The organism is Sphingomonas sp. MJ1 (PH-R8) (genome assembly GCF_048058635.1).
Lineage (GTDB): Bacteria > Pseudomonadota > Alphaproteobacteria > Sphingomonadales > Sphingomonadaceae > Sphingomonas.
In genome coordinates this window covers 1-56,513 of sequence record NZ_JBBEFX010000016.1, presented here as the reverse complement: position 1 = coordinate 56,513, position 56,513 = coordinate 1, and the positions used below count along the sequence as shown (strand labels likewise).

The following is a 56,513-nucleotide window of genomic DNA, read 5'->3' as shown; positions in this document are numbered from 1 at the left end:
TCGGCCGGCGGCGATGCCAAAGCCGCCGTTCCCGATATCGCCCAACTTCCGACATTCGCGGTGGAGGAGAGAAGCTCCGCTTCGCGCTGCCGGTCGCCGCAGAAAGCATGGGGCCAAGAGCCGAAAGCGCCGAGCAGTACCTAGGAGCGTGCTGGGTAGTTGGCACGTACCGCCGAACAGCCACCGGGGGGTGCGGACGCGGGGCGGCGCTGGCCGGGCCCGAACAACGCACGGGCTGCGGCCCTCGGTGCTCCAGCGCCGGGCGTTCCTTTGGCTTTCCGGGTCGGGGCGTATTCGGAAGACGGGAGCGCCGAGACCGGCGCCCCTCGCGCCGCGGAGCGCTCAGGCGCGTGCGGATGCGTCCGACGGCGCCATGCGGGTGCAGTTTCGACCGCTCGTCTTTGCCTCGTACAGGTGCTTGTCCGCGCGGGAGAGCCAGGCCTTGGGCTCTTCCATCTCGCCACATTCCGCAACGCCAACGCTGGCGGTCACCGAGATGCGGTGCCCTCCCGGCATCTCGAAACGGTGGTTCTGGATGGCTTCGCGCAGCCGTTCCGCCGCCACGAACGCCTCTGCCGCGCCGGTCTCGGGCAGGAGCACGCCAAACTCCTCTCCGCCCAGACGCCCGTAGACGTCGGCCGGGCGAAGCACCTTCGAGATCAGCTGGCCCATCTGCCGCAGAACGTCATCGCCCGCTGGGTGTCCGAAGCTGTCGTTGATCGTCTTGAAGTGATCGATGTCCAGGATCGCGAGCGAGCTCGGCCGGTGATAGCGCCTGTGCCGGGCGATCTCGCGGCCGAGTTGTTCTTCGAACCCCCGGCGGCTCAACGCGCCGGTCAGGAAGTCCGTGCTCGCGATCAGGCGCAATTCCATCTCGTCGCTGACGATGTTGGCGAAGTTGCTCAGGATCGCGATGTCGGCAGGGCTGAATTGGCGCGGCTTCGTGTCCATCGCGCAGAGCGAGCCCACATTATAGCCCTCCGGCGTCCGGAGCGGGACACCCGCGTAGCTGCGGATGCGCGGACCGCCTTGCACCAGCGGGTTTCCGGCGAAGCGCGCGTCGAGATGCGTGTCCTCGATGATGAGAGGCTCGGCCTGCTGGATCGTGTACGTGCAGATCGAAATCGACCGGGCGGTTTCCTGAACCTCCAGGCCGCGCTGCGCCTTGAACCACTGGCGATCCCGGTCGACGAGGGAGACGGTGGCGATCGGGACGGCAAGAACCGTCCGCACCAGGGTGACGATCTTCTCGAACGGCTGCTCGGGCGGCGTCTCGAGGATCTGCAACCGTCCGAGTGCGGCGAGCCGGCCTTCGTCGTCTGCCAGCTTCGGCTCAGTCACCGGACCGCTCCCGGACCAGGGCGCGAATCGCCGCCGTGAGCTCGCTACGGTAGCTGTCGAGAAGCTGCGCGACGCTCGCCTCGATGATCTCTTCCCCGACGCCGGCGGCGCGCAGGCTCTCCACCAGCGCCAGAAGGTGGGCCTGGTGCCGTGCCACGCTCTCTTGGAGCTCCGGCGGAACGGGGCCGGTGATCAACGGCTCCGACGCGCCGGCGGACGAAGATGGGGAGCTTGGATCGGGTACGCTGGCCATTCCGCCATTATAGGGGAGGAAAGCGCGACGCCTAGTACCGTGCGGCGCTTGCTCCACCGAGGCCGTGCATGCCCGACGGCAGTCCGAACCTAGCGGCGGAGACGCTCTCCGCCAGGATGCTGAAGACGCGGCAGAAACCGGATAGCGGTAGACTGGCGGACCCGCGGTGCCGTCCTCTAGGCTCACTTCTGCCTCTTCGACGCGGCGACGATGGCCTTGTAGAGGGCCGGCGCGGGCTTCGAGGTGATGATTGCCGCAAGGCACTTTGGCACTGCGGCGCCACCGGTCGTGGAGGCTAAGGCGAACAGACGAAACTCGTTCGGGCCATACGGGAGCCAGCGAAAAAACCCGTCCTCTTTACTCGCCCGGTTGATCGATTCAGGCTCCAAAGGGACGATCCCGGCCCGCCCTTTCAGCGGTAGCACGATGTCCACCTCCTGCCGTCGAATGTCTGGCCCGCTTTCGCTTTCGCGTACGAAACCGAATCCAACCTGCACGCTGCCGTCGAGGATCGTCTCGGCCGCCTCCTCATTCGACATCGCGGCGATGGCTGTCCTGTCGCAGGAAGTCGCGGCTGCAGGGCAGGACTGCGCGATCATGAGGGCGCTGAGTAAGGTCGCCGCGGTACGAGGATGTGTGACGACGGAGCGGAGGGCATTCTTCATTCGGGCAGGATAGCACCGATTCCATCTCTCTCCAGCGCGGTGGGGTTAGGGAGAGGCGCTCTGCCCTGCGGCTCCGCGCTCGATCTAGATTCATGACCTAGGGTTTCTAACCAGTCCCGCTCCGCCGTCGCCGGCGGCAAGGCTCCTGGGCGCTGCCATCTTTATGCTGGGCTCTGGATCCCCGCCTGCGCGGGGATACTGCGAAACAGGGGCGCTGTCCCTTGTCCACACCCGTATTCCTGCGGAGGCAGGAATCCAGGGCCAAGCAGACCAACGACTGGCGGTGCTTGGGCCCTGTGCTCCTGCCTTCGCAGGAGCACGGTCAGGGGTTTCGTAGAGGCCTCGCCTGCGCGGGGATGCGGTTGGCTACGGAGGCCGTCAGGCGCCGGCGTTGGTGAGGCGCTCGAGCTGGTCCTTGCTGAGGTCCAGGTCCCAGGAGCCGGTCAGTTCCTCGACCTGCTCGACGCTGGTCGCGCTGGCGATGGGGGCGGTGACGCCGGGCTGGGCGGCGAGCCAGGCGAGCGCGATCTGGGCGAGGGTGGCGCCGGTCTCCGCGGCGACCGCGTCCATCGCCGCCAGCACCGCGGTGCCCTTGCCCTCCAGCAGTTCGGCCATGCCGCCGCCGCGCACGCTCTTCGACAGGTCGTCGCGGCTGCGATACTTGCCGGTAAGGAAGCCCGAGGCGAGGCCGTAGTAGGGCGTCACCGCGATGTTGTGCTCGATGCAGAGGTTCTGAAGCTCGCCCTCGAAGCGGTGGCGGCTGACGAGGTTGTATTCGGGCTGGAACACGTGGATCAGCGGCAGCGCCTCGCGCACGGCGATGTCGATCGCCGACTTCAGCCGCATCGCGTGGAAGTTGGACGCGCCGAGGACGCGCACCTTGCCGGCCTCGACCAGCCGGGCAAAGGCGGCGAGATAGTCCTCCTGGGGAACCGCCTCGTCGTCCTGGTGGGCGAAATAGACGTCGATGCGATCGGTGCCGAGCCGCTGGAGCGAGGCTTCGACCGCGGCCGCGATCCGCGCCGGGGCGAGCTTTTCCCCGCCTTCGCCCGGCAACATCCCGACCTTGGTCGCGAGCAGCACCTGGTCGCGCTTGCCGGTGGCGCGCAGCCACTCGCCGATCACCGTCTCGGACTCGCCGCCCTGGTGGCCGTCCACCCAGGCGGAATAGACGTCGGCGGTGTCGATCATCCGGCCGCCGCGCTCCACAAAGGCGTCGAGGACGCGGAAGCTCGTGTCCTTGTCGGCGGTCCAGCCGAAGACGTTGCCGCCCAGCACCAGCGGCGGGGTTTCGAGGTCGGTGGCGCCGAGGGGGCGAGGGGTCATGGCCTGTCCATCTGATTGTCGGCGGCGAGCGCCGCGGCGCTCACGCTGTTGGGGCCGAGCATCTCGGCCGCGTCGTTGAGGGCGCGCGCCTCGTCCGGGCGGATCGCGCCGGGTGCCGCGTCCTCCGGCCCGCCGCAGCCGGCGAGCGCCAGCGGGGCGAGCAGGAGGACGAGGAACCGCATCCCGTCAGTGCTGGAGGTCGTTGCCGGCGTGCTCCAGATGCTCGCCGGTCTCGCGCGTGCCGCGGTCGATCGCACGACCCGCATCGTCGGCAGCGTTGCCGATCGCGGCGCCGGCGCGGTCGATGCCGTTCTCCGCCGCGTCGAAGGCGCGGTCGCTGGCGGCCGCCACGTCGTCGACGGCTTCGCCCATCGTGGCGTTGGCGTCTGCCGCGATGGAATCGGCTGCCTGGCTGGTCTCGTTCTGCGCCTTGTCGCTGCAGGCGGAGAGTGCGAACGCGGCGGCGGCGATCGGAAGCAGAATGGCCTTCTTCATCGGGGGTTCCTCTTTCCTTGACCCTGAAATCATCCGCGGCGCGAACGCACCGGGGGCAGGGTTGTTTCCCTGCCGCAACGGGCACGCGCAAGCCGTGGCGCGGCGTTGACCCCATATAAAGAAATCTTTATATCACCGGGCATGGCTCCCGCCCTCGACATCTTTCGCGCGCTTGCGGACGCGACCCGGCTGCGCATCGTGGCGCTGCTGCGCTCGATGGAGCTGTCGGTGGGCGAGCTGGCGCAGGTGCTGGGGCAGAGCCAGCCGCGCGTGTCGCGGCACGTGAAGATCCTGGTCGATGCAGGTCTCGCCGAGCGGCGCAAGGAAGGCAGCTGGGTGTTCGTGGCGCTGGGCGAGGAGGCGCGGATCGCGCCGGTGCTCGCCGCGATCGACGCCTGGACGGGCGAGGGTGATCCCTGGACGCTGGCCGACACGGCGCGGCTCGCGGCGGTGCGTGCGGATCGGGCGCAGGCGGCGGCCGCCTGGTTCGAGGCGCATGCCGGCGAATGGGACGCGATCCGATCGCTGCACGTGGCCGAGAGCGAGGTCGAGGCAGCGTGCGCGCGGGCGCTGGGCGCGCAGCCGATCGGCACGCTGGTGGATATCGGTACGGGTACCGGCCGGATGCTGGAGCTGTTCGCGCCCCAGGCGGCGCATGCGCTGGGTGTCGACCGCAGTTCGGAAATGCTGCGGCTGGCGCGTGCCAAGCTTTCCGAGCGCGGGCTCGACAAGGCGGAGCTGCGCCAGGCCGATTTCTACCGGCTGCCGCTGTCGGACCAGGATGCGGACGCCGCGATCCTGCACCATGTGCTGCATTTCGCGCAGCACCCCGGCGCGGTGATCGCCGAAGCCGCGCGCGTGCTGGCGAGCGGGGGGCGGCTGCTGATCGTCGATTTCGCGCCGCACGAGCGCGAGGACCTGCGCACGCGCGATGCGCATGCGCGACTTGGATTTTCGGACGAGCAGATGCTCGGCTGGTTCGCCGCGGCCGGGCTCGCGCCCGTGCAGACGGAGACGCTGGAAGGCGGCGAATTGACGGTGAAGCTGTGGCTGGCGCGCAAGGTTGGCGCCACCCGGGTGGAGAAGCAGGCGGCATGACGATTTCGGTGAACCAGCTCGAGGAGGCGCGCCGCGCGCTCGATGCGCCGCTGTTCGCGGACATGGCGGGCGATGCTGCGGTGTCGTTCGAATTCTTCCCGCCCAAGTCGGCGAAGATGGAAGAGACGCTGTGGGACGCGGTGCGCACGCTGGAGCCGCTCAGCCCGCGCTTCGTCTCCGTCACCTATGGCGCGGGCGGATCGACGCGCGAGCGCACCCATGCGACCGTCGCGCGAATCCAGCGCGAGACCAGCCTGGCGGCTGCTGCGCACCTGACCTGCGTCGAGGCGAGCCGCGACGAGATCGACCAGGTGGCCGAGGAATATTGGGCCGCGGGCGTGCGCCACATCGTGGCACTTCGCGGCGATCCGCCGGTGGCGGGCCAGAAGTTCCAGGCGCATGCGCAAGGCTATGCCAATGCGGCCGAGCTGGTCGCGGGCCTCAAGAAGCTGCACCCGTTCGAGATCTCGGTCGCCGCCTATCCCGAGTGCCATCCGGATTCGGGCACGAAGGTGGAGGACCTGGACAATCTGAAGCGCAAGCTGGATGCGGGCGCGACGCGGGCGATCACCCAGTTCTTCTTCACGCCCGAGGCGTTCTTCCGCTTCCGCGACGCGGCGACGGCGGCGGGCATCTCGGCCGAGATCGTGCCGGGAATCCTGCCGGTTTCCAACGTTGCCCAGACGCGCAAGTTCGCGGGTATGTGCGGGGCGGCGATCCCGGACTGGATGGACCGGCTGTTCGAGGGGCTGGACGACCATCCCGCCTCGCGCCAGCTGGTGGCGGCGACGATCGCGGCGGAGATGTGCCGCCGGCTCTATGCCGGCGACGTGCGCCACTTCCACTTCTACACGCTCAACCGCGCCGAGCTGAGCTATGCGATCTGCCACCTGCTCGGGCTGCGGCCGAACAAGGCGGCGGGCGCGGTGGCGGCGTAAGGCGCTTCGCCGCTTCGCACGGCATGCCGAACGTGTTTCGGCATCATCGTGCAGCGGGCGGCGGCGACACGTGCGGATTGATGGGCCCCGAACCAAGTTCCGGGCGACGAGAGAAGGTTGAAGGCATGACTCCCCGCGAAACCCTGCTGGCCGAGGCCGCCAAGCGCGTGCTGATCACCGACGGCGCGTTCGGGACCGAGATCCAGAACTGGAAGCTGTCGGAAGCCGATTATGCCGGCACCCTCGGCCTCAGCCATGACCAGAAGGGCAACAACGACATCCTGGCGCTGACCAAGCCCGAGGTGCCGGAGTCGATCCACCGCGCCTATTTCGAGGCCGGGGCGGACATCGCCGAGACCAATACCTTCTCCGCCAACCGCATCAGCCAGGCCGATTACGGTGCCGAGCATCTGGTGCGCGAGATCAATGTCGAGAGCGCGAAGCTCGCCCGGCGCATCGCCGACGAGTTCCAGGCCAGGGATGGCCGCCCCCGCTTCGTCGCCGGCGCGATCGGGCCGACCAACAAGACGCTGTCGCTGAGCCCCGACGTCAACGACCCCGGCTTCCGCGAGATCGACTTCGATTACCTGAAGGACGTGTACCGCGAGCAGATCGACGCGCTGGTCGAGGGCGGCGCGGACTTCGTGCTGATCGAGACGGTGTTCGATACGCTGAACGCCAAGGCCGGGATCATGGCCGCGATCGAGGCGGGCAACGCGCTTGGCCGCGACCTGCCGATCATGCTGTCGATGACACTCACGGACCTTTCGGGACGCAACCTGTCGGGGCATACGGTCGAGGCGTTCTGGCATGCGGTGCGCCATGCACGGCCGCTGACCATCGGGCTCAACTGCTCGTTTGGGGCGGAGCAGCTGCGGCCGCATGTGAAGACGCTTTCGGGCATCTGCGACACGCTGATCATGGTCTATCCCAACGCCGGGCTGCCGAACGAGCTCGGCGCCTATGACGAGGCGCCGGAGACGACCGCGGGGCTGGTGCGCGACTGGGCGGAGAACCGCCAGGTCAACGTGCTGGGCGGTTGCTGCGGATCGACCCCGGCGCATATCCAGGCGATTGCCGAGGCGGTGCGCGAACTGCCGCCGCGCAAGATCCCGACGCCGGAAGTGCGGACGCGGCTTGCCGGGCTCGAGCCGTTCACCATGGCGGCTTAACGCAATCCTCCCCGGAACGGGGAGGGGGACCGCGCCCGAGGGGCGTGGTGGAGGGGGCTCTCCGCAAGCGAGTTCCCTGCGGTAACCCCCCTCCACCATGCTTCGCATGGTCCCCCTCCCCGTGCCGGGGAGGATCAAGAAGAAGACAGATGAACGCCACCGTCTCCTCCACCAGCTTCGTCAACATCGGCGAGCGTACCAACGTCACCGGCTCGGCGCGCTTCAAGAAGCTGATCATGAACGGCGACTATGCCGCCGCGATCGAGGTCGCGCTCCAGCAGGTGGAGGCGGGCGCGCAGGTGCTGGACGTCAACATGGACGAGGGGCTGCTCGACGCGCACCACGCCATGACGACCTTCCTGAAGCTGATCCAGGCCGAGCCAGACATTGCCCGCATCCCGGTGATGGTCGACAGCTCGAAGTGGGACGTGATCGAGGCGGGGCTGAAGTGCGTGTCCGGCAAGCCGATCGTCAACTCGATCAGCATGAAGGAAGGCGAGGAGATCTTCCTCGAACACGCCCGCAAGTGCATGGCCTACGGCGCCGCCGTGGTGGTGATGGCGTTCGACGAGGTCGGCCAGGCCGACACCAAGGACCGCAAGGTCGAGATCTGCGAGCGCGCCTACAAGCTGCTCGTCGGCATCGGCTTTCCCCCTGAGGACATCATCTTCGACCCCAATGTGTTCGCGGTGGCGACGGGGATCGAGGAGCACAACAACTACGGCGTCGACTTCATCGAGGCGTGCCGCGAGATCAAGGCGCGCTGCCCACACGTCCATATCTCGGGCGGCCTGTCGAACCTGAGCTTCTCGTTCCGCGGCAACGAGCCGGTGCGCAAGGCAATGCACTCGGTGTTCCTCTACCACGCGATCCCCGCGGGCATGGACATGGCGATCGTCAACGCCGGCCAGCTCGAGGTCTATGACCAGATCGAGCCGGAGCTGCGCACGGCCTGCGAGGACGTGATCCTCAACCGCGATTCGGATGCGGGCGAGCGGCTGGTGGCGCTTGCCGAGCGCTTCCGCGGCACCGACGCGGTGGCGGAGAAGCAGGCGGCGGAGTGGCGCAGCTGGGGGGTCGCCAAGCGGCTGGAACATGCCTTGGTCAAGGGCATCGACGCGCATGTCGTCGACGATACCGAAGAGGCGCGCCAGCTGTTCGCGCGGCCGATCGAGGTGATCGAAGGCCCGTTGATGGACGGCATGAACGTGGTCGGCGACCTGTTCGGATCGGGCAAGATGTTCCTGCCGCAGGTGGTGAAGTCCGCGCGCGTGATGAAGAAGGCGGTGGCCCACCTGCTGCCGTTCATCGAGGCCGCCAAGGAGCCCGGCTCCAAGGGTAAGGGCAAGGTCGTGATGGCGACCGTGAAGGGCGACGTCCACGACATCGGCAAGAACATCGTCGGCGTCGTGCTCCAGTGCAACGGCTTCGAGGTGGTCGACCTGGGCGTAATGGTGCCGTGGTCGAAGATCCTGGAGGCGGCGAACGAGAACGACGCCGACATGATCGGCCTGTCGGGCCTCATCACGCCGTCGCTCGACGAGATGGTGACCGTCGCCGAGGAGATGAAGCGCGCCAAGATGGTGATGCCGCTGCTGATCGGTGGCGCGACCACGTCGAAGGTGCACACGGCGCTACGCATCGCGCCCGCCTATGATGGGCCGGTGGTGCACGTGCTCGACGCCAGCCGTGCGGTGGGCGTGGCGACGACGCTGGTGAGCGACACCCAGCGCGACGACTATGTGACCAAGGTCGCCGAGGATTATGCCGCCGTCCGTGCCGCGCGCGAGGGCAAGGGGCAGAGCGCGCTGCTGCCGATCGCCGACGCCCGCGCCGCCGGCTTCGTCGCCGACTTCACGCAGAAGCCGGCGGCTCCTGCGCAGCCCGGCATTCACCAGTTCGACGACTGGGACCTGACCGATCTGCGCGGCTACATCGACTGGACGCCGTTCTTCCGCGCCTGGGAACTGGCCGGCAACTTCCCGGCGATCCTCGACGACGAGATCGTGGGGGAGAGCGCGCGCGGGCTGTACGAAGACGCGCAGAAGATGCTCGACACCATCATCGCCGAGAAGTGGCTGACGGCGCGCGGCGTGGCAGGGCTGTGGCCGTGCCACCGCGACGGCGATGACATCGTGGTGCGCACCCGTCATAGCGATGACCAGGTGAGCCCGGACGGCGCGCACTTCCCGGCCGCCCTGCACACGCCGGACCTCGACCCGAGCAACGAGACGAGCGTGCGCCTGCCGATGCTGCGCCAGCAGATCGCCAAGCGCGAGGGGCGGGCGAACATGTGCCTCGCCGACTTCATCGATCCGGCCGGCGACTGGTTCGGCGGCTTCGCGGTCGGCATCCACGGCATCGACCCGCACATCGCCCGCTTCAAGGCGGCGCATGACGATTACAACGACATCCTGCTGAAGGCGCTGGCGGATCGCCTGGCCGAGGCGTTCGCGGAGCGGCTGCACCAGCATGTCCGCACGACCCTGTGGGGCTATGCGCCCGACGAGCAGCTGACCAACGAGGCGCTGGTGCGCGAGCAGTATCGCGGCATCCGCCCGGCGCCGGGCTATCCGGCCTGCCCGGAGCATAGCCTGAAGCCGATGCTGTTCGACATGCTGGGCGCGGGCGAGCGCGCCGGGCTGGTGCTGACCGAGAGTTTCGCGATGTTGCCGACGGCGGCGGTGTCGGGCTTCTACTTCGGCCACCCGGACAGCCAGTATTTCGGCGTGGCGCGGATCGGGCGGGACCAGCTGGAGGACTATGCCCGGCGCCGCGGGGTGAGCGTGGAGCAGGCGGAACGCTGGCTGCGGCCGAATTTGGACTGAGGCGGTCCGCCTGCACAGCCGCAGGCGTGCGCGTCCGTGGCTTTGGACTCTCGCGTGCGCGTGATTTGCGCGAAACAGCGGCCGCCGTTCTTTGGTCACACCCGTATTCCTGCGCAGGCAGGAATCCAGGGCCAGGCAGACCAACGACTTACGGTGCTTGGAACCCTGGGCTCCTGCCTTCGCAGGAGCACGGTCCGCGGTTTCGCAGAGGTCTCGCCTCCGCGGGAGTACGGCCTAGGCCGGCTGCAACACCGCCGCGCGCTTGCGCTCCAGCGCAACCGAGACCGCCCAGATCGGCAGGCCGGCGAGCGCCAGCACGGCGCCGATCGCGCCGGTCGATTCCCAGCCCCAGCCGGCGGCGATCGCCATGCCGCCCACCCATGGTCCGATCGCGTTGGCGAGGTTGAGCGCGGAGTGGTTGAGGGCTGCGGCCAGGCTCTGCGCTTCGCCCGCCACGTCCATCAGCCGGGTCTGGAGCACGGTCCCGAGCGCACCGCCGAGGCCGATCAGGAACACGCAGGGGACGATCGTCCACAGCGACGCAGCGGCAAAGGTGTAGAGCGCCAGCATCGCGGCGCTCTACAGCAGCGTGAAGGCCACCGTCGGCATCAGCGCGCGATCGGCGAAGCGCGGCACGATCAAATTGCCCGCGGTCATGCCGGTGCCGAACACCGCCAGTACAACCGGCACGGTCGCCGCGGAGACGCGCGTCACCTCCAGCAGCGTGGAGGCGACATAGGTGTAGACGCAGAACATGCCGCCGAACCCGACCGCGCCGATGCCGAGCGTCAGCCACACTTGCGGGCGGGCAAGCGCACGCAGTTCGGCAAGCGGGCTCGCGGTGCGGTCCGCCTTGTCACGCGGCGCAAGCGCCACCAGCAGCGCCACGGTGCCGAGCGCCAGCACCGCGACCACGCCGAAGCCCCAGCGCCAGCCGACCGTCTGCCCGAGCGCATTGGCCGCCGGCACGCCCAGGATGGTGGCGACCGTCAGCCCCAGCATTACGCGGCCGACCGCCTGGGTGCGCTTCTCCACCGGTACCAGCGAGGCTGCGACCAGCGAGGCGGCGCCGAAATAGGCGCCGTGCGGCAGGCCGCTCAGGAAGCGGAAGACGAGCATCCAGCCATAGGTGGGCGCCAGTGCGCTCAGCCCGTTGAACAGCGCGAACGAGCCCATGAGCGCGATCAGCAGCGCGAAGCGCGACAGCCGCGCGCCGAGCACGGCGACGAGCGGCGCGCCGACCACCACGCCCAGCGCATAGGCGCTGATGACATGCCCGGCGACCGGCTCGGTGATGCCGAGGCCGGGGGCGAACAGCGGCACCAGGCTCATGGCCGCGAATTCGGTCGTGCCGATCGCAAAGCCGCCGGTGGCGAGGGCGAGATGCACCAGCGCGACACCGCGCGTGGAAGCAGGAGGAGAGGAAGCCATTGTCGGGCAGATGGGTGATGCTGCACTGCAGCGCAAGCGCAGCCGCCGCAACGCTGCTTTGCGTAAATGCAAGCAAGCGGGGCGGGCTGCCCTCGACGCCCGCCGGCCCAGGCGCTAGGCCGCGTCGCGTGACCGATGCCCCTCTTCGCCTGCGGCTCGATGGCGCCGCGCTCGTCCACAATTGGCAGGCGCTTGCCGAGCGCAGCGGCCCGGCGGCCTGCGGCGCCGCGGTCAAGGCGGACGGCTATGGCCTGGGCGCGCGCGAGGTGGTGCGCCGGCTGAGCGAAGCCGGGTGCCGCGACTTCTTTGTCGCCACCTGGGCAGAGGCGGAGGCGATCGCCGACCTCGCTCCCGCGGTGTCGGTGCTGCACGGCCTGCGCGAGGAGGATCTCGCCGGGGCACGCCGCTGGCCGCATGTGCGCCCGGTGCTCAACACGGAGCGCCAGATCGCGCGCTGGCGCGACAGCGGTGGCGGTGCGTGCGACGTGATGGTCGACACCGGCATGAACCGGCTGGGCGTGCGCTGGGACGCGCCGGACGCGGTGTTCGAGGGCCTGGAGATCGAGACGCTCGTCAGCCACCTCGCCTGCGCGGACGAAGACCACCCGATGAATGCGGAGCAGCGCGCGCGCTTCGCCGCGATCGCGGCGCGGGTGTCGGCCAGGCGCTATAGCCTTGCCAACAGCGCGGGCATTTTCCTGGGCAGCGACTACCGCTTCGACCTGACCCGGCCGGGCCTGGCGCTCTATGGCGGCATACCGTGCCCGGCGGCCGAGGGCGTGATCCGGCAGGTGGTGTATCCGGAGGCGCAGGTGCTCCAGCGCCGCCGCATGGGGGCCGGCGAGGCGGCGGGCTACAACGCGACCTATGTGGCGCCGGCCGACCAGGAACTGGCGGTGCTCAACATCGGCTATGCCGACGGATACGGCCGCGGGTTCTCGGACGCGGGGACGGTGTTCGCCGGCGACATCGCCTGCCCGGTGCGCGGGCGGGTGTCGATGGACCTGCTGATCGTCGATGTGTCGGCCGCCGACGTCGCGGAGGGCGACTGGCTGACGATCGACTATGCGCTGGAGCGCGCCGCGGCGGCATCCGGCCGGTCGCAATATGAACTGCTGACCGGGATGGGGAAGCGGTACGCGCGCGAGTGGCTATAGCGGGACTTCGGGGCCGCGCCACGGATCGAAGGAACGCGCCCTGATCCAGCGGGTCGCCAGCCATTTGGCTCCCGCTCGGACCGGCAGGCCAGCGTGTTTGGTACGGACGTCGGGTCGTCCGTCCTCGGTAACGTTGTCGAAGACCAGCGCATCGCCTCCACGGGGCGCCACGGTCAGGCCGATCGAGGGAAACTGGGTCTCCCCTCCTGCGAAACCGCCGTTGAGATAGACCAGCACCGTTTTTACACGCTGGTTACGCGTGTGCGGTAGCGTGTCGAGATGCAGGCGATACTGCTGGCCCGGCCGATATCGAAGGATCGTTAGCGCCTCGCCCTGTGCGACGTCGGTCTGACTGATGGCCGCGATCCGCAGATTGATGGCTCGGATGACCGGATCCTCCCGCGTCGGCCCGATCAGGGCGCCATCGGACGTCCGGATCGGGTGCGGCATCTGGCGGCCGCTCGCAGGGTCAACGACGAGCGAGGGTTCCAGAAGCGGCGCGCTTGTCGCCGCGATGTGCGCGCATTCGGCCTCCGTAAGGAAGTCCCGAAAGAGGGTCACCCTGGGGCTGGCGGAAAGCACTTCTGCTTTCGGAAGCGCTTTCGGCACACCGAACGCGTCCAGGCGCATTGCGGTCAGAAGCTGCGCCTGGTGCGCGGCCGCTGCGTCGATACTGGAGAGCTTCTGCAGGAGCATGCATCCGGTGCTCCAATCGGCCTGCGCGCCGCTCCCGGTGACGGTGAGCGCGATCTCCATGTGCGCGGCCTCGACATGCCCCGCTTCGCGCGCCTTGCGGAGAAGCTGGTGCGCCCTGGGAAGATCGCGGGGAAGGATCTCCCCGATCAGGTGCCACAGCGCGAGCCGAAACAGCGCCTCCTTGTCACCGCTGGCGGCGGCACGTTCCGTCGCGGCGATCGCCTCTACCGTGCGGCCCTTCTCGAGCAACATGTCGACGTGCGCAGGATGCGGTTCGCCCTTCGTCATCATCCATGAATAGCAAAGGAGCCGGTAGTTTCCTACCGGCTCCCCCGCATTCAACAATGTGACAAGATCAGAACCTTGCCGACACGCCCGCGTAGAAATAGCGGCCGCGGTTGTTGTAGATGCCGCTGCCTTCGGCAGTGCCGGTCGCATAGAGCGGCGGCAGGCGATCGGTGAAGTTGTCGACGCCGAAGTAGAACATGGATTCCTCGGTTACGTTGAGGCCGAGGCGAACGTCCATGTAAACCACGTCCGGATAGTTGACTACGGTCGCATAGTCCTCGTTCTGCGGGGGTCGACCCTGCAGCGAGTTCGTGTCCTCGTACGCGCCGAACGTCATCTTGCCCAGATAGCGTGCCTGATAGTTCACGAAGAACTTATCAAAGGTGAAATCCAGGTCGAAGTTGAACGCATCCTTCGGATAGCCCAACTCGCTCAGCAGGCGGTTCGCGCGACCCGGATCGGTGGGATCCAGGAACTCGCTGTTCTCAAGCTGGTGCGTCCAGACGAACTTCGCCCCGACCGAGTTGTTCTCGCCGAACCGGGTGCGATACGCGATCTCGGTATCGATGCCGCGGACCTGCAGAGCCGCATAGTTCAGCAGGGTCGCCTGGAGCGTGCCTTCCAGGATCTGGAACGGGATTTCCCCGTTCGGACCGCCGTCAGGACCCGCGCGCTGGATCAGGCCGCAGAACTGGTTGTCCAGATCCGATGCGTCGTAGCAGGCATTCGCGATCTGCTGCGCCGACGGCGACGTGATCACGTCGTTGACCTTGATGTTGTAGTAGTCGACCGACAGCGAAAGGCCTCGCGCGAAGGTCGGCTGGACCACGACACCATAGGTGTAGCTGTCGGAGGTCTCTTCCTTAAGGTTGGGGTTGCCGCCGCTCAGGAAGTCCAGCGAGGACTGGTAGACATAGTCATAGTTGGCGGGACGTCCTGCTGCGGCGCAGTTCGCTGCACGGTTCTCGGAACCGGTCGCGATGTTGCGGGCGGAGCAGGGATCGACGAAGCCCGGGGCGAAATTCTGGCCGATGGACGAGTAGAGTTCCGTCAGGTTCGGAGCACGCACCGAGCGCGAGTAGTTTGCGCGGAAACGCACATCGTCAACGGGCGACCATTCGCCGCCGACGCTGTACGCGAACACCGTTCCGGCCGATCCGCGGCTGTAATCGCTGACGCGGCCCGATGCGGAGATCGTCAGGTCGCGAACCAGCGGCAGGTCCCGCAGAAGCGGCAGGCGAAGCTCGCCATAGGCTTCCTTCACCTCATAGTCGGGGAAGTCATAGGGCGTGAGCGCGTTGTAGAAGGTGTAGCCCGCCTGGACGAGAGGATCCGCACGGAAGCTCGCGGTTTCGCGGCGGTATTCGGCACCGACGGCGAAGCCGACCGGGCCACCTGGCAGTTCGAACCACTGGCTGGAGTCACCCGAAAGGAACGCAGAACCGACGAACTGCGTGATCTTACCCACCGAGGTGGTGTCGCTCACCATGTAGTCGCGCGCCGCCTGGGAGATGTTGCCAGCGCCGAACGGGTTAAGCGGCTGGCAAGCCGCGATGTCCGCCGCCAAAACGTCGGGGTTGCCACCGAAGTCGTCGTACGCGCGGGTCGGGTCGAGCTGCGAGCCGCAGACGATGTTCCCGGTTGCCGGATCACGAACCGCATCCGCGGCCAGCAGGAAGCGCTGGGTGTTCAGGTTGCCGAGAACCCGCGTGCGCTCCTTGAACTCGCCGTAGTTGGCCGAGACTTCATAGTTCCAGTCATCGTTGAAGGTGCCGCGGAAACCGCCGACGAAGCGATAGGTCTCGCGCCGCGACTCCTCGGTGCGGTTGCCGAGATCCATCAAGTTGCGACGAACCGCGAAGCGGAACGAGCCGTCGGCGATGGCTGCGCGTTCTGCATCCGTGAGCGGCGCGCGCGTGTACGGGTTGGTACCGCCGAGCAGAAGCTGTTCCGTCACCGTGGCCCGTGCCGAGGCCGACAGATACGGATTGTCGAGGCGTGGGCGCTCGTAGAAGCCGTCGATCGTGTTGCCCTGGTAGAAAGCGGGGCCGCTGGTGCCCGTGCCGACCACGTTGGTGCGGACGTACTTGGCTTCGATAAAGGGGATGAACGCATCCGAAACGTCGAAGTGACCGATTAGGTTGGCTGCATAACGATCGAGCTGCGGCAGCAACTGGACCAGCTTGCCTTCCCGCAGGGTTTCGCCGTTGCCGCCAACGAACGAACCATTCGGTGCCAGGCCCGCGCGTGCGCCCGTCTGAGGAACAAGGCTGCCATCGGGCTGGAAGAAATAGGAGCAGGTATAGCCCACGCCCAACGGATCGGTTCCGCAACGATTGTTGCCACCCGGACCGAACAGGATCAGGCCACCACTCGAGACGGCAGTCGAACGCACGTCGCGATAGAGAATGCGATCGGGAATGCCGTCGCTGCCATTGATCGAACCGGCAGGATCGGTGTCCACGGTCAGGAACGAGTTGACCGTGCGATAGGACTTGCGATCCGAGGCGTAGAAGTCGTTCTGACGCGCATATTCGAGGTTGACGGCGATGTTGCCGCGACCTTCGGCGAAGTTCTTGCCGGCAACCAGGCTGGCCGAATAGGCGCCGGCGTCCCCATGCTCGCTGATGCCGCCCTGGGCGCGGAGGCCGAGGCCCTCATAGTCGTTCTTGAGGACAAAGTTGACGACGCCCGCGATCGCGTCGGAACCGTAGATCGCCGAGTTGCCGCCGGTGACCGTGTCGACGCGATCGATCAGGTCCGACGGAATCGTGTTGACGTCCACCGAGGTGGCGTTGCTGAGAATGTCGCTTCCGACGTGGCGGCGTCCGTTCACCAGGGTCAGCGTGCGCACCGTACCGAGGCCACGCAGGTCGAGGAGGCTCAGGCCGGCCGTGCCCAGGAAGCGGGTCGAGTTCGACTGGCTGAAGGTGCTGTTCAGCGCCGGCAGGTCGTTCAGCGTGTCGCCGATCGAGACCTGGCCCGTCTGACGCAGCTCTTCAGCGGTCACGCTCAGGATCGGGGTAACCGACTGCAGGTTCGGCGAGGCGATGCGCGAGCCGGTGACGATGATCGACTGCGGTTCGGCAGGAGCCTCTTCCTGAGTGCTCTCGCTCGGACCGGCGATGCCAGCCGGGTTCTCCGACGCGTCCTGCGCCCACGCAATCCCCGGCACCGCAACGCTCAGCGACGCAAGCGCGGTTGCGGAGAGTAATCTGCAGATGTTCATTTACATGCCCCATGGTCTCTAGCTGAAGTGCCAGATTGGGGAAAGCAGAGGGAACACCGGCCGCTTTGGCAAGGCTTGCCTGTCTGTACGGGCGATTAACGGCGCGCTGTGTGTCGCACCGGCAACATTCTTGTAACAAAAGATTGTTGCCGGTGAGAATCGTGATATTTACGCCAAGCGACTACGGCCGCTCGACGCACATCGCGATGCCCATGCCGCCGCCGATGCACAGGGTGGCGAGTCCCTTCTTCGCGTCACGATCCTGCATCGCGTAGAGCAACGTGGTGAGCACGCGCGCGCCCGAGGCGCCGATCGGGTGGCCGATCGCGATGGCGCCGCCGTTGACGTTCACCTTGTCCGCGTCCCAGCCCATGTCCTTGCCGACCGCGAGCGCCTGGGCGGCGAAGGCCTCGTTCGCCTCGATCAGGTCGAGATCCTCGACGGTCCAGCCGGCCTTTTCGAGCGCGCGGCGCGATGCGGGGACGGGGCCGATGCCCATGATCGACGGGTCGACGCCGGCCGAGGCCCAGCTGCGAATCGTCGCAAGCGGGGTGATGCCGCGGCGCTTCGCCTCGTCGGCCGACATCACCACCAGCGCCGCGGCGCCGTCGTTGATGCCGCTGGCGTTGCCGGCGGTGACGGTGCCGTCCTTCTTGAACGCCGGGCGCAGGCCGGAGACCGCGTCGAGGGTGGCGCCGGCGCGGATATATTCGTCGTCGACGACGATGGTGTCGCCCTTGCGGCCCTTCACCGTGACGGGGGCGATCTCGTCCTTGAAGCGGCCTTCGCTGCGTGCCTGTTCGGCCAGGTTCTGCGAGCGCACGGCGAACGCGTCCTGGTCCTGGCGGCTGACCTCGTACTGCGCGGCCAGGTTCTCGGCGGTGATACCCATGTGATAGCCGTTGAAGACGTCGGTCAGGCCGTCCTTGATCATGGTGTCGACGAGCGCGACGTCGCCCATCTTGGAGCCGGCACGCAGCGCCTGCGCGTGGGCGGACAGCGACATGCTCTCCTGGCCACCCGCCACCACGATCGAGGCGTCGCCGGTCAGGATCGCCTGATAGGCGAGCGCAACGGTGCGCAGGCCCGAGCCGCAGACCTGGTTCACGCCCCAGGCGGGCACTTCCTTGGGGATGCCAGCCGCCATCGACGCCTGGCGCGCGGGGTTCTGCCCCTGCGCGGCGGTGAGCACCTGGCCCAGGATCACCTCCGACACGTCCTCCGGCGCAACGCCGGCCTGCGCGAGTGCGGCCTCGATCGCCTGGCGGCCGAGTTCGTGGGCGGGGGTGGTGGCGAACGCGCCCAGGAAGCTGCCGACCGGGGTTCGCTTGGCGGCGGCGATCACGATCTCGGTCATGCGGCAGAGTCCTCTCAGGTGCGGCCGCCCTGGTGCGGCGCTTTGCGCCTATCTAGGCGCGGGAACCCGGCTTATCCAGTCGGCGAGTGGTTGCCACAGCAGCGCGGGCGCGCGGCTGCCCACCACCATGCCGACATGGCCGGCGGCGACGGGGTGGCGGTCGGGCAGGCCGGCCGCGCTTGGTGCGGGCACGATGCGGTCACCCTGCGCCACGAAGTCGATCGACGGGCAGGCGAGTGCGGCGGGGGCGACCGGGCGGCCGCCCGGCTGCCAGCGGCCGGTGCCGGGCAGGTCGTCGCCGAAGAAGCCCTCGAACAGCTGGCGCCCGGCCGCGTAGGTGAGCGGTGCCCCCGAATTGGCCCAATCTTCCAGCGCGACAAAGGCCTGCGCTTTCGCGCTGCCGGGATCGAGGGTGCCGAACGCCTCGAACTTGGCGACCGTACGGGCGGGGTCGAGCCGCCAGAAGCCGGATTGCAGCACCTCCATCGGCACCAGCCCAAGCGCCGCGCAGGTCGGCTCGGCCGCCTGCCACAGCGCCGCGATGCGCGCGCGTGCGCCCGTGCCGAAGCCGGCGAAGTGCCAGGGTGCGGCGATCAGCGCGATCCCCGCGACCGGCCGGAGTGCTGCGGCCGCGAGCGCAAGCGTGCCGCCCAGGCAATAGCCGACCAGCACCGGCGGCTCGGGCAGTGCATCGAGCAACGGCAGCAGCAGGCCGGTCACATGCGCGTCGATGTCCTGGTCGCGATCGGACGGCGCGGGCGTGCCCCAATCGACCAGCAGCGGGCGCATGCCCTGGCCCGCCAGCCAGCGCAGCAGCGAATTGTCCGGCGCGAGATCGAGCACGAAGGGCGGGTTGATGAGCGAGGGAACGAACACCACCGGCCGGCCGGCGTCGGCGCCCTGGCCATAATCGTGCAGGGTCGCCCGTCCGCACCGTGCCAGCACCGCAGGCGCTGGGGCGCGCGGGGGGCGCGGCGCCTGCTGGAACGCGCGGAGGCCCGCCAGTGCTGCGGCGCGGCGATCGGGGGCGCCCGCCGTCTCCGACTGCAGCATCTCCAGGAAGAGCGGCAGCGGACGCGGCCCGCGTTGCAGCGCGGCAGAAAAGGGTGATATTGTCGAGTCAGACATTTCAGGGGTTCTGCATGAAAAAGACTGTGTCGGATGGCGGGCCCGTCATCATCAAGAAATACGCCAACCGGCGTCTCTACAATACCGAGACTTCGTCCTACATCACGCTGGACCATCTCGCCGCGATGACTCGCGAGGGTCGCGACTTCAAGGTGGTCGACGCCAAGTCCGACGACGACATCACCCACAATGTGCTGACGCAGATCATCATGGAGGAGGAAAGCCGCGGGCAGACGATGCTGCCGGTGAGCTTCCTGCGCCAGCTGATCGCGCTCTATGGCGATTCGATGCAGGCGATGGTGCCGGGCTATCTGGAAGCGTCGATGGACAGCTTCCGCCGCAACCAGGAGCAGTTCAAGTCGGCGGTGGAGGGCGCGTTCGCCAATTCGCCGTTCGCCAACACGCCCTTCGCCGAGATCGCCAAGCGCAACATGGCGATGTTCGAGGCGGCGACCGCGGCGTTCAAGACCGGGGCCGCCAACGACAGCAGCGTCCCGGCGCCTACCGCGAACGAGGGCGGCGAGGGCGAGATGCAGGCGCTGCGCGCAGAACTCGCCCGCTTGCAGGAAAAGGTCGACAAGCTGGCCAAGTGAGCCGGTTTCCCGGGGCAGGGACGGCGCGTCAGCCGTCCGCCGCCCCCGGACTCCGTCGTGCTCCTGCGAAGGCAGGAGCCCAGGGTCCTAAACACGGCCAGCGGTTGTTCTGCTTGGCGCTGGACCCCCGCCTGCGCGGGGGTACGGCAGTATGTGGCTTGCGCAGCTCTGAGGGTCAGCGCGGCTTGACGAAGCGCAGCGTCATGCGGTCGCTCTCGCCGATCGCGGCATATTTGGCGCGATCGGTGTCGCCCAGCCGATAGCTCGGCGGCAGCGTCCACACGCCCTGCGGCCAATCGGCGGTGTCGCGCGGGTTGGCGTTCACCTCGGACCGGCCGGCCAGCTTGAACCCGGCTTTGCTGGCGAAGCCGATCACCGAGCTTTCCTTCAGGTAGCCGCTCTTCTCCTCGGCGGCGGCGTCGCGCGCCTCGGGCAGGCGGTGCTCGACCACGCCCAGCGTGCCGCCGGGCTTGAGCATGCGGAACATGGCGTCGAACATCGCCTGCGCCTGGTCCGCGCCGCCGAAGCGCCAGTTGTGGACGTTGCGGAAAGTGAGCACCACGTCGGCGCTGCCGTCGGGCACGGTCGCGTCGCCGGGTTTGGCCGGGAAGCCCGCGATCCGCACCTTGGCATAGCGCGCGGCGTCCCTCGCCTGGAGCGCCTGCACGCCCTTGGCGCCGTTCGGCAGCGGGGCGGCGGCGTAATAGGTGCCGGTGCGCGCGAGATAGGGGGCGAGGATCTCGGTATACCAGCCGCCGCCCGGCCAGACCTCCACCACCGTGTCGGAAGGCTTCACGCCGAAGAAGGCGAGCGTCTCGGCCGGGTGGCGATAGCGGTCACGGGCGACGTTGGCGGGGGTGCGCGTGGGCGCGGCGATCGCGGCGGCGAGCGCCTGCTTGGGCGCCTCAGGCCGGGCGACGGCGGTCGCCGCCAGGGGGACCGCAGCGGCGGCAAGGGCGAGGATCGGCAGCATCGGGCGCATCGGAACGACCTTCCAAAAAGGTGACGCGGCGATGTTGTGCGGCTAAGCGCGGTGGATGCAAGTGGGACTTTGGAGCGGAGCGGCCGCGCTGGCGGCAGTGGCGGTGGCGAGCGGGGTCGCCGACGCGCGGCGTGCGCGCCGCGCCGACCTGGACCGGGTGGGGGTGATGCCCTGGCCCGGCATCCAGATGGCCGCGATCCTGTGCGCGGTGATCCTGGGCGCGCTCGCGCTCACGGGGTGAGGGGCAGCTTCGCGTTGCGTCCCGGCAGGGGAAATCGGGGGATGTGAGATGAGCGCCCGGTATGAGCCCGAATCGGATTTCCTCAGGGCCATCGTTGCCGAGGAGGTGCCGCTCTCCGGAAGCGAGTGGGCGGATGCGAACGTGCGCCAATTGATCGAAATGACGCGGGACCGGAACCCGTCGAACCGGGACTGGGCGACCTTCCTGCTTGCTCAGGAAACGGTCGACGGCCGCGAAGTCCGGGAAGCCCTGCTTCGGGCGGCGGAAGATGACGACGAGGTGGTGCGTGGGGAAGCGGTGCTGGGGATCGCCCTGCGCGATGTGCAGCTGGCGCTTCCGCTCGTGCAGCAGGGCCTGCGCGGGGAGTCGGTGGTGATCCCGATGCTGGAGGCAGCCGCACTCTGCGCGAATCCGTCCCTGATCGCCGACCAGGGTCACGCCATCGTGGTAATACCGCCGCCCGCCGCCTTCTGAGCTTTTCGCATCGTGTCCGTCTTGATGAGCAGCGCTTGTAGCTCATCCTCCGGGTGATCTAGCGCAACGATCGTGCAAAACATCGCGAGCGTAATGCCTAGACCGATGCACAAGACCGGGAGCGCATCCACAAGGGAATCGGGATCGGGACCTACGATGTGACCATCGTAAGAACCATCGGGATTGCGGTGGAGGTAGCGGTGAAGACTGTTGAGCGAGTTGTGCGCCGATCCGGCGCTCAGGTGCTTATAAGTCTCGTAATAGCCGTAAAGGTCGCTGCGCCTCGCCGCCTCCTGCACGGGCACATCATCGGCTTTGGTGATCTTCGACTTAAGCTCGGCCACTTGCTCCCGAAGTTGCGCTTCAATCTCTGGGTTGCGATCGTATGCCCCGGAGGCAAACTGCTCCAGATAGTAGGAAGCGCGCGCCTTCTGCGATTTGCGTTCATCGTTGATGAAGGCACGGGTAGCGGCGGGACCATCCTTGTAGAGGTAGCCGAGCCAAAATGCCGTCTCGTAGATGTTGCGGGTAAGGGTCTCCCCTTCCTGCACCATTGCCCGGTGATAAAGGATCAGCGCTCCTTGACAGGCAGACAGTGCCCGGAAAGTCATCCTGATTGACAGCGATATGGGGTGCTGGCTCGACAACCCTTCCACTTCATTTTCGCGGCGGTAGAAGGCATCGAGCCCTGCCTTGTTCAGCGCTTCCGCATGGGCGAACCACTCAGCGTGTGGGCGAATATACGCAGGCACGGCTTCTTCGATGTAGGGTGAGAGAAAGCCGTGCGTACGAAACGCGTCTATGAAGCCCTGCTCCGTGCAGCTTAGGCGAAGAACATGGTCATCGGCCATCAATCAGCGCCCTCAGGGGGCTCGGCGTGTCCTGCCGTTGACCTGCGGCCCCTCTGGAACGGCTGAGCTTGATGGCAAGCGGGCATTGGCAGCTAGTCCCGCTGACCTGACCGGAAGCGGGGTTCGCCAACCTCAACATGTCCCTTTTGCAACCGACGAATACCAAGGAAGGTGCCGGCAATGAGAGCGACCACGAACGCTGCCAAGAAGAAATTCCAACCCTGCCGTGCAGGCTCGCGGAACTCAAGCCACAGCGGCAACGCCAAGAAAATCCCGACCCACAGGCTGACGTACGCGGTGTAGCGCTTCGTCTTTGGTATCTCGCCCATGACGTTCCCCACAGTCTGATGCTGTAACAACATAAGCTCCTTCGGAATGTCCGCAATTGCACGTTCAGCCGCCCCGGGCCGTCTTCTTTCGTCACCCCAGCGGATGCCGGGGTCCACTTCTTCGCGTGAGCCTGTGGCTCAATGGATCCCGGCCCTCGTCGGGATGACGAGAGTGGGCGCAGGCGGGTGCTTCCCCCGACCTAATAGAACTTCGCCAGCGTGAGGGTGCGGTCGGTGCCGTCGCAGAGGCCTAGGCGCAGCTTGCGGCCGGGGGTGTCGGCGGCCCAGGCGAGATCGGCGGCGCCGGGGGCGGTCTCGCGGACCGGAGCGCCGTCGATCTGGCAGATCTGCTCGCCCTGGCGCCAGCCGGCCTTGGCCGCGGGGCTGCCGCGCATGACGTGGAGGACGCTCAGCCGGTTGTTCGCATAGCCGAGCAGGAGCCCGCTGGTGGAGCGCGGCGGGCCGGCGGCGGTGCCCTCGATTGGGGCCAGAACGAGGTGGCCGGCGCCTGGGTCCAGCAGGACGCGGAAGCGCTGAAGGAAGCCGACGCCGATGCGGCTGGGGATGCCGGTGCGGTCGGCGAAGTCCTTGCCCTCGATCCGCAGCTCGACCTCGGTCGCGGGGGCGTCGCCCAGTCGCAGCGCGTCGGTGACGGTGAGGCCCGCCTCGACCGGGCCGGCGAGGCCATAGGAGATGGTGGAGGTGAGCGGGCGCTGGGGCAGGCGGGCGGCCCGCCACTGGGCGCGCGTGACGCTGACGCTGGTGCCGTCGCCGGTGTCGATCATCACCGGGCGGAGCGACGCGCGTCCGAGCCGGGCCTGGGTCACGTAGAGCCCGTCGGGGCCGCGCGACAGCGGCGCGCGGGCGCCGGGGAAGGGCGCGGCGCCGCTCGGCAGCAGGCGGAAGCGGCGGCTCGCGAAATCGATGTCGAGCGCATGGGGGCCGAGCAGGTCCGCGCCGATCAGCGCATCCACCGGACGGCCGTCGCCGGTGTGCACTTGCGAGAGGTCGAGGAGCGCCATCGGCCGCTCGGTGCTGCGCAGGCCGCCCAGCGACAGCCGCGCGACCTTTGCCCAGCTGAGCGGCAAGTCGCCGCCGATCGCGGCCGCGGTGCCGCGCGCCTCGGTCTTCAGTCGGGCGGTGCGGGCGAAGCCGGCGTCCAGGATCGAGTGGGTGACGCCGGTGTCGAGCAGCGCGCTTGCAGGCCGCCCCTCGATCTTCATCGCGAAGCGGATGTGGTTGGCGGGGGTGAGTTCGAACGGCACCCAGCGTTCGGCGCTATCCTTTGCCAGCATCTCCACGGACGTACGAGGCGCCTGGGCGGCGGGAACGGGGGACACGGCCAGAGCCGCGGCCAGGAGGGCGAGCGCGATGCGCATCGCGGCAGCCTAGGAAGCCTCCGCGAGTCGCGCCAGCCCGCCGCCTAGAGGCAGGCCTCCAAGAGCGCCTGGTCGAAGCCGTACTGCTTGGCCTTGTCGAGCGTGTAGGGGCGCAGGCCCATGGAGCGATACTCGCCGATGATCTTGCCGTCGGCGGACTCGTCCAGATATTCGAACTTGAACAGCTCCTGCGTGACGATCACCGGGCCTTCCATGCCGATCACCTCGGTGATGTTGGTGACGCGGCGGGAGCCGTCGCGCAGGCGCTTCACCTGGACGATCAGGTCGACCGAGTCGGCGATCTGACGGCTGATCGCTTCCTTGGGCACCTTGATGTCCGACATCATCACCATGTTCTCCATGCGCGCCAGGCATTCGCGTGGGCTGTTGGAGTGGAGCGTCGCCATCGAGCCGTCGTGGCCGGTGTTCATGGCGGCGAGCAGGTCGAAACACTCGGCGCCGCGGATTTCGCCCAGGATGATGCGGTCCGGCCGCATACGCAGCGCGTTCTTCACCAGGTCGCGGATCGTGATCTCGCCCTGGCCCTCCAGGTTCGGCGGGCGGGTTTCGAGCGGCAGCCAGTGCGGCTGCTGCAGGCGAAGCTCGGCCGCGTCCTCGATCGTCAGCACGCGCTCGCCCGGGTCGATCATCTTCGACAAGGCGTTGAGCATCGTCGTCTTGCCCGAGCCGGTGCCGCCCGAGATGACGATGTTGAACCGGCTGGCGCCCGCAATCTTGAGCGCGGTCGCCATCTTCGGGCTCATCGAACCGAAGCCTGCCATCATGTCGAGCGTGATCGGCTTGGCCGAGAACTTGCGGATCGAGATCGCCGTGCCCTTGAGGCTAAGCGGCGGCACGATCACGTTGACGCGGCTGCCGTCCTTCAGGCGGGCGTCGGCGAGCGGCGTGGTCTGGTCGACGCGGCGGCCGACCGAGTTGCAGATGCGCTGCGCGATCTGGAACAGATGCTCCTCGTCGCGGAAGGCGATGTTGGCGAGCTCCAGCTTACCCTTGCGCTCGACAAAGGTCTGGTCGGGGCCGTTGACCATGATGTCGCTGATCGCGGGGTCGGCCAGCAGTTCCTCGAGCGGGCCGAGACCCAGCAGCTCGTCGACCAGCACCTTTTCCAGCGCGAACTGCTCGCGCCGGTTGAGGGTGAGCTTCAGCTCGGCGAGCACCTCGCCGATGATCGGGCGGAATTCCTCGGCCAGTTCGTCTTTGCTGAGGGTCGCGGCCGCTTCCGGATCGACGCGCTCCAGCAGGCGCGGGAGCACCTGTTCCTTGATGCGGTGGATCGAGCTTTCGAAGCCCTCGACCCGGCTGTTGCTCGCCTCGCCGGACGCGGCCTGCCGGTCGGCCAGCCGCTGCATGGCGTCGGCGTGGACGCTGGGCATGTCGATCGGCGGCGCGGCGAGGGGCGTCGATTCGCTGCCGGGCAGGGGGATGTCGGCGATGGGCGGGAACTGGCCGGTGCCATCGGTATCGGCGGGACGGGCGAGGGTGCTTTCCCCCTGCATGGGGCGGGCGACGCCGAACTGCGGGCGCCCGGCAGGAGCGCCGAGATGATTGCGTCGACCGAATGCACTCACTTGCTACGTCCTCAACCTCGGGGATTTCCCGGTACCGTCAGGATAACGCGCAAGCTTTGACAATTGCCTAATGCCGGTTCGGGCGGGCGGCCCGAAACGAAACCGGCCCGCCGCGCCGCCGGAAGAACCGGGGCAGGGCGGGCCGCTATCGGACCTTCGGGAGGCGATCGATCAGCCGGCGCGCTCGGCCAGCACGGTCAGGCCGCGGTCGTTGACCTCGGCGAAGCCGCCGTGGATCGCCAGCGTCTCCGGCTCGCCACCGGCGGTGCGGAAGATCTGGAGCGCACCCTCGCGGATCGTCGACATGAAGGGGGCATGCCCCTCCAGCACGCCGAAGTCGCCCTCGGTGCCGGGCACCACCACCATGTGGACCTCCTCCGAGCGGACGAGCTTTTCGGGGGTGACGAGTTCGAAGTGCAGCATCTTTTCATCCTAAGCCCCTCCCCTTCAGGGGAGGGGTTGGGGTGGGGGCCACGGGTGCAGGTCTCGGTGAGACATGCCCCACCCCCGGCCCCTCCCCTGAAGGGGAGGGGTGGGTTGCTTTACGCGTCCTGCGCCATCTTCGCGGCCTTGGCGACCACGTCGTCGATGCCGCCGACCATGTAGAAGGCCGCTTCCGGCAGATGGTCGTACTCGCCGTTCACGACCGCCTTGAACGAGCGGATCGTGTCCTCGATCTGCACGAAGGCGCCCGGGATGCCGGTGAACACCTCTGCGACGTGGAACGGCTGCGACAGGAAGCGCTGGATCTTGCGGGCGCGGGCGACCGTCAGCTTATCCTCTTCCGACAGCTCGTCCATGCCCAGGATCGCGATGATGTCCTGCAGCGACTTGTACTTCTGCAGGATCGCCTGGACGGCGCGGGCAGTCTCGTAATGCTCCTGGCCGACGACGCGCGGCTCGAGCACGCGGCTGGTCGAGTCCAGCGGATCGACCGCCGGATAGATGCCGAGCTCGGAGATCGCGCGGTTAAGCACGGTCGTCGCGTCCAAGTGGGCGAACGAGGTCGCCGGCGCCGGGTCGGTAAGGTCGTCCGCGGGGACGTACACGGCCTGAACCGAGGTGATCGAGCCCTTGTTGGTCGAGGTGATGCGCTCCTGGAGGGCGCCCATGTCGGTCGACAGGGTCGGCTGATAGCCCACCGCCGACGGAATGCGGCCCAGCAGTGCCGACACTTCCGCGCCCGCCTGGGTGAAGCGGAAGATGTTGTCGACGAAGAACAGCACGTCCTGGCCTTCCTGGTCGCGGAAATATTCCGCGATGGTCAGGCCCGACAGCGCGACGCGGGCGCGGGCGCCCGGCGGCTCGTTCATCTGGCCATAGACCAGGGCGACCTTCGAACCCTCGGACGTGGGGTTGCCGTCCGCGTCCTTGGCGATGACGCCTGCGTCCAGGAACTCGTGGTAGAGGTCGTTGCCCTCACGGGTACGCTCGCCGACGCCTGCGAACACCGAGGTGCCGCCATGGCCCTTGGCGATGTTGTTGATCAGCTCCTGGATGAGCACGGTCTTGCCGACGCCGGCGCCGCCGAACAGGCCGATCTTGCCGCCCTTGGCGTACGGGGCGAGCAGGTCGATGACCTTGATGCCGGTGACCAGGATCGCGCTCTCGGTCGACTGCTCGACGAATTCCGGCGCCTTGGCGTGGATCGGGGCGGTGACCTCGGCATTGACCGGGCCGCGCTCGTCGATCGGCTCGCCGATGACGTTCAGGATGCGGCCGAGGGTCTTGGGACCGACCGGCACGCGGATCTGCGAGCCGGTGTCGGTCACGGTCTGGCCGCGGGTCAGGCCGTCGGTCGCGTCCATCGCGATCGTGCGGACGGTGTTCTCACCCAGGTGCTGGGCGACTTCCAGCACCAGGCGGTTGCCGTTGTTGTCCGTCTCCAGTGCGGAGAGGATCGCCGGCAGCGCGCCGTCGAAGCTCACGTCGACGACCGCGCCGATCACCTGGCTGATGCGGCCGACGTTGTTGGTGGTCGCCACGGGGGCGAAAGTCTCTGCGGCGGTGGCCATTGTTTCTTCCTTGCCTTCGGAACTTAGAGCGCTTCCGCGCCGGAAATGATCTCGACCAGCTCGGTCGTGATCGCGGCTTGGCGGGCACGGTTGTACTGGATCGACAGGCGCTTGATCAGGTCACCTGCGTTGCGCGTGGCGTTGTCCATCGCGGTCATCTTGGAGCCCTGCTCGGACGCGGCATTCTCGCGCATCGCGCGGAACAGCTGCACCGCGACGTTCGACGGGAGCAGATCGGCGAGGATGTGCTCCTCGTCCGGCTCATACTCGACCACCGCGTCGGCGGCGCCGGTCGCTTCCGTCGCGGCGGGGATCGCCACCGGGATCAGCTGCTGCTCGGTCGGCTCCTGCGTCAGCACCGACTTGAACGTCGCGTAGAACAGGTGCGCGACGTCGAACTCGCCGGCCTCGTAGCGGGCGATCAGGTCGTCGGCATAGCCGCGCGCGTCCGCAAAGCCGAGCTTGCCGAGATCGCCCGGCTCGATCGCGTGGACGAAGCCGTCGCGGAACTGGCGGGCGAGCACCGCACGACCCTTGCGGCCGATGGTGTAGAACTTGACCGTCTTGCCCTGGGCCTGGAGCTCCAGCGCGCGGCGACGGGCGAGGCGGGCGATGTTGCTGTTGAACGCGCCGGCCAGCCCCTTGTCGGAGGTGGCGACGACGAACAGGTGCACCTGGTCGCGGCCGGTTCCGGCGAGCAGCTTGGGGCTGCCCTCACCGATCGCGACGCGCGAGGCGAGGCTCGACACCACCGCCTCGAGCCGCTCGGCATAGGGGCGGCCGGCCTCCGCCGCCTCCTGCGCACGGCGCAGCTTGGCGGCGGCGACCATCTTCATCGCCTTGGTGATCTTCTGGGTCGATTTGACCGAGTTGATCCGGACCTTGAGTGCCTTGAGAGAGGCCATTTAGTTCGTCACTTCCCCAAACCGTCATGCTGAACTTGTTTCAGCATCCATCTCTCCAATCGCATCGCCGCCGCTTGGGGCACGATGGACCCTGAAACAAGTTCAGGGTGACGGGTGATTGTTGTGCCGTCAGTCCTTACGCGAACGTCTTGGCGAAGCTGTCGAGCGCTGCCTTCAGGCCCGACTTCGCCTCGTCGCCCAGATCCTTGGTGTCGCGGATCTTGGCGAGCACGCCCGAGTGGTTGGCGCGCAGGTCCGACAGCATCGCCTGCTCGAAGCGGACGACGTCGCCGACCGGCACGGTGTCCAGATAGCCCTGAGTGCCGGCGAAGATCGACGCGACCTGCTCCTCGAACGGCATCGGCGAGAACTGCGCCTGCTTGAGCAGCTCCGTCAGGCGCGCGCCGCGGTTGAGCAGCTTCTGGGTCGAGGCGTCGAGGTCAGAGCCGAACTGCGCGAACGCCGCCATCTCGCGATACTGCGCCAGCTCCAGCTTGATCGAGCCGGCGACCTTCTTCATCGCCTTGGTCTGCGCGGCCGAGCCGACGCGGCTGACCGAGAGGCCGACGTTGATCGCCGGACGGATGCCCGCGAAGAACAGGTCGGTTTCAAGGAAGATCTGGCCATCGGTGATCGAGATCACGTTGGTCGGGATGTAGGCCGACACGTCGCCCGCCTGCGTCTCGATGATCGGCAGCGCGGTCAGCGAACCGCCGCCCATCGCGTCCGACATCTTGGCCGCGCGCTCGAGCAGGCGGCTGTGCAGGTAGAACACGTCGCCCGGATAGGCTTCGCGGCCCGGCGGGCGGCGCAGCAGCAGCGACATCTGGCGATAGGCGACCGCCTGCTTCGACAGATCGTCGAACACGATCAGCGCGTGCATGCCGTTGTCGCGGAAATACTCGCCCATCGCCGCGCCCGTGTAGGGGGCCAGGAACTGGAGCGGCGCCGGCTCGGATGCGGTCGCGGCGATGACGATGGAATATTCCATCGCGCCATTCTCTTCGAGCGTGCGGACGAGCTGGGCCACGGTCGAGCGCTTCTGACCCACTGCGACATAGACGCAGTAGAGCTTCTTCGACTCGTCGGTGCCCTTGTTGACTTCCTTCTGGTTGATGAAGGTGTCGATGGCGACGGCCGACTTGCCGGTCTGGCGGTCACCGATGATCAGCTCGCGCTGACCACGGCCGACCGGCACGAGCGCGTCGATGGCCTTCAGGCCCGACTGCATAGGCTCGCTGACCGACTGGCGCGGGATGATGCCCGGTGCCTTCACCTCGACGCGGCTGCGCTTCTCGGCGACGATCGGGCCCTTGCCGTCGATCGGGTTGCCGAGGCCGTCGACCACGCGGCCGAGCAGGCCCTTGCCGACGGGAACGTCCACGATGGTGCCGGTGCGGCGGACGGTGTCGCCCTCGCGGATCTCGGCGTCCGAGCCGAAGATCACGACGCCGACGTTGTCGGCTTCGAGGTTGAGCGCCATGCCCTGGATGCCGTTGGCGAACTCGACCATCTCACCCGCCTGGACGTTGTCCAGGCCGTAGATGCGCGCGATGCCGTCGCCGACCGACAGCACGGTGCCGGTCTCGGAGACCTGTGCCTCGGTGCCGAACGACGCGATCTGGTCGCGGATGACCTTGGAGATTTCTGCGGCGCGGATATCCATGTTCAGCCTTTCATCGCGTGCGCGAGAGTGTTCAGACGGGTCTTGATCGAGCTGTCGATCATCAGGCTGCCGATCTTCACGACCAGCCCGCCCAGGAGCGAGGGGTCGACCTTCAGGTCGACGGAGACGTCGCGGCCGACGCGGGCACGAAGCTGCTGCTTCAGCGCATCGACCTGATCGTCGGTAAGCGTGTGGGCGGAAGCAACCTCTGCGGTCACCTCACCACGATGGTTCGCCGCCAGCGCCCGGAACGCGCGGATCACCGCGGGCAGCTCCTTCAGGCGGCGGTTCTGGGCGAGCACGCCCAGGAAGCGCTTGGTGGTGGGATCGACACCGATCGAATCCGCCACCGCCTCGATCGCCTTGGTCGCGGCGTCGCGCGCCACCAGCGGGCTCGCGACCAGCGCACGGAATTCGTCCGATTCGTTCAGCGCCTGGCGCACGCCGCCCAGGCTCTGTTCGACCGTCGCGATCGACTGGTCGTCGCGCGCCAGTTCGAAGAGCGCGGTCGCGTAGCGGCCTGCCAGGCTCGCCTGGATGCCACCGCTTATATTGCCGCCGGAAGTCTCCACGCGATCCCTATCCCAACTTGTCCAAGAAGGCGCTTATGCCATGGGGAACAGGGCAGTGCCGGATAAACGCCCCCCTGAATGGCTGGCGCGCGGTTAGCAAAGGGGGGCTCAGGATGCAAGTCACGCGCCCGTTTCCGTTGCGCGGATGCTCAAAGAAACGGCAGCGGTGGACCGATCCGGCCCCGCCTGACAAGAAAAGCCTGCGGGGCGATCCCTAGCCAGAGGAAATGACAGATGAATGGCAGCATGATCCGGATGACGATGGCGGACGGCGCCGAGATCGGGGTCTATCACGCCGAGCCCCAGGGCGAGCGGCGCGGCGGGCTGGTGCTGGTGCAGGAGATCTTCGGCATCACCGACCATATCCGCGACCTGTGCGACGGCTTTGCCGCGGACGGCTATGAGGTGCTGGCCCCTGCGCTGTTCGACCGCGAAGCACCCGGTTTCGAGGCAGCCTATGGCGGCGAGGGGCTGCAGCGCGGCATCGAGCTGTCGCGCGACATCCATCCGATCGAGACTTCGGTCGCGGACGTGCAGGTATGCGTCGACGCGCTGAAGGCGAAGGGCCCGGTGTTCGCGGTCGGCTATTGCTATGGCGGGTCGGTCGCCTGGCTCGCGGCGGCGCGGGTCGAGGGGCTGGCGGCGGTGTCGAGCTATTACGGCCGGCTGGTGCCCGAATCGACGGAAGCGCCCAAGGTGCCGACGATCGCCCACTTCGGCCGCCACGACCACGGCATCCCGATCGAAGGCGTCGAGGCGCTGGCCGCGGCCGAGCCGGCGAACGCGACGCTCTACATCTATGACGCCGGCCACGGCTTCAACTCCGACCGGCGCGACGATTATTCCCCGGAGGCGGCCAAGCTGGCGCGGGAGCGCACGCTGGAGCTGTTCCGCGCCAACGGCGGGTGAGTCAGGCGGCGGGCCCGTCCAGCTCCAGCGTCATGCAGCAGCTGAACGGGTCCTCGCGATAGTCGGCGAACGGCGGGCAACGGGTGAAGCCGTGCCGTTCGTAGAGCCGGCGTGCGGGCGCGAAGCCCTCGGGTGTCCCGGTCTCCAGGCTCACCCGGGCATAGCCGCGCTCGCGCGCGACGCGGAGGAGGTGGCCGAGCACCGCGGCACCGACGCCCCTGTTGCGGACGCAATCGACGGTGCGCATCGACTTGATCTCGCCATGACCGGCGTCGAGTTCGCGCAGCGCGCCGACGCCGAGCAGCTGCCCGTCCGCGTCGCGCGCGGAGAAGAAGGTCAGGTCCGGGCGCCGCAGCCCCTCCAGCGGGAGGGCGTGGACGGATTCAGGCGGGGACTGTGCGTGCATCCCGGCGAGATGGGCTGCGAGCAGCGCCTGGACGTCCGCGGCGTCGAGCTCGCCTGCGTGGAAGCGGATGCCGTCCTCAGCGCTGGGCACGGTCGGGCCTTGCGACGGCGTACATCTCGCGGGCGATCTGCTTGGTGAGGGCGCCGCGGTCGCCTTCCGCCTCATAGAGGTTGCCGTGGTCCTTGCCGGGCACGAAGCGGAACGAGGACTTCGCGCCCAGACCGTCGAGCACCGCCTTCAGCCGCCGGGCGGGGCCGTCGAGATAGAAGGTGTCGGCGGTGCCCACCGTCAGGTGGATCTTGCCGTCCAGGTCCGGTTTCAGCGTCTGCCAGTCGCGCGCGACGATGTGCGCCACGTCATAATGGTCGCGCCAATAGGCGACGACCTGCTTGTCGATCACGCCGGTCGCGCGGTCGAACACCGGCAGCGGCCGCCCGTCCGCGCCCTTGGGCGAGAAAACCCATTCGAAGCTCGCGAACTGGCCACCATAGGGGCCGAGCACCTGCTCCAGCCGCCCGAACTGGCGCAGCGTGGCGACGACCTTGCCGTCCTTGCGCACCAGCGGATGGTCCTTGCCGTCGGCACCGGCATAGAAATTGGCGTCGTCGTAGAGGTTCACGTTGGTGAAGTCGTGGAAGTCGGCCGGGTCCGGCGCGGTCGGCCAGCTGCCGCCGAACGTCTTCGGGTAGGCGACCTGCAGCCACAGCGTGGACCAGCCGCCCGAGCTGTGGCCGGTCAGGAACCGGCCGCTCGGCCGCGCATCCATCCAGTAGCGTTGCTCGAGGGCCGGGATCACCTCCTCGACCAGCGCCTGGCCGACGGGGCCATTGTTCACCGAATCGGCGAACTCATGGGTGCCGGTGGCGATGTGATGGTCGAGATAGACCCAGATCATCGGCGGGGCGTCGCCCTTGGCCATCATCGCCGTCATGCTCGCAGCGCTCATCCGCGTGGAGCCGAGCGTGCTGCCGAAGCCGCCGTCCGAATAGACGGTGGGATAGGTCGTCTTGCCCTCGGCATAGCCGGGCGGGAGAGCCACCCAGCCCTGGATGCTGGTCGGCCGGCCCCAGAAGCGGGTGAGGAGCGGGCTGTGCACCTCGACCGGCTCGACCCTGGCGAGCGCCGCCTCCAGCGGCTTGCGGCGTTCGGCCGGCAGCCGCGCGAGCATCGCGGTGTCGTCGGCTGCGGGCTCGACATGGTCGAGCAGCAGGATCGGCACGGGGCCGGGCAGCGTCACCGTCACCACCTGGGACAAGAGGTCCCCGGCATCGCGGCCGCTGTAGTTGTAGCTATGATCGCGATCGAGCAGCGCCTGCACCCGATAGGTGCCCGGCGGCAGGGTGGAGAACGCCGCGGGATAGGCGTCCGTATTAGTGTCCACCAGCGCGGGGGTGCCGGGGCGCAAGTCGCTCACCTCGCGCGCCGCGACATAGGTGGCGTTGGGGGAGAAGGGGGAGACGTCGATCGCCTCCTCGGGCTTGGCGCCGGGCTCCGCGGCCGTGGCGAACACCAGCAGCCGGCCGGCGTTGGTGGTGCCCAGCGAGGGTGCGGCGGCGACGGGGATGGCGAGCGGCGGCGCATCCTGTGCCGCAAGCGCGACGCTCGCGAGGAGCAGCGTGGTCGTGAGCGTCAGGTTGCGCAGCATCAGTTCGTCCCCCGTGCCGGATGGCATTGATAGACCAGGCGCTCGTTGGGCAGCGGCGGCAGTGCCCCGCGGATCGCCGCCTGTTGCGTCGCCAGATTGGCGCGGCCCGCGCTCTCGCCGGCGCATTGCTTCAGCGCGACGCCCTCGCGCAGCCGCCGCGCCTCCGCCATGCGATCGGCGCCCAGCATGTAGCGGGTGTTGATGTAGGTGCCGGTCGCCGGCTCGTAGCGGAGCACCGATACCGTCTGTTCGTCGTCCGGGACCAGGATGCGCTCCCAGCCGTGGTTCGGCGCCTCGGCATATTGGGTGCGGCCGTTCATGCACCCGTTCGCCTGCCAGTCCATCGCCACTTCGGGCGTGGCGGAGACGGTGACGCGGCTGCGCTCCGGCACCAGCGTGCACAGGAGCTTGCCGGTCAGGCCGTTGGCCGTGCTCGTCGTCTTGGTCGGTTCCGGCACCGAATCCGGGTCGAAGGACGGGCGGACCAGGAACAGCGCCACCGCGCCCAGCAGCAGCACGCCGCCGCCGGCGCCTGCCCAGATCGCCTCGCGCCGCTTGCCGCGCGTCGCCATCAGCCCCGCGCCCCCGGCGGCGAGCCCCGCCAGGACGAGCAGCACTGCGGCCCCGGCCATGAAGTTCTCGCGCGTGGCCTCGTTGCGCTCACGCGCGCTTTCGATCGCGAGCGCGCGGTCGGCGGCGGCACGTTCGGCGGCGGTGCGGGCGCGAGCGGCGTCCTGCTGCGCGGCATCGGCGGCGGCGGCGCGATCCTGCGCCAGCAGCTCCTCCATGCTGATGCAGTTGGTGCCGACCAGCGTTGCCGACTGCCCGGCCTCGCGCAGGAAGCCGGCGAGCTCGCTGCCGGCGATCGCGAAGCCGAAGCTCGCATCGCCGTCGTCGCCGCGGGTCAGCGCCGAGTTGACGCCCAGCACGCGGCCGCAGCGATCGAGCAGCGGGCCGCCCGAATTGCCGCGCGCGATGCTGGCGGTGTGGAGCAGCACGCCAGTGGTGCCGAGGCGGCGGAGGCCGGAGAACACGCCCTCCGAGCGCACGGGCGACAGCGGCAGGATATAGTCGGAGGCGGACTGCGCGGTCGCGAGATCGACGTTGCCGGGATAGCCGAGCGCGACGGTCGCCTCGCCCTCGCCGATCGGGCCGTTGTAGAGCGCCAGCGGCGGCAGCTTCAGGCCCTGCACCTCGATCAGCGCCAAGTCGCGTTCCTGGTCGAGCGCGATCAACCGGCCCTGGTAGGACTTGTCGCCTTCGGAGGGGACGACGCCGATCACGACATTGCCTTCGTAGCGGCCGGCGAGTTCGACCACATGGGCGTTGGTGACGATCCGGTCGGGGCCGACCGCAAAGCCGCTGCCGTGACCGAAGCCGACGACCTCATCATCGACCACCGCGATGGTGACGACGCGCACCACGCCGCGGCCCGCGGCCGAAATGTCGTCGGCCTGCGCGGGGACTGCCCACGCGACCAGAAACCCTAGCATCAACAGCAGTCGCGCCACGCGGCCTTGCCCCCAGAAGAAACCGGCGCCTGTTTCGGGGAAAGCGCGGCGGGGTTCAAGCGGGGTGTGAGGGGCATGCCGCGGCTTCCCGGTCGCCATCCTCCTGCGTCGTGAACCTACGGACGATAGTGTTGGATCAAGTGCCAGACGCCCGGGGTCATCGATAGCCAACCTTGACTCCCCTCCCTGCAAGGGAGGGGGCGGGGGTGGGTCAGCGGCGGACGAGGCTCGATGCCTCGGCCGTCGCTTCTGTTCCGCGCGCCGCGGCTCGCTTGCGCTCGTACCCACCCCCAGCCCCTCCCTTCCAGGGAGGGGAGTTCGACGCTTGATGGGTTCACGACCTGCGTGACGACGGGGCAGGGCGTCCCTACAGGAAGTTATACGGGTCCACGTCCACCGCCACGCGCACCTTGGCCGACCATTCGACGCTGCCGAGCCAGTCGCGGATCACGTCCTGCACGTCGAGCTGTCGGCGAGCATGGACCAGCAGGCGGAAGCGGTGGCGGCCGCGCAGCATCGCGAGCGGGGCGGGGGCGGGGCCGAAGACGTGCAGCCCCTCCACCTCGGGCGCGGCGCGGCCGATGCGGCGGGCGGCGTCGTTGGCGGCGTCCTTGTCCTCCGACGAGACGATGATCGCGGCATAGCGGCCGAAGGGCGGCACCTCCGCCTCCTGCCGCGCCTCGGTCTCGGCGGCGTAGAAGCTCTCGGCATCGCCCGACACCAGCGCACGCATCACCGCCGCGTCCGGTGCGGTCGTCTGGATGAAGACGTGTCCCGGCTTCTCGCCGCGCCCGGCGCGTCCGGCGACCTGCATGATCTGCTGGAACGTGCGCTCTGCCGCGCGCAGATCGCCGCCGGCGAGGCCCAGGTCGGCGTCGATCACGCCGACCAGCGTCAGGTTGGGGAAGTGATAGCCCTTGGTCACCAGCTGGGTGCCGACCACCAGGTCGATCTCGCCCGCCTCCATCCGGTTGACGAACTCGGCGGCCTTGGCCGGCGACCAGAGCGTGTCGGACGTGACGATCGCGATGCGCGCTTCGGGGAACAGCGCGGCGGCTTCATCGGCGATGCGCTCGACGCCGGGGCCGCAGGCGACCAGCGCATCCTCGGCATCGCACTCCGGGCATTTGCGTGGCGTCGGGATCATGTGCCCGCAATGGTGGCAGGACAGGCGGTGGATCAGCCGGTGCTCGACCATCCAGGCGGTGCAGTTGGGGCACTGGAAACGGTGCCCGCACGACCGGCACAGGGTGAGCGGCGCATAGCCGCGGCGGTTGAGGAACAACAGCGCCTGCTCGCCGCGGGCCAGCGTCTCGTCGATCGCGTTGACCAGCTTGGGCGCGATCCAGCGCCCGCGGATCGGCGGCTCGGCGATCAGGTCGATCGGCTCGATGGCGGGCAGCTCTGCCTTGCCGTAGCGGCCGGGCAGCTTGAGTTCGGTGTAGCGGCCGAGTGCGACCTGGTGGCGGGTCTCGATCGCGGGGGTGGCGGAGGCGAGCACCACCGGGCAACGTTCGAACAGCCCGCGCATCACCGCCACGTCGCGCGCGTGATAGTGGACGCCTTCCTCCTGCTTGAAGCTGGTCTCATGCGCCTCGTCGACCACGATCAGCCCGAGATCGGCGTACGGCAGGAATAGCGCCGATCGCGCGCCGACCGTCACCAGCGCCTGGCCGGTGGCAATCGCCCGCCACGCACGCCGCCGCTGGGTGGAGCGCAGGTCGGAGTGCCACGCCACCGGCTCGCAGCCGAAGCGGGCGTGGAAGCGCTTGAGGAAGGGTTCGGTGAGCGCGATTTCGGGGAGCAGCACCAGGCTCTGCTTGCCCGCCGCGATGGCAGCGGCGATCGCCTCGAAATAGACCTCGGTCTTGCCCGATCCGGTGACGCCGTCGAGCAGGAAGGGCCGGAACGGCTGGGTCGCGACCGCGTCGCACAGCACGCCCGCGACCTCAGCCTGCTGTTCGGACAGCACCGGCACGCCATGGGCCGGATCGGGAATCGGATAGGGCACGTCGATGTCGACGCTCACCGCCTCGATCGCGCCAGCCTTCACCAGCCCACGCACCACCGCCTCCGACACGTCGGCCATGGTGGCGAGCTCGCGCACCAGCCCCTGGCGGTCGCCGATCCGCTCCAGCGCCTGCTCGCGCTGCGGGGTGAGCCGGTCGGGCACCTGGCCGGTCGCGCGATATTCGGTCGCGAGCTTCGCGCCCTCCAGCGCCGAGGTGGAGGACAGCGCCATGCGCAGCACCGAGGCGGGGGCGGCGAGATAATAGTCGGCGGTCCACTCGATCAGCCGGCGCAAGGGGGCGGGGATCGGCGGCGCGTCCACCACGCCCAGCAGCGGGCGCAGGCGGTTGTCGCCCACTTCCTCGCAGGGCAGCCGCTCCGGCTCCCACACCACGCCCAGCAGCTGGCGGGGGCCGAGCGGCGCGATCACGATCGAGCCCGGCTCGACCGTCATGCCGTGGGGCACGCGATAGTCGAGGGGGCCGAGGGCGGCGTTGAGGACAAGGACACGGACGCGGGAGGAAGTCATGGAGAGCCCCTAGATAGGGACGCTGCCCGCGATTGGGAATCGCCCGTGCGTCAGCCCGCCGGTTCGTCGCTGCTGCGGCGGCCGAAGGTGCGGTAGCCGCGGGCGGAGCCGCGCCGCTCGCGCTTGGCCTCGTAGAGCGCCTTGTCGGCGCAATGGATGAAGCCGCGGGCGGTTTCGGGGCAGTCCTCGAACCGGGCATAGCCGATGGTGGCGGAGATCGGCAGCACGCCCGCCGCGGTCTCTACCGGCTGGCGAAGCTGTTCCAGCAGCCGCCCGGCGACGCCCGGCAGATCCGCATGGAGAGCCGGGTCGGTCACGATCAGCGCGAACTCGTCGCCGCCGAGCCGTGCGGCGAGGCTGCCGGCGAGCATCGGATCGCGCAGGCGCGCGCCGACCGCGCGCAGCATGTCGTCGCCGACGACATGGCCATGGGTGTCGTTGATCCCCTTGAACTCGTCCAGGTCGATCAGCATCAGCGCAAACGGCGCCTGGGTGCTGCGCGCGCGGTCGATCGCTTCGGACAGGGCACGGTTGAACGCGCTCCGGTTGGCGATGCCGGTGAGGGAATCGGTGTCGGCCGAGCGGCGGAGCTTTTCCTCCAGCAGCCAATGCTCGGTGATGTCCTGCATCACCCCGCTGACGCCGGTGGCGCGCCCCTCCTCGAACTCGACGTGCGCGATCGATCGGACGCGCCGTTGGTTGCCCTTGGCGGTGACGAAATCCAGTTCCAGCGTGAACGGCTCGCCCGTTTGCGTCGTCTTCTCGACCAACGCCGCCAGGTCCGGCCGGCTGATGCCGCTGAAGAAGCCGATCGCCTCGTCCACGGAGAGGGCGGTGTTCGCCGGCAGCTCGTAGATCCGGTACATGCCTTCCGACCACAGGGTCTCGTCGGTTTCGAGCGAGAACCACCAGGAGCCGATGCGGGCGAGCCGTTCGGCCTGGCGGAAGGTCAGGTCATGACGGCGCAGTTGCAGGCTCTGTTCCGCGGCGGTGCGGGCGATCGCCACGGCGCCTGCCGTCGCCACCTCCGCCTCGATCACCTTTTCGAGGATGTCGCCGAGCTGGCGCAGGACGGCGAGCGCGCCGGGCGGCAGCGAGCGCGGGATCACGTCCATGATGCACAGCGTGCCGACCGCCTCCGTCACCTGGCGCACGCGATCGGTGACGTGCAGCGGCACCCCGGCATAGAAGCGGACCGGATCGGCCGCGGTCACCACCGCCAGGCTGCGGAAGCGCGGGTCGGTCGTCGCGTCGTCCACCACCAGGGGGGCATCGCTGTCGACCGTCACGTCGCAGAACGCCTCGGCCCGGGGCAGCGGCTGTTTCGGCATGCCATAGCCTGCCTTCACCCAGAAGCGGTCGCCCTCGATCAGGTTCACCGCAGCGATGGGGGCGGCGATCAGTTCCCGGGCGACCTTCGCGACCATTTCGAAGGCGGCGTCCGGCGCTGCGGCAAGCAGCGTCTGGAGCTCCGCCGGCGAGATCGCGATTTCGCGCGCAGCATTGTACAAACGCTCCGGCATTCGCCACGGCTAGCGCGGCGGAGTTGATTTTCCGTAACTTTTCTTGGGGGTTGGCAGGTGGAAGCGGTGGATGAGACGGGCGCCGAGCCGCTGCCGCTGCGCTACGGACGCCACCTGGCGCGGGATCGCCGCCGCTCCGTCCATACGGTGCGCGCGTACCAGGCGACGGCCGAGCGGCTGCTGGCGTTCCTGCGCGGCCACCTGGGCGGGCCGGTCGGCGAGGCGGAGCTGAAGGCGCTCTCCGCGACCGACCTGCGTGCCTTCCTGGCGCACCGCCGCGCGGAGGGGCTCGGCAACGCCTCGGCCGCGCGCGAGCTGTCGGCGGTGCGCGGTTTTCTTGCCTATGTGGGCGGGGAGGGCGCGTCGCTGCCGCGGGTGAAGGGGCCGCGCGTGAAAAAGGGCGTGCCGCGCCCGATCTCGCCCGACGAGGCGATCGCCCTGGCGGAGGACGTGTCGGAGGACGCTGCCGAGCCCTGGATCGCCGCGCGCGACTGGGCGGTGCTGCTGCTGCTGTACGGCGCCGGCCTGCGCATCGGCGAGGCGCTGGGACTGACCGGGGCGGTGCTGCCGCTGGGCGAGGCGATCGCGGTGACCGGCAAGCGCGCCAAGACGCGGATGGTGCCGCTGCTGCCCCCGGTGCGCGACGCGATCGACGCCTATGTGCGGCTCAACCCCTGGGGCACGGCGCGCGATGCCGAGCTGTTTCGCGGCGCCAAAGGGGGCCCGCTGGCGGCAGGGGTCGTGCGCCGGTCGGTGCGGGCGGCGCGGGTGCGGCTGGGGCTGGGCGACCGCACGACGCCGCATGCGCTGCGGCACAGCTTTGCCACCCATCTGCTCGGCCGCGGCGCGGACCTGCGCGCGCTGCAGGAACTGCTGGGGCATGCGAGCCTGAGTTCGACCCAGGTCTATACGGCGGTGGATGCCGCGCATCTGCTCGACGTCTATCGCAACGCGCACCCGCGAGCGTGAGCGTGCGGTGATGCCGCGTCCCCCGTTCGTCCTGAGTAGCCATTGAGCGAAGTCGAAATGGCGTATCGAAGGATCGCCACGGGTGCTTCGATACGGTGCTTCGACAGGCTCAGCCCCTACTCAGCACGAACGGCGATTTTTGGCGGCTCCGCGCGGCTTCGCCTGTCGAACCAGGACCGGATCACCGCTCCGCCCGCGGCTTCCAGGTGACGACGCGATAGACGTAGCCGACAACGATGATGACGGAGAGGGCGATGGTGACCGGGCCGACATATTGCTCCAGCTCGCGGAAGTTGGAGCCGAAGTAGAGCCCGGCCCAGGCGAGCACCGCGTTCCAGATCGCGCTGCCGGTGAAGGTCGCCAGGATGAAGCGCCAGTGCGGCATGCAGGCCATGCCGGCGGGCAGCGACACCATGGTGCGGAAGGTGGGCAGGAAGCGGAACACGAACACCACCCAGGCGCCGCGCGCGTAAAAGAAGCGCTGGAGCTTCTCCACATCCTCCCACTCCAGCGTCAGCCAGCGGCCCCAGCGGTCGACGAAGGGCTTGAGGCCGAGGTAGCCGAAGCGCCGGCCGAGCGCGTACCAGAAATAGTTGCCCGCAACCGACCCGACCGTGCCCCACAGTACCAGCGGCGCCATCGACATGGTGCCGCGGGCGACCGCCATGCCGCCCAGCCCCATGATCACTTCCGACGGAACCGGCGGCACGACGTTCTCGAGCGCCATCAAGAGGGCGATGCCGAGGTAGCCGCCCCAGGCGATCGCATCGAGGATGAAGTCGGTCATGACGAGGCTAACGCGCTAGATGCGGGGCGGGGGCCAAGTTCAGCCGCGTTCTGCTACCCGCCGCTCGATCGCGTCCCAGATCATCGCGCCGGTGTCGGTGCCGTTGAAGCGGTCGATCGCGACGATGCCGGTGGGGGAGGTGACGTTGATCTCGGTCAGCCACTTGCCGCCGATCACGTCGATGCCGACGAACAGCAGCCCGCGGCGCCGGAGCTCCGGGCCGAGTTCCGCGCAGATCTCGCGCTCGCGCTCCGTGAGTTCGGTCTTCGCCGCCGACCCGCCGACCGCCAGGTTGGAGCGGATCTCGCCCTCGCCCGGCATGCGGTTGATCGCGCCTGCCACCTCCCCGTCGACCAGCACGATGCGCTTGTCGCCCTCCACGATCTCCGGGAGGAACGCCTGCACCATGTGCGGCTCGCGATAGGCGGTGTTGAACACCTCGATCAGCGAGGAGAGGTTCTGCCCGTCTTGGTCGATCTTGAAGATCGCTTTGCCGCCGTTGCCGTGGAGCGGCTTCACCACGATCGAGCGATGCTCGGCCAGGAACAGCCGCGCTTCCTCGACCGATCGCGTGACCAGCGTCGGCGGCATGAAGTGCGCATAGTCGAGCACGAACAGCTTTTCGGGCGCATTGCGGACGTTGGCGGGGTCGTTCACCACCAGCGTGCGATCGGTGATGCGGTCGAGCAGGTGGGTGGCGGTGATGTAGCCGAGGTCGAAGGGCGGGTCCTGGCGCATCAGCACCACGTCCGCCTGGTCGCCCAGGTCGAGCTTCACGGGATCGCCGAAGCTGAAGTGGTTGCCCTCCACCCGCTGCACCGTCACCGGATGCGCGCGCGTCCAGACGCGTCCGGCCTGGTAGTTCAGGTCCTCTGCCGCATAGTGAAACAGCCGGTGCCCGCGCGCCTGTGCCGCCAGCATCAGCGCGAAGCTCGAGTCGCCTGCGATGTTGATCGAATGGAGCGGATCCATCTGGACGGCGACGGTCAGCGGCATGCGGGAACTCCTTGTTGCCCGCGGGAGGTAGGCGCGGGCGCGGGGATTGTCACGGGTGGGCGGGGCGGATCCGGTCCGAACTGTTTGCGCTCTCCCCTAAGCCCGTTCGTCTCGAGCGGTATCCTCCCCAGACCCGTTCGCCTCGAGTAGCCGTCGAGCTTGTCGAGACGGCGTATCGAGAGGTCGGTCGTTGTGGCTCTCTCGATACGGGCTCTCGACAAGCTCGATCCCTACTCGAGACAAACGGGGAGGGGAGAGGGTGGTAACCTGATCCCCGCTCACCCGATCCACGCATTCTCGATGTGACGTACCTGAACGCCGCGCGCGACCAGCACCACGTCGATGCGGATGTCGTCGTCCGGCCCGGCGTAGCGCGGCATCAGCATCTCCGCCGCCGCGGCCACCCGTCGCAGGCGCCGCTCGTCGATGGCGAGGTCGAGTGCCGCCGCGCTCCCGCGCGCCTTTACCTCCACGAACGCCACCACCGATCCGCGTCGCGCGACCAGGTCCACCTCGCCGGCGCGCGTGCGGACCCGCCGGTCAAGGATCCGCCAGCCCTTTAGCCGCAGGTACCAGGCCGCCCAGCGCTCGCCCGCGCGGCCCTGCGCCTCGGCCGCGCGGCGGTCCCTCATTGGCCCTTCAATTCCATCGCCCGCGCGTAGAGTAGCTTGCGGTCGAGCCCGAGCTTCTTGGCGACTTCGCCCGCCGCCTTGGAGACGGGGAGGCGGCCGAGGGCTTCGACGAGCGCGGCATCGGCGGTGTCCGCGTCGGCCGGGGGTGCTTCGCCGGGCGGTGCCACGACGATCACGATCTCCCCCTTGGGCGGGGCCTCGGTATAGCGTTCGGCGAGTTGGGAGAGCGTGCCGGTCACGCATTCCTCGAACTTCTTGGTGATCTCGCGCGCGACCGCGGCTTCGCGGTCGCCGAGTCCCTCGGCGAGGGCCGCAAGGGTCGCGGCGAGGCGTGGGCCGCTTTCGTAGAGCACCAGGGTCGCGCGTACCGCCGCGATCTCGGCGATCGCCTCGGCACGGGCATGCTGCTTGGGCGGCAGGAAGCCGAGGTAGAAGAAGCGGTCGGTCGGAAGCCCCGCGAGCGTCAGCGCGGAGATCGCCGCGCAGGGCCCCGGCACCGTCACCACCAGATGGCCTGCCGCGCGCGCATCGCGCACCAGCTTGTAGCCGGGGTCTGAGATCAGCGGCGTGCCCGCGTCGGACACCAGGGCCACCGCCTCGTGCCCCATGCGCGCGACCAGCCCGGGCCGGACCCCTTCGGCGTTGTGGTCGTGATACGGCACCATCGGCCGCTTGGTGCCGATGTGGCGGAGCAGGCCGGCGGTGACGCGGCTGTCCTCCACCGCGATCACGTCGGCGGCCGACAGCACCGCCGCCGCGCGGGGGGAAAGGTCGCCGAGATTGCCGATCGGGGTCGCGACGATGTAGAGGCCGGGGGATAGTGGTGCGTTCATCAGGGGAATGTCATGGCAGAGGCGGCAACCGTACCGCAATGGACGCGTCGATTGATCCGCACGGCGGCCGTCGCGGGAGCGCTGCTGCTGGCGGGGTGCCAGACGCTGGTACCGCGGGGGGTGCCGGACCGCGCGCCGCCGCCGCCCAAGGAGCAGCCGACGCAGGGCACCGGCCCGGAAACGGTCCAGCCGGGGATCCCGGAGGACAAGCAGCGCCACCGCGTCGCGCTGCTGGTGCCGCTCACCGGCCCCAATGCCGGCGTGGGCCAGAGCCTCGCCAACGCGACCCAGCTCGCGCTGCTCGATTCGCGCAGCGAGCAGGTGCGGATCACCACCTATGACACCGCGACCGGCGCGGCGGCGGCGGCGCAGCGCGCGCTGGCGGAGGGCAATCGCCTGATCCTGGGGCCGCTCCTGTCCGAGGACGTGCGCGCGGTGGCGCCGATCGCCAAGCGTGCGGGCGTGCCGGTGCTGAGCTATTCCAACGACATCACCGTCGCGGGCAACGGCGCCTATGTGATGGGCTATTCGCCGTCGCAGTCGATCAGCCGCGTCGTGGACTATGCCAAGCAGACCGGCATCACCAGCTTTGCCGGGCTGGTGCCGACCGGCGTCTATGGCCAGCGCGCCTCCACCGCCTTTCTGCGCGCGGTCGAGAGCGCGGGCGGGCAGGTCGTGTCGCTCCAGACCTACAACCGCGGCAACGGCGGCATTGCCGCGGCGGTCACGCGCCTGCCCAAGAACTCGCCCTATCAGGCGGTGCTGATCGCCGATGCCGCCGGCACGGCCGCCACCGCGGTGCCGCTGCTGCGCCGCGAGGCGGCAACCGCGCGGGTACTGGGCACGGAGTTGTGGAACACCGATTCCGCGGTGGGCAGCAACGCGGCGCTGAACGGCGCCTGGTTCGCGAGTGTCTCCGACGGGCTCTATCGCCAGTACGCCACCAAGTACCGGGCGCGCTTCGGCACCGCGCCGTACCGCCTGTCGAGCCTCGGCTACGACTCGGTGCTGCTCACCATCCGCATCGCGCGGGAATGGAAGGTGGGCGACCGCTTCCCGGAAGCCAAGCTGACCGATAGCGGCGGCTTTGCGGGCCTCGACGGCGCCTTCCGTTTCGGCCGCGACGGCATCGCCGAGCGCGCGCTGGAGGTGCAGGAAGTGCGGGGCGGCACCACCGCCACGGTCTCTCCGGCACCGCGTTCGTTCGAGTAGGGCGACACCCATTCTTGTACCCCGGCGAAGGCCGGGGCCCAGTTGCGGGGCACGTAGAAGAGGTCCCGAACCTCGCGACCGCCTTCCCACCTGGGCCCCGGCCTTCGCCGGGGCACGGGGTGGCGGTAGCTAGCCTCGCGCCACTTCCCGCAGCACCGCATCGAGCAGCGGCATGCCTGCGGGGGTGAGCGCCAGCCGGTCGCGGTCGTGCGCCACCAGGCCCTGGGTTGCGAGGCGTTCGACCGCCTTAAGGTCGACCACTTGGTCGATGGTCGTTCCGCCCAGCGCCGCGACGCGGGTCAGGTCGATGCCCTCGCGCATCCGCAAGCCCATCACCAGCGCCTCCGTCACGCGCTCGGCCGGGGCGAGCGCGACTTCGCTCTCGGCGCCGTGGCCGTTGCGCGCGACTGCGGCCAGCCAGTTCTCCGGCTTCTTGCGGCGGAAGGTCGCGATGCCCTCGCGCCGCCCGTGGGCGCCGGGGCCGACGCCCGCATAGTCGCGGTAGCGCCAGTAGGTGAGGTTGTGGCGGCTCTCCGCCCCAGGGCGCGCGTGGTTCGACACCTCGTAGAGCGGCAGCCCGGCGGCAGCGGTGCGTGCCTGGGTGGTCTCCCACAGGTCCGCCGCCAAGTCCTCGTCGGGCAGCGTCAGCGCGCCCTTGGCCGCCAGCGTGGCAAAGCGCGTGCCCGGCTCGATCGTCAGCTGGTAGAGCGACAGGTGCTCGGTCCCGAAGCCGAGCGCACGGTTCAGCTCGGCTTCCCATGCGGCAAGGCTCTGGCCCGGCCGGGCATAGATGAGGTCGAAGCTCACCCGCCCGAAATGGCGCTGGGCGGTCGCGAGCGCGGCGAGGCCCTCGTCCACGCCGTGCGCGCGGCCGAGAAAGGCGAGCGCCTCGTCGTCCAGCGCCTGGAGCCCCAGCGACACGCGGTTGACGCCGGCCGCGGCGAGGTCCGCGAAGCGGGCTGCCTCCACCGACGAGGGGTTGGCCTCCAGCGTGATCTCGATGCCGGGCTCGGCCGGCCAGGCGCTCGTCGCCGCTTCGATGATGGCGGCGACGGTTGCCGGCGGCATCAGCGAGGGGGTGCCGCCGCCGAAGAAGATCGACGCGAGCCGCCGCCCGGGCAGGCGTTCCGCCTCATAGGCCAAGTCGGCAAGCAGCGCGTCGCGCCACGCCTGCTGGTCCACCACGTCGCGCACATGGCTGTTGAAGTCGCAATAGGGGCATTTGGAGACGCAGAACGGCCAATGGACGTAGAGCGCCAGCGGGGCGCCCGAGGAGGTTTGTTCCGGGAACATCGCCGCCCCATATGGTGCGCATGCGAGCGAGGCAAAACATCCTGTGGGCGATGCTGGCGATGCTGGCCGCCTGTTCGTCCCCGGAAGGGGCAGACCGCGTGGTCGAGGCGCGCACGTTCAAGGGCACGGCGCCCCGCGGGGCGACGCTGCTGCGCCAGGCGATGCAGCAGGGGCATGATGCCGCGCGGGCGGAGGTCGGCCTGCCGCCGCTCGTCTGGTCGGACCAGCTTGCCGAAGGTGCCCGCGCCTATGCGCAGACGCTGGCGCGGACCGGGCGCTTCGAACATTCGCCGGAGTCGCAGGCGGCGAACCGCATCGGCGAGAATCTGTGGACCGGCACGCGCGGCGCCTATCGCTATGAGGAGATGATCGGTCACTGGCGCGGCGAGAAGCGCGACTATCTCCACCAGCCGGTGCCGAACTTCTCGCGCACCGGCCGGTGGCAGGACGTGGCGCATTACGGCCAATTGGTGTCGCGTCGGACGCTGCGATACGGCTGCGCGCTCGCGAGCAGCAAGCGCGACGACTATCTGGTGTGCCGCTACGACCCGCCGGGCAATCTGGTCGGCGTACGCGTCTATTAGCCCTCGTCCCGGGGACGCGGCGCTACAACATAGGTAAAGACCGAAGCCATTGCCGCTGGCGCTCGCTTGGTTCAAACCGCGGGCATGGCGCTTCAGCAGCACGTCGAAATCCCGTTGGGTGGCCAGATCGTCGATCCCGAGCTTCCCCAGCGGCGCCTGGCCCTGGTCGCCGAAGCGGCAGAGGGGCTGCTGGCGGCAGAGGATCCTGCCCGCATGGTCGACGAACTGTTCGGCCTGATCCAGTCGGAGCTGCGGCTGGACGTGTTCTTCAACTACCGCCTGGAAGCCGGCCGGCTAGTGCTGGAGGCGCATGGCGGATTGACGCCGGAACAGGCGGCCGCGGGCGCCGAGCTGGATTTGGGGCAGGCCGTCTGCGGGTGCGCCGCCCGCGACCGGCAGCGGTTCCATGTGACGGGCGTGCAGCAGTCCGAGGACCCGCTGGTCGCGTTCGTCCGGGATGTGGGCCTGGACGCCTATGCGTGCACGCCGCTGCTGCACGGGGACCAGCTGATCGGGACGCTCGGCTTCGGGCGGAAATGGGCCGATCGCTTCACCGACGACGAGCTCAGCTTCCTCCACACGCTGTGCCATTTCGTGGCGCTGGCGAAATACCGGCTGATGGTCGAGCAGGAGCTGCGGGCGGGGATCGAGCAGCGGGACAAGCTGCTGGGCGAGCTCAACCACCGGGTGCGCAACGCCTTGCAGCTCGCCGTCAGCGTGGTGCGCCTGGAAGTGACCTCCGCGGAGGATCGTGCCTTCTCCGACGCGCTGCTGCGGGCTGCCGACCGGATCGAGGTGATCGCGTCGGCCCATCGCCCGCTCTATGCCTCGGACGATCCGAGCACCGTCGCCGTTGCCGATCTTTTGACGGCAGCCGGCGGTGGTTCGATCGACGGATCCCTGACCGTGAAGGACGGGGCCGGTGCGAAGCTGCCGATCGAGCAGGGCGTGGCCCTGGCGCTTCTCGTCCACACGGCCTTTGCGGAAGGCGGCGCGCCGGATCAGCCCGCGTCGGTGGAAATCGCGGAGCAGCCGGGCGGGACCGGGATGGACGTGACGCTGGCCGGCGTGCGCACGGGGGCGGACGCCCTCTCCGGGCGACTCGCGCGGGCGCTGCTGCGGCAGTTGAACGGCGTCGTCGAACCCGGGGCGGACGGCCTCACGATCCGCATCTCGACTGCCAACAAGAGCTGAAGACGTTCCGATGTTCAATCTGCTGATCGTCGAAGACGAAGCGCTGATCGCGATGATGATGGAGGACGCGCTGATCTCCCGCGGGCACCGGGTGGTCGGTGTGGCGGATACGCTTCCGTCCGCGCTCGATCTCGCCGGCGCGCACGCGATCGACCTGGCGCTGTGCGACGTGCGCCTCGCGAACGGCGACAGCGGCGTCGAGGTCGCGACGCGACTGGCGCAGCAAGGCATCCCGGTCGTCTATGTGAGCGGCAACTGCCCGGCGGACGCGCCGCACCCGCTGGTGATCGGCTGCGTCAACAAGCCGGTGCCGGTCGCCGCGCTGCATGCGACGGTGCTGGCGGCCTGCCAGATCGCGAAGGCCGACGAGCCGGTCGCCGTCCCGCCCGCGCTGACGCTGTACCGCTGACCGTCCTTCCGCGCGGCAGCCCTATTGCAGGTGCCGCTCCGCCTCGCGCGCCATGATCGTGAGCAGGGTCGGGTCGAAGGGCGTGGTGCGGGGCGTGCTGTCGGCGACGCAGAGCGCGCCTAGCGCATGGCCGTTGCCGTCGAGCACCGGCACCCCGGCATAGAAGCGCAGGAAGGGCTCGGCCTGTACGGTCTCATAATGGACAAAGCGGGGATCCGCGCGCGTGTCGGGCACGATCAGCGGCTCACCGGGCGTGTGGATCGTGGTCGCGCAGATCGCGGTGTCGCGGCTCGTCTCGCGGGTGTTCAGCCCATGCTCGGCAAGCAGGACCTGCGTGCGCTTGTGGATGATGGAGACGGCCGCGAAGGCGGTGCCGTAATGGGCAGCGGTCAGGTCGACGATCCGCTTCAACTCGGGATGGCCGTGCAGGGCCAGCGCGCCGCTCTCGTCGACGGCCCCCTGTCGCTTCCGCTCCTTGTCGAAAGCGCTCATCCATGCGCTCATATGCTGCACTGGACGCCTCCCCCAATCGCCCCAACATCCGGGACTCGGATGTCGGCACGCCTTGCGCGTACCCGCCGGAATTTCGTCAATATTGCGAGCCGCTCGCACAGTAAAGAGCCGTTCGGATCCGGCGAGGTCAGGAAAAATAGGGGTGTTCGTCGGCACTTATGCTGAGGGAGACTTTGCCGGGCCGCGGGTTCGTCCCGAAATGGAGCAGTCGATCTCGACGCTCGACTGTGCCGGCGGCGGGTGCCGAGGCGCCCGCCGCCCGCTGCCGGATCAGAGGACTGCTGCCACCAGCTGACGGAAGGCGTCGGCGCGGTGGCTGATCGCATGCTTTTCCTGCGGGTCGATCTCGCCGAAGCTCTGGTCCATGCCGTTGGCGATGAACATGGGGTCGTAGCCGAAGCCGAGCTTCCCGCGCGGCGGCCACACCAACGTGCCGTCGACGCGGCCCTCGAACCATTCGACGTGGCCGTCCGGCCAGGCGAGCGCCAGCGCGCACACGAAGTGCGCGTCGCGGCTGACGTCCGGGCCGAGCGCGGCCAGCCGTTCCTCGACCAAGCGCATGGCGAGGTCGAAGTCCTTGGCCTCGCCGCCCCAGCGCGCGGAAAAGATGCCGGGCTCGCCGCCCAGCGCCTCGACGCACAGCCCGCTGTCGTCGGCCAGCGCCGGCATGCCCGACAGATCGGCCGCCTGGCGCGCCTTCAGCTCGGCATTGGCGACGAAGGTCGTGCCGGTCTCCTCGGGCTCCGGCAGGTCGAGCGCGCCCGCGGAGATCGGCTCGATGCCATAGGGGCCGAGCAGCTCGGCGATCTCGCGCACCTTGCCCGGATTGTGGCTGGCGATCACCAGCTTGCCCGGCGAGAGCTTGCGGATCGCCTGGGGCTCGGGGCCTTCGCCGCTCACCGGCCGGCGGCCTTGAGCTGGGCGGCGAAGATTTCGCCGCAGCCGATGCGGGCGAGGCGCAGCAGGCGGAGCAGCGCTTCCTCGTCGTAGCACGCACCCTCGGCGGTCGCCTGGACTTCGGCGATGTTGCCGTCGCTGGTCAGCACGAAATTGGCGTCGGCGTCGGCGGCCGAGTCCTCAGGATAGTCGAGGTCGAGCACCGGCGTGCCCTCATAGATGCCGCAGCTGACGGCGGCGACCTGGCGGGTGATCGGGTCGGCCGTGAGCTTGCCGGCGGCCATCAAGCCATCGACCGCCAGGCGCAGCGCCACCCAGGCGCCGGAGATGGAGGCGGTGCGGGTGCCGCCGTCGGCCTGGATCACGTCGCAGTCGATCGTGATCTGGCGCTCGCCCAGCGCCTTGAGGTCGCAGACGGCGCGCAGGGAGCGGCCGATCAGCCGCTGGATCTCCTGGGTGCGGCCGGACTGCTTGCCCTTGGCCGCCTCACGGCTGCCGCGGGTGTGGGTGGCGCGCGGCAGCATGCCGTATTCGGCCGTCACCCAGCCTTCGCCCTTGCCGCGCAGGAACGGCGGTACGCGCTCTTCGACGGAGGCGGTGACCAGCACCTTGGTCTCGCCGAAGCCGATCAGCACCGAACCTTCGGCGTGACGGGTGAAGTTGGGCTGGATCGAGATGGCGCGCATCTCGTCGGGGGCGCGGCCGGATGGGCGCATGGGTTCAGTCTCCTGCAAGATCGTTGGCGGCACCTAGACCGCCGACGGGCGTTCCGCCAGTCCGACGAAACAGGGAGACGAGGCTTGATCCGGTTGACGATGATGATGGCGGGCGCGGCACTGGCGCTGGCGGCGTGCACCTCGAACGGCGGCGGCACGGCGTCTGCGGGCAGCGAGGCTGCGACCGCGGCGGGCGAGACGATCCGCTTTGCCACCGATCGCTGCTTCGGCACCTGCCCGGTGTACAGCGTGACCGTGCGGCCGGACGGCACCGGCACGTTCGAGGGGCAGCAGTTCACCGCCGTCACCGGCGCGCGCGATTTCACGCTGACGCCGGCCCAATATCGCGCCTTTGCCGATCGGCTGGCCGCGTTCCGTCCGGAAGAGCGCGAGCGCCGGGTCGAGCCGGGCTCGCCGCTGTGTCCCAACCATGCGACCGACATGTCCTCGGTGGACGTGACCTGGTCCGGCGGGGCGGGGGGCACGCGGCACCTCCACCAGTATCTCGGTTGTGTCGGCGAGGATGACCGAGACACCCGTACGGCGCTGCGCACCGCACCCGAGCTGCTGCCGATCGCAGCGTTCCTCGGCGAGCGGCCGGTCGGGCGCTGAGGGCTCCACCTCCACGGGGAAGCGCCAGCCCCACATACCGTACCCCGGCGAAGGCCGGGGCCCAGTTGCGGCGTCGTGGGTGAGGGCGCACTGTCCCTTCCACAAACTTTCCCAACTGGGCCCCGGCCTCCGCCGGGGTACGAAGAAGGGAAGCCCAAGTACGGAGCACGGTAGTGGGTGGGGAGGGGCCCGATACCCGCCAACGGAAACCCAGCACCGGCATTTCACTTCTGGAGCAGGCGCACGGCAGCCCCTACATGACACCCATGAACCCGCCGATCACCGAGCTGACCGACCGCGCGCGCGACGTGTTCCGCCAGGTGGTGGAATCCTACCTCGAATCCGGCATGCCCGTCGGTTCGCGCACCATCGCCCGGATGTCCGGGCTGAACCTGTCGCCGGCCTCGATCCGCAACGTCATGCAGGACCTGGAGGAGGCGGGGCTGCTGGCGGCACCCCACACCAGCGCCGGCCGCATGCCGACCGACCAGGGGCTGCGCCTGTTCGTCGACGGCATGATGCACGTGATGGAGCCCTCCGCTCAGGAGCGCGCCGCGATCGAGGCGCAGGCGAGCATCGCCGGCTCGATCGAGGAGGCGCTGGCCGGTACCACCGCCACGCTGTCCGGCCTGTCGGCGTGCGCGGGCATGGTGATGGTGCCCAAGCGCGACGTGGTGATGCGCCAGTTCAGCTTCGCGCCGCTGGGCCACGACCGCGCGCTCGCGGTGCTGGTCGGTTCGGACGGCTCGATCGAGAACCGGGTGGTCGAGCTGCCGCCCGGCATGACCGCGTCGGCGCTGGTGGAGGCGTCCAACTATCTCACCGCCCGGCTGGGCGGCCAGACGCTGGCCGAGGCACGCACCGGCATCGAGCAGGAGATCCAGGCCGAGCGTGCCGCGCTGGACGAGGCGGCGCGGACGCTGGTGTCGCGTGGCCTGGCGCTGTGGAGCGAAGACGGCGACCGGCGGCCGGTGCTGATCGTCCGCGGCCAGGCGCGGCTGCTCGATCCCTCCGCCGCCGCCGACCTCGACCGGGTGCGCCAGCTGCTCGACGAGCTGGAGGGCAAGGAGGAGATCGCCCGCCTGTTGGCCTCGGCGAGCGAAGGCGATGCCGCGCGCATCTTCATTGGCTCGGAAAACAAGCTGTTCGCGCTGTCTGGCTCGTCGGTGATCGCCAAGCCCGTGCGCGCGCTCGATGGCCGTGTGGTCGGCGTCGTCGGGGTGATCGGCCCTGTGCGGTTGAACTACGCGCGAGTCGTGCCCATGGTGGACTTCACTGCCGCAACGCTCACGCGTCTGCTGGCCTGATGCTCGAGAGAAGAGAATGACCCAGGAAGAGAACACCCCGAACGCGACCCCCGAAGACCTGCGCGAGGAGACCGCACAGGAGGCGCCGGAGGTTGCCGAGCACGACCGCGCAGGCGAACTGGAGGCGGAGCTCGCCGAGACCAAGGCGCAGCTGCTCTATGCCCGGGCCGACATCCAGAACGTGCGCCGCCGCGCCGAAAAGGAAGTGGCGGATGCGCGCGCCTATGCCGCGACCGGCTTTGCCCGCGACATCCTCTCCGTCGCCGACAATCTGTCGCGCGCGCTGTCGGCGATCCCGGCGGAGCTGCGCGAGGACGAGAAGATGAAGGGCCTGATCACCGGCCTGGAAGCGACCGGCCGCGAGCTCGACAGCGTGTTCGCACGTCACGGCATTTCGCGCATCGTCGCCCAGGGCGAAGCGCTCGATCCCAACCGTCACCAGGCGATGCTGGAGATCCCCAGCAACGATGCGGAGCCGGGCACGATCGTGCAGGAAATCCAGACCGGCTACATGATCAAGGACCGGCTGCTGCGCCCGGCGCTGGTGGGTGTCGCCAAGAAGCCGGACGCCTGACGCGACCGGCGGCGCACGCGGCGACGCGGTCATGAGCCCAGGCGCGCCCAGTGCGCTGAACCTCCCGCGCTTCGAGCATCTTGCCAACCGCCGCGCGATCATCGATCGCGGGGCGCTGGCGGAGCAGCTTGCTGCGCTCGAAGCACCGGACACGGCGTCCTTGCGGCGCGCGGCCAGCGCGCTGCTGCGGGATGCGCTCGACCGCGGCCGTGCGGAGATCGCGCGTCGGTTCGAGGAGAAGCCGACGCAGGGGCTCCAGACCGCGGCTGCCGGCGCCTATCTGACGGACCGGCTGCTGCGGCTGCTGCTCGACTTCATCGTCACGCGCCTCCACCCCAATCCGAACCCGACGGCGGCCGAGCGGATGACCATGATCGCGGTCGGCGGCTATGGCCGGGGCGAGATGGCGCCCTTCTCGGACGTCGACATCGGCTTCCTCACGCCCTGGAAACAGCCGGCCTGGTGCGAGCAGGTGATCGAGTCAGTACTCTATGCACTGTGGGACATCGGGCTGAAGGTCGGCCATTCGTCCCGCTCGCTCGACGAGATGATCCGCCAGGCGCGGGCCGACCATACGGTGCGCACGGCCCTGCTGGAGGGGCGGTTCCTGTGGGGCGACTCGGCCCTGTACGACGAAGCCGCCGCCCGCTTCATGAGCGAGGTCCAGGCCGACGGCGCCCGCCAGTTCGTGGCCGAGAAGCTCGCCGAGCGGGAAGCGCGCCACCTCAAGATGGGCGACAGCCGCTACGTCGTCGAACCCAACGTGAAGGAGGGCAAGGGCGGCCTCAGGGACCTCCACGCGCTCTTCTGGATCGGCAAGTTCGCCTATGGCGTGCGCCGCGCGGCCGAGCTGGTGGACCGCGGCCTGTTCACGCCCCAGGAATACCGCCAGTTCCAGCGCGCCGAGAACTTCCTCTGGGCGGTGCGCTGCCACCTGCACCTGATCGCCGGCCGCGCCGAGGAGCGGCTGACCTTCGACGTGCAGCGCCAGATCGCGGAGCGGATGCGCTACGCCGACCGGCCGGGCAAGCCCAAGGTCGAGCGGTTCATGCAGTTCTATTTCCTGCAGGCTAAGCGCGTCGGCTATCTGAGCGGGCTGTTCCTGGCGCATCTGGACGAGAAGTTCGCCGGGCGCGGGCGCCGCTTCGGCCTGCCGCAGCTGCGCCGCCGGCCGAGCCGGCTCAAGGGTTTCGTGCTCGACCGCGGTCGCCTGGCGCTGCCGCACGACCGCTTCTTTGCCGAGGACCCGGTGCGGCTGGTGGAGATCTTCGCGCTGGCGGATCTGCACGCGGTGGAGGTGCATCCGCTGGCGATGCGGGCGGCCGCGCGCGACGCGCACCTGATCACCGACCATCGCCGCGATCCGCGCGCCAACGCGCTGTTCCTGGACGTGCTGACCTCGCCGCGCACCCCGGAAAAGGTGCTGCGCTGGATGAGTGAGGCCGGGGTGCTCGGCCGACTGGTGCCGGACTTCGGCCGTGTCGTCGCGCAGATGCAGTTCGACATGTACCACCATTATACGGTGGACGAGCACACCATCCGCGCGATCGGCCTGCTCAACCAGATCGAGCGCGGCGAGCTGATGCAGGACCATTCGCTGTCGTCGGCGCTGTTTCCGGGCGTCGTCCAGCGGCGCGCGCTCTATGTGGCGGTGTTCCTGCACGACATCGCCAAGGGGCGGGACGGCGACCATTCGATCCTGGGCGCGGCAGTCGCCGAGCGGCTGTGCCCGCGCTTCGGCCTGACCGCGGCCGAGACGGAAACCGTCGCCTGGCTGGTCCGCCACCACCTGCTGATGTCGGCGACGGCGTTCAAGCGCGACCTGTCCGACTTCAAGACCATCCTCGATTTCGCGGAGGTGGTGCAGAGCCCGCAGCGGCTGCGCATGCTGCTGATCCTGACGGTGGTCGACATTCGCGCGGTGGGGCCGGGCATCTGGAACGGGTGGAAGCGCCAGCTGCTCGCCACCCTGTTCGATTCGGCCGAGGAGGTGCTGCGGCTGGGCCACAAGCAGCGCGGGCGCGGCGAGCGCATCGCCGCCAAGCAGGAGGCGCTGCAGCAGGCGCTCGGCTGGGATGCGGAGCGGCTCGCAAGCTTCGTGGGCCAGTTGCCCGAAGCCTATTGGGTGGCGGAGCCGAGCGACGTGCTGGTCCGCAACGCGCGGCTGATCGACGGGGCAGGGGACGCGCCGCTCGCGATCGATACGGTCGCCGACCCGGAGCGCGATGCGACGCTGGTGACGGTGCACGCGGCCGACCATCCCGGCCTGTTCTACCGAATCGCCGGCGCGATCCATGCGGCGGGCGGCAACATCATCGACGCGCGCATCCACACGACGCGCGCCGGCATGGCGCTCGACAATTTCCTGGTCCAGAACCCGCAAGGGGGCCGCTTCGACGACGAGGGCCAGCTGGAGCGGCTGCGCACCGGCATCGCGGACGCGCTGGCCAACCGTGCCCGCCTGACCGAGCGCCTGTCCGCCAAGCCGCTGCCGCACCCGCGGGCCGGCGCCTTTTCGATCACCCCCAACGTGCTGATCGACAACCAGGCGTCGAACCGCTTCACCGTGGTGGAGGTCAACGCCCGCGACCGCCCCGCGCTGCTCCACCATCTCGCGCACGCGCTGTTCCAGTCGAAGGTAACGATCCACTCCGCGCATGTCGCGACCTTCGGCGAGCGGGCGGTCGACACCTTCTACCTCACCGACCTGACCGGCGACCGCATCACCGCCTCCGCGCGCATCCGCGCGCTGGAGGCGCGGCTGCTGGAGGCGGCGGGGGGATCGGCGGAGGTGGGGGCGTAGCCCCGACGTGCTCCTGCGCAGGCAGGAGCCCAGGGTGACAGAGCGTGACGCCTGCCGCGCAGGTGGAGGACCGTAACGAACGCTTCGGCCCGGTATCAGGCCGATCTGCACCAAACAGAAGACGGAAAGTCTTGGCAGCGCACTGGCCGCTTCGGGCTGCAGCTAAGCGCTTAGCGGGCGTTATCTCCGGCGAGGCGATCGAGCCATGCCTGGGCCTGTTTAGGCTCACCCACCGCTTCTGGCCCGACCGGCCCGCGTGACGCTGCGAACTGTTGGTGCAGCTCGTACGGCGGCATGCCTAATCGAGCCCGCGCGCCATCGATGGCATCACCAAGCTCGTTCAGATTGTCGATGACCGCAGTGACCGCCGCGGGCGTCCAGCGGTCGCCGTTGTGGCCGAACAGACCCCATTTCCCTGCTGCCGTCGTCCGTAACGCCGCAACCAAGGCCGCCGCATACTCCGACTCCAATTCAGCCCTGCGCTCATCAAGACGAGCAAGTCGGTCCGCCTTTGCCATAGCGATCGCTAGAGCGGTTTCCGGTCCTTCTGAATCGTTGAGGATTCACACGGGCGCGGTTTTCTGATTCAGGCTTCTTGCCGGATTGGAGGCCGGCTCGGATGCCGCGAGTGCTGTCACAGGACCTTCGGGA

52 protein-coding genes and 1 pseudogene are annotated in these 56,513 nt (G+C 68.9%); 18 read left to right on the top strand and 35 right to left on the bottom strand.

The genetic code is table 11. The features are described 5' to 3' along the window. Positions 1-342: 342 nt before the first annotated feature. The 6 genes from VPH46_RS13170 to VPH46_RS13145 all read right to left on the bottom strand — a co-directional run bounded on the left by VPH46_RS13170 (position 343) and on the right by VPH46_RS13145 (position 4,080). Entirely contained in the window at positions 343-1,341 is a 999-nt protein-coding gene (locus VPH46_RS13170; RefSeq protein WP_416611887.1) for a diguanylate cyclase, read from the bottom strand. Further along, positions 1,334-1,498: a hypothetical protein gene (locus tag VPH46_RS13165; RefSeq protein WP_272695128.1), complete on the bottom strand. Its 165-nt coding sequence runs from the start codon at positions 1,496-1,498 to the stop codon at positions 1,334-1,336. The genes VPH46_RS13170 and VPH46_RS13165 overlap by 8 nt, the downstream gene beginning before the upstream one ends. A 278-nt stretch (positions 1,499-1,776) precedes the next feature. Next, complete coding sequence (locus VPH46_RS13160; RefSeq protein WP_416611885.1) at positions 1,777-2,259, bottom strand: hypothetical protein; 483 nt, start codon at positions 2,257-2,259, stop codon at positions 1,777-1,779. Between the two features lie 378 nt (positions 2,260-2,637). After that, a complete protein-coding gene (locus VPH46_RS13155; protein ID WP_416611883.1) occupies positions 2,638-3,585 on the bottom strand; it encodes an aldo/keto reductase in 948 nt (315 codons plus the stop codon). Continuing rightward, the gene (locus VPH46_RS13150; protein WP_416611881.1) at positions 3,582-3,767 is read right to left on the bottom strand and encodes a hypothetical protein; all 186 of its coding nucleotides are present in this window, start codon (positions 3,765-3,767) and stop codon (positions 3,582-3,584) included. The genes VPH46_RS13155 and VPH46_RS13150 overlap by 4 nt, the downstream gene beginning before the upstream one ends. A 4-nt stretch (positions 3,768-3,771) precedes the next feature. After that, positions 3,772-4,080: a hypothetical protein gene (locus VPH46_RS13145; RefSeq protein ID WP_206432228.1), complete on the bottom strand. Its 309-nt coding sequence runs from the start codon at positions 4,078-4,080 to the stop codon at positions 3,772-3,774. Positions 4,081-4,221: 141 nt separating this feature from the next. Between VPH46_RS13145 and VPH46_RS13140 the strand changes: the two genes are divergently transcribed. The 4 genes from VPH46_RS13140 (at position 4,222) to metH (ending at position 10,116) form a co-directional block, all read left to right on the top strand. Continuing rightward, positions 4,222-5,178, top strand: a complete 957-nt coding sequence (locus tag VPH46_RS13140) for an ArsR/SmtB family transcription factor (protein ID WP_416611879.1) — start codon at positions 4,222-4,224, stop codon at positions 5,176-5,178. Then, on the top strand, positions 5,175-6,116 hold the full coding sequence (gene metF / locus VPH46_RS13135) for a methylenetetrahydrofolate reductase [NAD(P)H] (RefSeq protein WP_416611877.1): 942 nt from the start codon (positions 5,175-5,177) through the stop codon (positions 6,114-6,116). The genes VPH46_RS13140 and metF overlap by 4 nt, the downstream gene beginning before the upstream one ends. A gap of 125 nt (positions 6,117-6,241) precedes the next feature. Further along, the gene (locus VPH46_RS13130) at positions 6,242-7,288 is read left to right on the top strand and encodes a homocysteine S-methyltransferase family protein (protein WP_416611875.1); all 1,047 of its coding nucleotides are present in this window, start codon (positions 6,242-6,244) and stop codon (positions 7,286-7,288) included. A gap of 149 nt (positions 7,289-7,437) precedes the next feature. Next, positions 7,438-10,116, top strand: coding sequence for a methionine synthase (gene metH, locus VPH46_RS13125; RefSeq protein WP_416611873.1), 2,679 nt, complete (start codon positions 7,438-7,440; stop codon positions 10,114-10,116). Between the two features lie 234 nt (positions 10,117-10,350). On the opposite strand, the pseudogene VPH46_RS13120 reads toward metH, so the two are convergent. Further along, positions 10,351-11,547, bottom strand: a pseudogene (locus VPH46_RS13120) (MFS transporter). A gap of 128 nt (positions 11,548-11,675) precedes the next feature. On the opposite strand from VPH46_RS13120, the gene alr reads away from it, so the two are divergent. Then, positions 11,676-12,704 carry an alanine racemase gene (gene alr / locus VPH46_RS13115; RefSeq protein WP_416611871.1) on the top strand — a complete coding sequence of 343 codons (1,029 nt, stop codon included), beginning with the start codon at positions 11,676-11,678 and terminating at the stop codon, positions 12,702-12,704. Here alr and VPH46_RS13110 read toward each other — a convergent pair. From VPH46_RS13110 to VPH46_RS13095, 4 genes are all read right to left on the bottom strand, one after another. Then, entirely contained in the window at positions 12,699-13,691 is a 993-nt protein-coding gene (locus VPH46_RS13110; protein ID WP_416611869.1) for a 2OG-Fe(II) oxygenase, read from the bottom strand. The two genes, alr and VPH46_RS13110, sit on opposite strands and share 6 nt — an antisense overlap. 64 nt (positions 13,692-13,755) lie before the next feature. Beyond that, a complete protein-coding gene (locus tag VPH46_RS13105) occupies positions 13,756-16,917 on the bottom strand; it encodes a TonB-dependent receptor domain-containing protein (protein WP_416611867.1) in 3,162 nt (1,053 codons plus the stop codon). Positions 16,918-17,098: 181 nt separating this feature from the next. Beyond that, entirely contained in the window at positions 17,099-18,274 is a 1,176-nt protein-coding gene (locus VPH46_RS13100) for an acetyl-CoA C-acetyltransferase (protein ID WP_416611865.1), read from the bottom strand. 48 nt (positions 18,275-18,322) lie between these two features. Then, the gene (locus VPH46_RS13095; RefSeq protein WP_416611863.1) at positions 18,323-19,402 is read right to left on the bottom strand and encodes an alpha/beta hydrolase; all 1,080 of its coding nucleotides are present in this window, start codon (positions 19,400-19,402) and stop codon (positions 18,323-18,325) included. Between the two features lie 14 nt (positions 19,403-19,416). On the opposite strand from VPH46_RS13095, the gene phaR reads away from it, so the two are divergent. Further along, entirely contained in the window at positions 19,417-19,995 is a 579-nt protein-coding gene (gene phaR, locus VPH46_RS13090) for a polyhydroxyalkanoate synthesis repressor PhaR (protein WP_125961570.1), read from the top strand. Positions 19,996-20,170: 175 nt separating this feature from the next. Here phaR and VPH46_RS13085 read toward each other — a convergent pair whose 3' ends face one another. Next, complete coding sequence (locus tag VPH46_RS13085) at positions 20,171-20,977, bottom strand: class I SAM-dependent methyltransferase (RefSeq protein ID WP_416611861.1); 807 nt, start codon at positions 20,975-20,977, stop codon at positions 20,171-20,173. 55 nt (positions 20,978-21,032) lie between these two features. Here VPH46_RS13085 and VPH46_RS13080 point away from each other — a divergent pair, with 55 nt between their 5' ends. Together VPH46_RS13080 and VPH46_RS13075 are read left to right on the top strand one after the other, a co-directional pair. Next, on the top strand, positions 21,033-21,218 hold the full coding sequence (locus VPH46_RS13080) for a hypothetical protein (protein ID WP_125961572.1): 186 nt from the start codon (positions 21,033-21,035) through the stop codon (positions 21,216-21,218). A gap of 48 nt (positions 21,219-21,266) precedes the next feature. Further along, positions 21,267-21,692: a HEAT repeat domain-containing protein gene (locus tag VPH46_RS13075; protein WP_416611859.1), complete on the top strand. Its 426-nt coding sequence runs from the start codon at positions 21,267-21,269 to the stop codon at positions 21,690-21,692. Here VPH46_RS13075 and VPH46_RS13070 read toward each other — a convergent pair. From VPH46_RS13070 to VPH46_RS13030, 9 genes are all read right to left on the bottom strand, one after another. Further along, complete coding sequence (locus tag VPH46_RS13070) at positions 21,653-22,543, bottom strand: DUF5677 domain-containing protein (protein ID WP_416611857.1); 891 nt, start codon at positions 22,541-22,543, stop codon at positions 21,653-21,655. The two genes, VPH46_RS13075 and VPH46_RS13070, sit on opposite strands and share 40 nt — an antisense overlap. A 92-nt stretch (positions 22,544-22,635) precedes the next feature. Then, positions 22,636-22,989, bottom strand: coding sequence for a hypothetical protein (locus VPH46_RS13065; protein ID WP_416611856.1), 354 nt, complete (start codon positions 22,987-22,989; stop codon positions 22,636-22,638). Between the two features lie 83 nt (positions 22,990-23,072). After that, the gene (locus tag VPH46_RS13060; protein ID WP_416611854.1) at positions 23,073-24,251 is read right to left on the bottom strand and encodes an aspartyl protease family protein; all 1,179 of its coding nucleotides are present in this window, start codon (positions 24,249-24,251) and stop codon (positions 23,073-23,075) included. Positions 24,252-24,295: 44 nt separating this feature from the next. Next, positions 24,296-25,840: a CpaF family protein gene (locus tag VPH46_RS13055; protein WP_416611852.1), complete on the bottom strand. Its 1,545-nt coding sequence runs from the start codon at positions 25,838-25,840 to the stop codon at positions 24,296-24,298. A 171-nt stretch (positions 25,841-26,011) separates the two neighbouring features. Then, on the bottom strand, positions 26,012-26,263 hold the full coding sequence (locus tag VPH46_RS13050; protein WP_125961575.1) for an ATP synthase F1 subunit epsilon: 252 nt from the start codon (positions 26,261-26,263) through the stop codon (positions 26,012-26,014). A gap of 119 nt (positions 26,264-26,382) precedes the next feature. Next, a complete protein-coding gene (atpD, locus tag VPH46_RS13045; RefSeq protein ID WP_129340096.1) occupies positions 26,383-27,855 on the bottom strand; it encodes a F0F1 ATP synthase subunit beta in 1,473 nt (490 codons plus the stop codon). Between the two features lie 23 nt (positions 27,856-27,878). Then, positions 27,879-28,760 (bottom strand): F0F1 ATP synthase subunit gamma, encoded by an 882-nt coding sequence (locus tag VPH46_RS13040; protein WP_416611849.1) that lies wholly within the window; start codon positions 28,758-28,760, stop codon positions 27,879-27,881. Positions 28,761-28,896: 136 nt separating this feature from the next. Beyond that, complete coding sequence (gene atpA, locus VPH46_RS13035) at positions 28,897-30,426, bottom strand: F0F1 ATP synthase subunit alpha (RefSeq protein WP_132883055.1); 1,530 nt, start codon at positions 30,424-30,426, stop codon at positions 28,897-28,899. A gap of 2 nt (positions 30,427-30,428) precedes the next feature. Continuing rightward, complete coding sequence (locus tag VPH46_RS13030) at positions 30,429-30,977, bottom strand: F0F1 ATP synthase subunit delta (RefSeq protein ID WP_125961636.1); 549 nt, start codon at positions 30,975-30,977, stop codon at positions 30,429-30,431. A 255-nt stretch (positions 30,978-31,232) separates the two neighbouring features. On the opposite strand from VPH46_RS13030, the gene VPH46_RS13025 reads away from it, so the two are divergent. After that, positions 31,233-31,907, top strand: coding sequence for a dienelactone hydrolase family protein (locus VPH46_RS13025; RefSeq protein WP_416611846.1), 675 nt, complete (start codon positions 31,233-31,235; stop codon positions 31,905-31,907). Position 31,908: 1 nt separating this feature from the next. Here the strand turns inward: VPH46_RS13025 and VPH46_RS13020 are convergent, their stop codons facing one another. From VPH46_RS13020 to VPH46_RS13000, 5 genes are all read right to left on the bottom strand, one after another. Next, positions 31,909-32,403: a GNAT family N-acetyltransferase gene (locus VPH46_RS13020; RefSeq protein ID WP_416611844.1), complete on the bottom strand. Its 495-nt coding sequence runs from the start codon at positions 32,401-32,403 to the stop codon at positions 31,909-31,911. Continuing rightward, positions 32,390-33,958: an alpha/beta hydrolase gene (locus tag VPH46_RS13015; protein ID WP_416611842.1), complete on the bottom strand. Its 1,569-nt coding sequence runs from the start codon at positions 33,956-33,958 to the stop codon at positions 32,390-32,392. Before VPH46_RS13015 ends, VPH46_RS13020 begins: the two co-directional genes overlap by 14 nt. Next, a complete protein-coding gene (locus VPH46_RS13010; RefSeq protein WP_416611840.1) occupies positions 33,958-35,469 on the bottom strand; it encodes a S1C family serine protease in 1,512 nt (503 codons plus the stop codon). Before VPH46_RS13010 ends, VPH46_RS13015 begins: the two co-directional genes overlap by 1 nt. A 367-nt stretch (positions 35,470-35,836) precedes the next feature. Continuing rightward, positions 35,837-38,008 carry a primosomal protein N' gene (locus tag VPH46_RS13005; protein WP_416611838.1) on the bottom strand — a complete coding sequence of 724 codons (2,172 nt, stop codon included), beginning with the start codon at positions 38,006-38,008 and terminating at the stop codon, positions 35,837-35,839. A gap of 50 nt (positions 38,009-38,058) precedes the next feature. Next, complete coding sequence (locus tag VPH46_RS13000) at positions 38,059-39,531, bottom strand: diguanylate cyclase domain-containing protein (RefSeq protein ID WP_416611836.1); 1,473 nt, start codon at positions 39,529-39,531, stop codon at positions 38,059-38,061. A 66-nt stretch (positions 39,532-39,597) separates the two neighbouring features. On the opposite strand from VPH46_RS13000, the gene VPH46_RS12995 reads away from it, so the two are divergent. Next, the gene (locus VPH46_RS12995; protein ID WP_416611834.1) at positions 39,598-40,500 is read left to right on the top strand and encodes a tyrosine recombinase XerC; all 903 of its coding nucleotides are present in this window, start codon (positions 39,598-39,600) and stop codon (positions 40,498-40,500) included. Positions 40,501-40,681: 181 nt separating this feature from the next. Here VPH46_RS12995 and VPH46_RS12990 read toward each other — a convergent pair whose 3' ends face one another. The 4 genes from VPH46_RS12990 to rsmI all read right to left on the bottom strand — a co-directional run bounded on the left by VPH46_RS12990 (position 40,682) and on the right by rsmI (position 43,748). Beyond that, positions 40,682-41,287 carry a DedA family protein gene (locus VPH46_RS12990; protein WP_416611832.1) on the bottom strand — a complete coding sequence of 202 codons (606 nt, stop codon included), beginning with the start codon at positions 41,285-41,287 and terminating at the stop codon, positions 40,682-40,684. Positions 41,288-41,326: 39 nt separating this feature from the next. After that, entirely contained in the window at positions 41,327-42,283 is a 957-nt protein-coding gene (gene gshB, locus VPH46_RS12985) for a glutathione synthase (protein ID WP_416611830.1), read from the bottom strand. A 278-nt stretch (positions 42,284-42,561) separates the two neighbouring features. Beyond that, positions 42,562-42,915: a YraN family protein gene (locus VPH46_RS12980; RefSeq protein ID WP_416611828.1), complete on the bottom strand. Its 354-nt coding sequence runs from the start codon at positions 42,913-42,915 to the stop codon at positions 42,562-42,564. Further along, complete coding sequence (gene rsmI / locus VPH46_RS12975) at positions 42,912-43,748, bottom strand: 16S rRNA (cytidine(1402)-2'-O)-methyltransferase (protein WP_416611826.1); 837 nt, start codon at positions 43,746-43,748, stop codon at positions 42,912-42,914. The genes VPH46_RS12980 and rsmI overlap by 4 nt, the downstream gene beginning before the upstream one ends. 12 nt (positions 43,749-43,760) lie before the next feature. On the opposite strand from rsmI, the gene VPH46_RS12970 reads away from it, so the two are divergent. Further along, positions 43,761-44,960 (top strand): penicillin-binding protein activator, encoded by a 1,200-nt coding sequence (locus tag VPH46_RS12970; RefSeq protein ID WP_132883066.1) that lies wholly within the window; start codon positions 43,761-43,763, stop codon positions 44,958-44,960. 129 nt (positions 44,961-45,089) lie between these two features. Here VPH46_RS12970 and hemW read toward each other — a convergent pair whose 3' ends face one another. Continuing rightward, positions 45,090-46,253: a radical SAM family heme chaperone HemW gene (gene hemW / locus VPH46_RS12965; RefSeq protein WP_416611824.1), complete on the bottom strand. Its 1,164-nt coding sequence runs from the start codon at positions 46,251-46,253 to the stop codon at positions 45,090-45,092. A 20-nt stretch (positions 46,254-46,273) separates the two neighbouring features. Between hemW and VPH46_RS12960 the strand changes: the two genes are divergently transcribed. From VPH46_RS12960 to VPH46_RS12950, 3 genes are all read left to right on the top strand, one after another. Then, positions 46,274-46,837, top strand: a complete 564-nt coding sequence (locus tag VPH46_RS12960) for a CAP domain-containing protein (RefSeq protein WP_239435261.1) — start codon at positions 46,274-46,276, stop codon at positions 46,835-46,837. Between the two features lie 84 nt (positions 46,838-46,921). After that, the gene (locus VPH46_RS12955; RefSeq protein ID WP_416611821.1) at positions 46,922-48,031 is read left to right on the top strand and encodes a histidine kinase dimerization/phosphoacceptor domain -containing protein; all 1,110 of its coding nucleotides are present in this window, start codon (positions 46,922-46,924) and stop codon (positions 48,029-48,031) included. A gap of 10 nt (positions 48,032-48,041) precedes the next feature. Next, positions 48,042-48,440 carry a response regulator gene (locus tag VPH46_RS12950; RefSeq protein ID WP_416611819.1) on the top strand — a complete coding sequence of 133 codons (399 nt, stop codon included), beginning with the start codon at positions 48,042-48,044 and terminating at the stop codon, positions 48,438-48,440. Positions 48,441-48,461: 21 nt separating this feature from the next. On the opposite strand, the gene VPH46_RS12945 is transcribed toward VPH46_RS12950, so the two are convergent. The 3 genes from VPH46_RS12945 to rph form a co-directional block, all read right to left on the bottom strand. Next, on the bottom strand, positions 48,462-48,932 hold the full coding sequence (locus tag VPH46_RS12945; protein WP_164521315.1) for a GAF domain-containing protein: 471 nt from the start codon (positions 48,930-48,932) through the stop codon (positions 48,462-48,464). A 291-nt stretch (positions 48,933-49,223) separates the two neighbouring features. Next, complete coding sequence (gene rdgB, locus VPH46_RS12940; protein WP_416611817.1) at positions 49,224-49,853, bottom strand: RdgB/HAM1 family non-canonical purine NTP pyrophosphatase; 630 nt, start codon at positions 49,851-49,853, stop codon at positions 49,224-49,226. Further along, positions 49,850-50,566, bottom strand: coding sequence for a ribonuclease PH (gene rph, locus VPH46_RS12935; protein ID WP_125961596.1), 717 nt, complete (start codon positions 50,564-50,566; stop codon positions 49,850-49,852). Before rph ends, rdgB begins: the two co-directional genes overlap by 4 nt. 84 nt (positions 50,567-50,650) lie before the next feature. Between rph and VPH46_RS12930 the strand changes: the two genes are divergently transcribed. From VPH46_RS12930 to VPH46_RS12915, 4 genes are all read left to right on the top strand, one after another. After that, positions 50,651-51,178, top strand: coding sequence for a DUF6438 domain-containing protein (locus VPH46_RS12930; RefSeq protein ID WP_416611814.1), 528 nt, complete (start codon positions 50,651-50,653; stop codon positions 51,176-51,178). 266 nt (positions 51,179-51,444) lie between these two features. After that, the gene (gene hrcA, locus VPH46_RS12925) at positions 51,445-52,485 is read left to right on the top strand and encodes a heat-inducible transcriptional repressor HrcA (protein ID WP_125961640.1); all 1,041 of its coding nucleotides are present in this window, start codon (positions 51,445-51,447) and stop codon (positions 52,483-52,485) included. Between the two features lie 16 nt (positions 52,486-52,501). Continuing rightward, on the top strand, positions 52,502-53,059 hold the full coding sequence (gene grpE, locus VPH46_RS12920) for a nucleotide exchange factor GrpE (RefSeq protein ID WP_125961597.1): 558 nt from the start codon (positions 52,502-52,504) through the stop codon (positions 53,057-53,059). 31 nt (positions 53,060-53,090) lie between these two features. Continuing rightward, positions 53,091-55,862 carry a [protein-PII] uridylyltransferase gene (locus VPH46_RS12915; RefSeq protein ID WP_416611812.1) on the top strand — a complete coding sequence of 924 codons (2,772 nt, stop codon included), beginning with the start codon at positions 53,091-53,093 and terminating at the stop codon, positions 55,860-55,862. Positions 55,863-56,032: 170 nt separating this feature from the next. On the opposite strand, the gene VPH46_RS12910 is transcribed toward VPH46_RS12915, so the two are convergent. Continuing rightward, positions 56,033-56,380 (bottom strand): hypothetical protein, encoded by a 348-nt coding sequence (locus tag VPH46_RS12910; protein ID WP_416611810.1) that lies wholly within the window; start codon positions 56,378-56,380, stop codon positions 56,033-56,035. Positions 56,381-56,513 lie beyond the last annotated feature (133 nt).

Coding starts and splice junctions, on each gene's coding strand:
- VPH46_RS13160 (WP_416611885.1), bottom strand. CDS start 2,259: ATGAAGAATGCCCTCCGCTCCGTCGTCACACATCCTCGTACCGCGGCG.
- VPH46_RS13155 (WP_416611883.1), bottom strand. CDS start 3,585: ATGACCCCTCGCCCCCTCGGCGCCACCGACCTCGAAACCCCGCCGCTG.
- VPH46_RS13150 (WP_416611881.1), bottom strand. CDS start 3,767: ATGCGGTTCCTCGTCCTCCTGCTCGCCCCGCTGGCGCTCGCCGGCTGC.
- VPH46_RS13145 (WP_206432228.1), bottom strand. CDS start 4,080: ATGAAGAAGGCCATTCTGCTTCCGATCGCCGCCGCCGCGTTCGCACTC.
- VPH46_RS13140 (WP_416611879.1), top strand. CDS start 4,222: ATGGCTCCCGCCCTCGACATCTTTCGCGCGCTTGCGGACGCGACCCGG.
- metF (WP_416611877.1), top strand. CDS start 5,175: ATGACGATTTCGGTGAACCAGCTCGAGGAGGCGCGCCGCGCGCTCGAT.
- VPH46_RS13130 (WP_416611875.1), top strand. CDS start 6,242: ATGACTCCCCGCGAAACCCTGCTGGCCGAGGCCGCCAAGCGCGTGCTG.
- metH (WP_416611873.1), top strand. CDS start 7,438: ATGAACGCCACCGTCTCCTCCACCAGCTTCGTCAACATCGGCGAGCGT.
- VPH46_RS13110 (WP_416611869.1), bottom strand. CDS start 13,691: ATGATGACGAAGGGCGAACCGCATCCTGCGCACGTCGACATGTTGCTC.
- VPH46_RS13105 (WP_416611867.1), bottom strand. CDS start 16,917: ATGAACATCTGCAGATTACTCTCCGCAACCGCGCTTGCGTCGCTGAGC.
- VPH46_RS13100 (WP_416611865.1), bottom strand. CDS start 18,274: ATGACCGAGATCGTGATCGCCGCCGCCAAGCGAACCCCGGTCGGCAGC.
- VPH46_RS13095 (WP_416611863.1), bottom strand. CDS start 19,402: ATGTCTGACTCGACAATATCACCCTTTTCTGCCGCGCTGCAACGCGGG.
- phaR (WP_125961570.1), top strand. CDS start 19,417: ATGAAAAAGACTGTGTCGGATGGCGGGCCCGTCATCATCAAGAAATAC.
- VPH46_RS13085 (WP_416611861.1), bottom strand. CDS start 20,977: ATGCGCCCGATGCTGCCGATCCTCGCCCTTGCCGCCGCTGCGGTCCCC.
- VPH46_RS13080 (WP_125961572.1), top strand. CDS start 21,033: ATGCAAGTGGGACTTTGGAGCGGAGCGGCCGCGCTGGCGGCAGTGGCG.
- VPH46_RS13075 (WP_416611859.1), top strand. CDS start 21,267: ATGAGCGCCCGGTATGAGCCCGAATCGGATTTCCTCAGGGCCATCGTT.
- VPH46_RS13070 (WP_416611857.1), bottom strand. CDS start 22,543: ATGGCCGATGACCATGTTCTTCGCCTAAGCTGCACGGAGCAGGGCTTC.
- VPH46_RS13060 (WP_416611854.1), bottom strand. CDS start 24,251: ATGCGCATCGCGCTCGCCCTCCTGGCCGCGGCTCTGGCCGTGTCCCCC.
- VPH46_RS13050 (WP_125961575.1), bottom strand. CDS start 26,263: ATGCTGCACTTCGAACTCGTCACCCCCGAAAAGCTCGTCCGCTCGGAG.
- atpD (WP_129340096.1), bottom strand. CDS start 27,855: ATGGCCACCGCCGCAGAGACTTTCGCCCCCGTGGCGACCACCAACAAC.
- VPH46_RS13040 (WP_416611849.1), bottom strand. CDS start 28,760: ATGGCCTCTCTCAAGGCACTCAAGGTCCGGATCAACTCGGTCAAATCG.
- atpA (WP_132883055.1), bottom strand. CDS start 30,426: ATGGATATCCGCGCCGCAGAAATCTCCAAGGTCATCCGCGACCAGATC.
- VPH46_RS13025 (WP_416611846.1), top strand. CDS start 31,233: ATGAATGGCAGCATGATCCGGATGACGATGGCGGACGGCGCCGAGATC.
- VPH46_RS13015 (WP_416611842.1), bottom strand. CDS start 33,958: ATGCTGCGCAACCTGACGCTCACGACCACGCTGCTCCTCGCGAGCGTC.
- VPH46_RS13005 (WP_416611838.1), bottom strand. CDS start 38,008: ATGACTTCCTCCCGCGTCCGTGTCCTTGTCCTCAACGCCGCCCTCGGC.
- VPH46_RS13000 (WP_416611836.1), bottom strand. CDS start 39,531: ATGCCGGAGCGTTTGTACAATGCTGCGCGCGAAATCGCGATCTCGCCG.
- VPH46_RS12990 (WP_416611832.1), bottom strand. CDS start 41,287: ATGACCGACTTCATCCTCGATGCGATCGCCTGGGGCGGCTACCTCGGC.
- gshB (WP_416611830.1), bottom strand. CDS start 42,283: ATGCCGCTGACCGTCGCCGTCCAGATGGATCCGCTCCATTCGATCAAC.
- VPH46_RS12980 (WP_416611828.1), bottom strand. CDS start 42,915: ATGAGGGACCGCCGCGCGGCCGAGGCGCAGGGCCGCGCGGGCGAGCGC.
- rsmI (WP_416611826.1), bottom strand. CDS start 43,748: ATGAACGCACCACTATCCCCCGGCCTCTACATCGTCGCGACCCCGATC.
- VPH46_RS12970 (WP_132883066.1), top strand. CDS start 43,761: ATGGCAGAGGCGGCAACCGTACCGCAATGGACGCGTCGATTGATCCGC.
- hemW (WP_416611824.1), bottom strand. CDS start 46,253: ATGTTCCCGGAACAAACCTCCTCGGGCGCCCCGCTGGCGCTCTACGTC.
- VPH46_RS12960 (WP_239435261.1), top strand. CDS start 46,274: ATGCGAGCGAGGCAAAACATCCTGTGGGCGATGCTGGCGATGCTGGCC.
- VPH46_RS12955 (WP_416611821.1), top strand. CDS start 46,922: ATGGCGCTTCAGCAGCACGTCGAAATCCCGTTGGGTGGCCAGATCGTC.
- VPH46_RS12950 (WP_416611819.1), top strand. CDS start 48,042: ATGTTCAATCTGCTGATCGTCGAAGACGAAGCGCTGATCGCGATGATG.
- VPH46_RS12945 (WP_164521315.1), bottom strand. CDS start 48,932: ATGAGCGCTTTCGACAAGGAGCGGAAGCGACAGGGGGCCGTCGACGAG.
- rph (WP_125961596.1), bottom strand. CDS start 50,566: ATGCGCCCATCCGGCCGCGCCCCCGACGAGATGCGCGCCATCTCGATC.
- hrcA (WP_125961640.1), top strand. CDS start 51,445: ATGAACCCGCCGATCACCGAGCTGACCGACCGCGCGCGCGACGTGTTC.
- grpE (WP_125961597.1), top strand. CDS start 52,502: ATGACCCAGGAAGAGAACACCCCGAACGCGACCCCCGAAGACCTGCGC.
- VPH46_RS12915 (WP_416611812.1), top strand. CDS start 53,091: ATGAGCCCAGGCGCGCCCAGTGCGCTGAACCTCCCGCGCTTCGAGCAT.
- VPH46_RS12910 (WP_416611810.1), bottom strand. CDS start 56,380: ATGGCAAAGGCGGACCGACTTGCTCGTCTTGATGAGCGCAGGGCTGAA.